Source organism: Methylobacterium sp. P3_A11, assembly GCF_056403155.1.
This window is the reverse complement of record NZ_JBFUGA010000017.1, coordinates 1-56,497: the sequence shown is the minus strand read 5'-3', so window position 1 is coordinate 56,497 and position 56,497 is coordinate 1. Positions and strand designations below refer to the sequence as shown.

General features: G+C 71.1%; 48 protein-coding genes and 2 pseudogenes (1 of these 50 cut by a window edge). 21 read left to right on the top strand and 29 right to left on the bottom strand.

The window, feature by feature from the left end; translation table 11 throughout:
• Positions 1–51 carry the 5' portion of a signal peptidase II gene (gene lspA / locus AC1DXK_RS08160; protein WP_457105128.1) on the bottom strand. The gene continues 465 nt to the left of window position 1, outside the view, so the window shows 51 of its 516 coding nt (coding positions 1–51); it begins with the start codon at positions 49–51; its stop codon lies beyond the left edge, outside the window.
• Positions 52–304: 253 nt separating this feature from the next.
• A complete protein-coding gene (gene ileS / locus AC1DXK_RS08155; RefSeq protein ID WP_477297395.1) occupies positions 305–3,271 on the bottom strand; it encodes an isoleucine--tRNA ligase in 2,967 nt (988 codons plus the stop codon).
• Positions 3,272–3,604: 333 nt separating this feature from the next.
• On the opposite strand from ileS, the gene AC1DXK_RS08150 reads away from it, so the two are divergent.
• The gene (locus AC1DXK_RS08150; RefSeq protein ID WP_457105130.1) at positions 3,605–3,874 is read left to right on the top strand and encodes a hypothetical protein; all 270 of its coding nucleotides are present in this window, start codon (positions 3,605–3,607) and stop codon (positions 3,872–3,874) included.
• 25 nt (positions 3,875–3,899) lie between these two features.
• On the opposite strand, the gene AC1DXK_RS08145 is transcribed toward AC1DXK_RS08150, so the two are convergent.
• The 4 genes from AC1DXK_RS08145 to AC1DXK_RS08130 form a co-directional block, all read right to left on the bottom strand.
• A complete protein-coding gene (locus AC1DXK_RS08145; RefSeq protein WP_457105131.1) occupies positions 3,900–4,853 on the bottom strand; it encodes a DMT family transporter in 954 nt (317 codons plus the stop codon).
• A 113-nt stretch (positions 4,854–4,966) separates the two neighbouring features.
• Positions 4,967–5,341: a hypothetical protein gene (locus tag AC1DXK_RS08140; protein ID WP_457105132.1), complete on the bottom strand. Its 375-nt coding sequence runs from the start codon at positions 5,339–5,341 to the stop codon at positions 4,967–4,969.
• 422 nt (positions 5,342–5,763) lie between these two features.
• Positions 5,764–6,606 carry an NAD(P)-dependent oxidoreductase gene (locus AC1DXK_RS08135; protein ID WP_457105198.1) on the bottom strand — a complete coding sequence of 281 codons (843 nt, stop codon included), beginning with the start codon at positions 6,604–6,606 and terminating at the stop codon, positions 5,764–5,766.
• A 39-nt stretch (positions 6,607–6,645) separates the two neighbouring features.
• The gene (locus AC1DXK_RS08130; RefSeq protein ID WP_457105133.1) at positions 6,646–7,848 is read right to left on the bottom strand and encodes a pyridoxal phosphate-dependent aminotransferase; all 1,203 of its coding nucleotides are present in this window, start codon (positions 7,846–7,848) and stop codon (positions 6,646–6,648) included.
• Between the two features lie 201 nt (positions 7,849–8,049).
• Between AC1DXK_RS08130 and AC1DXK_RS08125 the strand changes: the two genes are divergently transcribed.
• On the top strand, positions 8,050–9,075 hold the full coding sequence (locus tag AC1DXK_RS08125) for an LLM class flavin-dependent oxidoreductase (protein ID WP_457105134.1): 1,026 nt from the start codon (positions 8,050–8,052) through the stop codon (positions 9,073–9,075).
• Positions 9,076–9,226: 151 nt separating this feature from the next.
• Here AC1DXK_RS08125 and cysN read toward each other — a convergent pair whose 3' ends face one another.
• From cysN to AC1DXK_RS08110, 3 genes are read right to left on the bottom strand one after another with little or no spacing between them, the layout of a single operon-like run.
• On the bottom strand, positions 9,227–10,630 hold the full coding sequence (gene cysN, locus AC1DXK_RS08120; RefSeq protein ID WP_457105135.1) for a sulfate adenylyltransferase subunit CysN: 1,404 nt from the start codon (positions 10,628–10,630) through the stop codon (positions 9,227–9,229).
• Complete coding sequence (gene cysD / locus AC1DXK_RS08115; RefSeq protein WP_457105136.1) at positions 10,630–11,592, bottom strand: sulfate adenylyltransferase subunit CysD; 963 nt, start codon at positions 11,590–11,592, stop codon at positions 10,630–10,632. The genes cysN and cysD overlap by 1 nt, the downstream gene beginning before the upstream one ends.
• A complete protein-coding gene (locus AC1DXK_RS08110; RefSeq protein WP_457105137.1) occupies positions 11,589–12,428 on the bottom strand; it encodes a phosphoadenylyl-sulfate reductase in 840 nt (279 codons plus the stop codon). Before AC1DXK_RS08110 ends, cysD begins: the two co-directional genes overlap by 4 nt.
• Positions 12,429–12,693: 265 nt before the next feature.
• Between AC1DXK_RS08110 and AC1DXK_RS08105 the strand changes: the two genes are divergently transcribed.
• The 6 genes from AC1DXK_RS08105 to AC1DXK_RS08080 all read left to right on the top strand — a co-directional run bounded on the left by AC1DXK_RS08105 (position 12,694) and on the right by AC1DXK_RS08080 (position 21,117).
• Entirely contained in the window at positions 12,694–13,209 is a 516-nt protein-coding gene (locus AC1DXK_RS08105; RefSeq protein ID WP_457105138.1) for an Lrp/AsnC family transcriptional regulator, read from the top strand.
• A gap of 111 nt (positions 13,210–13,320) precedes the next feature.
• On the top strand, positions 13,321–15,090 hold the full coding sequence (locus AC1DXK_RS08100) for a diflavin oxidoreductase (protein WP_457105139.1): 1,770 nt from the start codon (positions 13,321–13,323) through the stop codon (positions 15,088–15,090).
• A 263-nt stretch (positions 15,091–15,353) separates the two neighbouring features.
• The gene (locus AC1DXK_RS08095; RefSeq protein ID WP_457105140.1) at positions 15,354–17,192 is read left to right on the top strand and encodes an NADPH-dependent assimilatory sulfite reductase hemoprotein subunit; all 1,839 of its coding nucleotides are present in this window, start codon (positions 15,354–15,356) and stop codon (positions 17,190–17,192) included.
• Between the two features lie 416 nt (positions 17,193–17,608).
• Entirely contained in the window at positions 17,609–17,908 is a 300-nt protein-coding gene (locus tag AC1DXK_RS08090; protein ID WP_457105141.1) for a hypothetical protein, read from the top strand.
• On the top strand, positions 17,905–18,537 hold the full coding sequence (locus tag AC1DXK_RS08085; protein WP_457105142.1) for a TetR/AcrR family transcriptional regulator: 633 nt from the start codon (positions 17,905–17,907) through the stop codon (positions 18,535–18,537). The genes AC1DXK_RS08090 and AC1DXK_RS08085 overlap by 4 nt, the downstream gene beginning before the upstream one ends.
• Before the next feature lie 402 nt (positions 18,538–18,939).
• On the top strand, positions 18,940–21,117 hold the full coding sequence (locus AC1DXK_RS08080) for a TonB-dependent siderophore receptor (RefSeq protein WP_457105143.1): 2,178 nt from the start codon (positions 18,940–18,942) through the stop codon (positions 21,115–21,117).
• Between the two features lie 153 nt (positions 21,118–21,270).
• Here the strand turns inward: AC1DXK_RS08080 and AC1DXK_RS08075 are convergent, their stop codons facing one another.
• From AC1DXK_RS08075 to AC1DXK_RS08045, 7 genes are all read right to left on the bottom strand, one after another.
• A complete protein-coding gene (locus AC1DXK_RS08075) occupies positions 21,271–22,494 on the bottom strand; it encodes a PepSY-associated TM helix domain-containing protein (protein ID WP_457105144.1) in 1,224 nt (407 codons plus the stop codon).
• Positions 22,495–22,570: 76 nt separating this feature from the next.
• Positions 22,571–24,166: a galactarate dehydratase gene (gene garD / locus AC1DXK_RS08070; protein ID WP_477297388.1), complete on the bottom strand. Its 1,596-nt coding sequence runs from the start codon at positions 24,164–24,166 to the stop codon at positions 22,571–22,573.
• A gap of 44 nt (positions 24,167–24,210) precedes the next feature.
• Entirely contained in the window at positions 24,211–25,098 is an 888-nt protein-coding gene (locus AC1DXK_RS08065; protein WP_457105146.1) for a 2-hydroxy-3-oxopropionate reductase, read from the bottom strand.
• A gap of 24 nt (positions 25,099–25,122) precedes the next feature.
• Positions 25,123–25,887 carry an HpcH/HpaI aldolase family protein gene (locus tag AC1DXK_RS08060; RefSeq protein ID WP_457105147.1) on the bottom strand — a complete coding sequence of 255 codons (765 nt, stop codon included), beginning with the start codon at positions 25,885–25,887 and terminating at the stop codon, positions 25,123–25,125.
• A 136-nt stretch (positions 25,888–26,023) separates the two neighbouring features.
• Positions 26,024–26,914 carry a LysR family transcriptional regulator gene (locus AC1DXK_RS08055; protein ID WP_477297386.1) on the bottom strand — a complete coding sequence of 297 codons (891 nt, stop codon included), beginning with the start codon at positions 26,912–26,914 and terminating at the stop codon, positions 26,024–26,026.
• A gap of 261 nt (positions 26,915–27,175) precedes the next feature.
• Positions 27,176–28,309 (bottom strand): branched-chain amino acid ABC transporter substrate-binding protein, encoded by a 1,134-nt coding sequence (locus tag AC1DXK_RS08050; protein ID WP_457105149.1) that lies wholly within the window; start codon positions 28,307–28,309, stop codon positions 27,176–27,178.
• A gap of 130 nt (positions 28,310–28,439) precedes the next feature.
• On the bottom strand, positions 28,440–29,573 hold the full coding sequence (locus AC1DXK_RS08045) for a branched-chain amino acid ABC transporter substrate-binding protein (protein ID WP_457105150.1): 1,134 nt from the start codon (positions 29,571–29,573) through the stop codon (positions 28,440–28,442).
• Positions 29,574–30,000: 427 nt separating this feature from the next.
• Here AC1DXK_RS08045 and AC1DXK_RS08040 point away from each other — a divergent pair, with 427 nt between their 5' ends.
• Positions 30,001–32,673: an MGH1-like glycoside hydrolase domain-containing protein gene (locus AC1DXK_RS08040; protein WP_457105199.1), complete on the top strand. Its 2,673-nt coding sequence runs from the start codon at positions 30,001–30,003 to the stop codon at positions 32,671–32,673.
• A gap of 55 nt (positions 32,674–32,728) precedes the next feature.
• On the opposite strand, the gene AC1DXK_RS08035 is transcribed toward AC1DXK_RS08040, so the two are convergent.
• A complete protein-coding gene (locus tag AC1DXK_RS08035) occupies positions 32,729–33,046 on the bottom strand; it encodes a hypothetical protein (protein ID WP_457105151.1) in 318 nt (105 codons plus the stop codon).
• Between the two features lie 358 nt (positions 33,047–33,404).
• The gene (locus AC1DXK_RS08030) at positions 33,405–33,671 is read right to left on the bottom strand and encodes a hypothetical protein (protein ID WP_457105152.1); all 267 of its coding nucleotides are present in this window, start codon (positions 33,669–33,671) and stop codon (positions 33,405–33,407) included.
• Positions 33,672–34,378: 707 nt separating this feature from the next.
• On the opposite strand from AC1DXK_RS08030, the gene AC1DXK_RS08025 reads away from it, so the two are divergent.
• Positions 34,379–36,040: an outer membrane beta-barrel protein gene (locus tag AC1DXK_RS08025; protein WP_457105153.1), complete on the top strand. Its 1,662-nt coding sequence runs from the start codon at positions 34,379–34,381 to the stop codon at positions 36,038–36,040.
• Between the two features lie 214 nt (positions 36,041–36,254).
• Here AC1DXK_RS08025 and AC1DXK_RS08020 read toward each other — a convergent pair whose 3' ends face one another.
• Positions 36,255–36,818 carry a sugar O-acetyltransferase gene (locus AC1DXK_RS08020; protein ID WP_457105154.1) on the bottom strand — a complete coding sequence of 188 codons (564 nt, stop codon included), beginning with the start codon at positions 36,816–36,818 and terminating at the stop codon, positions 36,255–36,257.
• 155 nt (positions 36,819–36,973) lie between these two features.
• On the opposite strand from AC1DXK_RS08020, the gene AC1DXK_RS08015 reads away from it, so the two are divergent.
• From AC1DXK_RS08015 to AC1DXK_RS07980, 8 genes are all read left to right on the top strand, one after another.
• Entirely contained in the window at positions 36,974–37,519 is a 546-nt protein-coding gene (locus AC1DXK_RS08015; RefSeq protein WP_457105155.1) for a TetR/AcrR family transcriptional regulator, read from the top strand.
• Positions 37,520–37,826: 307 nt separating this feature from the next.
• Positions 37,827–38,837 (top strand): taurine ABC transporter substrate-binding protein, encoded by a 1,011-nt coding sequence (tauA, locus tag AC1DXK_RS08010; protein ID WP_457105156.1) that lies wholly within the window; start codon positions 37,827–37,829, stop codon positions 38,835–38,837.
• A 23-nt stretch (positions 38,838–38,860) separates the two neighbouring features.
• On the top strand, positions 38,861–39,652 hold the full coding sequence (locus tag AC1DXK_RS08005) for a taurine ABC transporter ATP-binding protein (RefSeq protein WP_457105157.1): 792 nt from the start codon (positions 38,861–38,863) through the stop codon (positions 39,650–39,652).
• On the top strand, positions 39,649–40,497 hold the full coding sequence (locus AC1DXK_RS08000; RefSeq protein ID WP_457105158.1) for an ABC transporter permease subunit: 849 nt from the start codon (positions 39,649–39,651) through the stop codon (positions 40,495–40,497). The genes AC1DXK_RS08005 and AC1DXK_RS08000 overlap by 4 nt, the downstream gene beginning before the upstream one ends.
• Positions 40,498–40,739: 242 nt before the next feature.
• Complete coding sequence (locus AC1DXK_RS07995; RefSeq protein WP_457105159.1) at positions 40,740–41,339, top strand: PAS domain-containing protein; 600 nt, start codon at positions 40,740–40,742, stop codon at positions 41,337–41,339.
• Between the two features lie 156 nt (positions 41,340–41,495).
• Positions 41,496–42,005 (top strand): ferritin-like domain-containing protein, encoded by a 510-nt coding sequence (locus tag AC1DXK_RS07990; RefSeq protein ID WP_457105160.1) that lies wholly within the window; start codon positions 41,496–41,498, stop codon positions 42,003–42,005.
• A 178-nt stretch (positions 42,006–42,183) separates the two neighbouring features.
• Positions 42,184–42,762, top strand: coding sequence for a cysteine hydrolase family protein (locus AC1DXK_RS07985; RefSeq protein WP_457105200.1), 579 nt, complete (start codon positions 42,184–42,186; stop codon positions 42,760–42,762).
• Positions 42,763–42,954: 192 nt separating this feature from the next.
• A complete protein-coding gene (locus AC1DXK_RS07980; RefSeq protein ID WP_161393407.1) occupies positions 42,955–43,152 on the top strand; it encodes a hypothetical protein in 198 nt (65 codons plus the stop codon).
• A gap of 91 nt (positions 43,153–43,243) precedes the next feature.
• On the opposite strand, the pseudogene AC1DXK_RS07975 reads toward AC1DXK_RS07980, so the two are convergent.
• Positions 43,244–44,015 (bottom strand): annotated as a pseudogene (locus AC1DXK_RS07975) (SDR family NAD(P)-dependent oxidoreductase).
• A gap of 157 nt (positions 44,016–44,172) precedes the next feature.
• Between AC1DXK_RS07975 and AC1DXK_RS07970 the strand changes: the two are divergent.
• Positions 44,173–44,796 (top strand): TetR/AcrR family transcriptional regulator, encoded by a 624-nt coding sequence (locus AC1DXK_RS07970; protein ID WP_457105161.1) that lies wholly within the window; start codon positions 44,173–44,175, stop codon positions 44,794–44,796.
• Positions 44,797–44,882: 86 nt separating this feature from the next.
• Here AC1DXK_RS07970 and AC1DXK_RS07965 read toward each other — a convergent pair whose 3' ends face one another.
• The 5 genes from AC1DXK_RS07965 to AC1DXK_RS07945 all read right to left on the bottom strand — a co-directional run bounded on the left by AC1DXK_RS07965 (position 44,883) and on the right by AC1DXK_RS07945 (position 49,510).
• A complete protein-coding gene (locus AC1DXK_RS07965) occupies positions 44,883–45,227 on the bottom strand; it encodes a DUF1330 domain-containing protein (protein WP_457105162.1) in 345 nt (114 codons plus the stop codon).
• A gap of 64 nt (positions 45,228–45,291) precedes the next feature.
• A complete protein-coding gene (gene pyrF / locus AC1DXK_RS07960) occupies positions 45,292–45,984 on the bottom strand; it encodes an orotidine-5'-phosphate decarboxylase (RefSeq protein ID WP_457105163.1) in 693 nt (230 codons plus the stop codon).
• Between the two features lie 72 nt (positions 45,985–46,056).
• Entirely contained in the window at positions 46,057–46,671 is a 615-nt protein-coding gene (locus AC1DXK_RS07955; RefSeq protein ID WP_457105164.1) for a uracil-DNA glycosylase family protein, read from the bottom strand.
• A 137-nt stretch (positions 46,672–46,808) separates the two neighbouring features.
• Positions 46,809–49,004, bottom strand: coding sequence for a xanthine dehydrogenase family protein molybdopterin-binding subunit (locus AC1DXK_RS07950; RefSeq protein WP_457105165.1), 2,196 nt, complete (start codon positions 49,002–49,004; stop codon positions 46,809–46,811).
• Between the two features lie 50 nt (positions 49,005–49,054).
• Positions 49,055–49,510: a (2Fe-2S)-binding protein gene (locus tag AC1DXK_RS07945; protein WP_457105166.1), complete on the bottom strand. Its 456-nt coding sequence runs from the start codon at positions 49,508–49,510 to the stop codon at positions 49,055–49,057.
• Between the two features lie 282 nt (positions 49,511–49,792).
• On the opposite strand from AC1DXK_RS07945, the gene AC1DXK_RS07940 reads away from it, so the two are divergent.
• Positions 49,793–51,328 (top strand): sensor histidine kinase, encoded by a 1,536-nt coding sequence (locus tag AC1DXK_RS07940; RefSeq protein ID WP_457105167.1) that lies wholly within the window; start codon positions 49,793–49,795, stop codon positions 51,326–51,328.
• A gap of 61 nt (positions 51,329–51,389) precedes the next feature.
• Here the strand turns inward: AC1DXK_RS07940 and AC1DXK_RS07935 are convergent, their stop codons facing one another.
• The gene (locus AC1DXK_RS07935) at positions 51,390–51,806 is read right to left on the bottom strand and encodes an EVE domain-containing protein (RefSeq protein ID WP_477297377.1); all 417 of its coding nucleotides are present in this window, start codon (positions 51,804–51,806) and stop codon (positions 51,390–51,392) included.
• Between the two features lie 221 nt (positions 51,807–52,027).
• On the opposite strand from AC1DXK_RS07935, the gene AC1DXK_RS07930 reads away from it, so the two are divergent.
• Positions 52,028–54,394, top strand: a complete 2,367-nt coding sequence (locus AC1DXK_RS07930; RefSeq protein WP_457105169.1) for a bifunctional diguanylate cyclase/phosphodiesterase — start codon at positions 52,028–52,030, stop codon at positions 54,392–54,394.
• Positions 54,395–54,409: 15 nt separating this feature from the next.
• Here the strand turns inward: AC1DXK_RS07930 and AC1DXK_RS07925 are convergent, their stop codons facing one another.
• The 3 genes and pseudogenes from AC1DXK_RS07925 to AC1DXK_RS07915 all read right to left on the bottom strand — a co-directional run.
• Positions 54,410–55,408, bottom strand: a complete 999-nt coding sequence (locus tag AC1DXK_RS07925; protein ID WP_457105170.1) for an NAD(P)H-dependent glycerol-3-phosphate dehydrogenase — start codon at positions 55,406–55,408, stop codon at positions 54,410–54,412.
• On the bottom strand, positions 55,405–56,259 hold the full coding sequence (locus tag AC1DXK_RS07920) for a GNAT family N-acetyltransferase (RefSeq protein ID WP_457105171.1): 855 nt from the start codon (positions 56,257–56,259) through the stop codon (positions 55,405–55,407). Before AC1DXK_RS07920 ends, AC1DXK_RS07925 begins: the two co-directional genes overlap by 4 nt.
• Positions 56,256–56,497: pseudogene (locus tag AC1DXK_RS07915) on the bottom strand (tRNA (adenosine(37)-N6)-threonylcarbamoyltransferase complex transferase subunit TsaD); the annotation flags it as partial. The gene AC1DXK_RS07920 and the pseudogene AC1DXK_RS07915, both read right to left, overlap by 4 nt.

Here is a 56,497-nt window from a genome sequence, read left to right as displayed (position 1 = left end):
GAGGAGGAGGGTGAGGAGGAGGGCCAAGAGGCCGGCGCGGGAGGGGGTCATGCAGCGGCCGCACGGCCAAGGGTAGAAATCCCCTCGCCCCGCTTGCGGGGAGAGGGCCGCGACGACCTCGTCGTCGGCGCGGCGAGGCGGCAGCCGAGGGTGAGGGCGCGTCGACGGGCGTGCCTCTTCCGGCTTCGCCTCCTCACCGCCCCTCCGGCTTCGCCTGCGCTTCCCGCAGGCACGACAAGGTGCCTGCGGGCCTCTCCCCGCACGCGGCGAGAGGGGGGTGCTGCGGCGTCGGTGAGCACCGCCCTCACGCCGCGCTCGCCTCCGGATGCGCCTTGTCCCACTCGCGCAGGGCCTGGGCGTCGCGGGGGGTCACGTCCGGATAGTCCGGATCGTCGCCCACGCTGGGACTGACCCGCCAGGAGCGCGCGCATTTGCGGCCCTCGGCCGGGCGCGGCACCACCGCGACGCCGMGCACCTCGTCGAGCCGGAAGGCCTCGGCCGGCCCCTCGCCCGCGCTCACCGTGATGGCAGAGGTGATGCAGGTATCGGCGAAGTCGCAGCCCTCGAGCGCCGCGAGCAGCTCGGCGTCCGCGACGTAGACCTCCGGCGCCGCCTCCAGGCTCGCGCCGATGCGCTTGGCCGCGCGCTCAATCTCCAGGGCGCCGGTAACGACGCGACGGACCCGCCGGATCTTGTGCCAGCGCTCCGCGAGGGGGGCGTCGAGCCAGTCCGCCGGGGTCTCCGGCAGGGTCTGGAGATGCACCGAGCCGTCCTCGGACGGGTAGCGGTCGAGCCACGCCTCCTCGGCCGTGAAGGCCAGCACCGGGGCGAGCCAGATCGCCACCCGGCGGAAGGCCTCGTCGATCACCTGGAGGGCCGCCCGGCGGCGGACCGAGGAGATGGGATCGCAGTATAGCGCGTCCTTGCGCACGTCGAAGTAGAAGGACGACAGGTCGCCGGTCATGAAGCCATTGAGCAGCGCCACCACCCGCTTGGTGTCGAAGGCCGCGTAGGCCTCGCGGATCTCGCCGTCGAGCTCGGCGAGCCGGTGCAGGATCAGCCGCTCCAGCTCCGGCATGTCCTTGTAGGCCACGTCGTCTCCCTTTACCCGGTGGGCGAGGGAGCCCAGCATCCAGCGCAGGGAGTTGCGCAGCTTCCGGTAGGTCTCCGCGAAGGTCTTGATGATCTCCGGTCCGATGCGCAGGTCGTCGGTGTAGTCGGAGGCCGCGACCCACAGGCGCAGGATGTCGGCGCCCGAATCCTTGATGACGCTCTGCGGCGCGACGACGTTGCCCTTCGACTTCGACATCTTCAGGCCCTTGCCGTCGAGCACGAAGCCGTGGGTCAGGACGATGTCGTAGGGCGCCCGGCCGCGGGTGCCGGCGGATTCGAGCAGCGAGGACTGGAACCAGCCGCGGTGCTGGTCGGAGCCCTCCAGGTACATGACCCGGTCCTGCCCGCCGTCGCGGACGCGCCTGACGCCGGCCAGCCCCGGGAAGGCCTCCGGATCGTCCAGCACGAAGGCGTGGGTCGAGCCCGAATCGAACCAGACGTCGAGGACGTCGGTGACCTTCTCGTAGGCCTCCGGGTCGTGGTCGGGCGCCAGGAAGCGCTGCGCGGCGTCGTCCCGGAACCACGCATCGGCGCCCTCCGCGGCGAAGGCGTCGCGGATCCGGGCGTTGACGCGCGCGTCCTTCAGGATCTCGGCCGTCTCGCGATGGACGAAGACGGTGATCGGCACGCCCCAGGCGCGCTGGCGCGAGACCACCCAGTCCGGCCGGTTGCCGACCATGCCGGTGATTCGGTTTTTTCCTTGTGTCGGCACCCACTGGGTATCGTCGATGCCCTTCAGCGCCACCTCGCGCAGGGTCTGATTGCCCAGGCTCGCCGTGGGCCTGTCCATGGCGATGAACCATTGCGGGGTGTTGCGGAAGATCACCGGCTTCTTGGACCGCCAGGAATGCGGGTACTGGTGGCGCAGCACGCCGCGGGCGACCAGTGCCCCGGCCTCCGTCAGCGCGGCGATGACCGCCTTGTTGGCGTCGCCCTTCTCGCCCTTGGCGGTGAGCACGCGGGTGCCGGTGAAGCCCGGGGCGGCCTCCGTGAGCACGCTGTCGGCATCGACCGTGTAGGGGATGGTCGGGTCGATGCCGCGCTCGCGCAGCAGCCGGCCGCTCGCCATCCAGAGCTCGAAATCCTCGCGGCCGTGGCTCGGCGCCGTGTGGACGAAGCCCGTACCGGATTCGTCGGTGACATGGTCGCCGTCGAGCATCGGCACGGCGAAGCCGTAGCCGAGCCTGGCCAGGGGATGGTCGAGGGTGAGGGCGGCGAGCATCGCCGGGCTCACGTCGCCGACACGCTCGAACGCCTCGACCCGGGCGGCCTTGAACACGGAGGCGGCCAGGCTGTCGGCCAGCACGTAGGTCTGGCCGGGGGTCGCCCAGTTGTCGGCCGGCGCGTCGGTGATCCGGTACAGGCCGTAGGCGATCTTTTTCGAGAAGGCGACGGCGCGGTTGCCGGGGATCGTCCAGGGGGTTGTCGTCCAGATCACCACCCGGGCCGCCGCGAGGTCGCCCGCGGCGCCGGAGCGGATCGGAAACGCACAGAAGATCGTGTCGCTGACGTGCTCCTCGTACTCGACCTCCGCCTCGGCGAGCGCGGTCTTCTCGACCACCGACCACATCACCGGCTTGGAGCCGCGATAGAGCTGGCCGCTCATGGAGAACTTCATCAGCTCGTCGGCGATCACGGCCTCGGCCGGGAACGCCATCGTGGCGTAGGGATGATCCCAGTCGCCGGTGACGCCGAGCCGCTTGAACTCCGCGCGCTGCACGTCGAGCCACTGGGCCGCGAAGGTCCGGCATTCCTGCCGGAACTCGATCACCGGCACGTCGTCCTTGTTGCGGCCCTTGGCGCGGTACTGCTCCTCGATCTTCCACTCGATCGGCAGGCCGTGGCAGTCCCAGCCCGGGACGTAGTTGGCGTCGAACCCGAGGGCGGTCTGCGAACGGACCACCACGTCCTTGAGGATCTTGTTGAGTGCCGTGCCGATGTGGATGTTGCCGTTGGCATAGGGCGGGCCGTCGTGGAGCACGAATTTCGGCCGGCCCTGGCCGCGGGCGCGCAGCTTCCCGTAGAGGTCCATCTGGTTCCAACGCTCGATGAACAGCGGCTCGCGCACCGGCAGGCCGGCGCGCATCGGGAACTCGGTCTGCGGCAGGAACAGGGTCTTGGAATAGTCGCGGGCGGGCGCGGTCTCGGGGGCGGTCATCGGGTCTCGCATCGGCGGTCGGGCCGGCGGCAGGCCGGCGGCAGCGGGTCAGGCGGCAGGAGGATCCCGGACCTCCGCACGGCCGCGCCGAAGCGGGCTCTCAGGCGGAGGCCGGGCCGGTAATTCGAATCGGGCGGCCAAGGCCGCGCAGGGCGCGCGAAGCGGGCATGACGGTTCTCTATCAGCCGCCCCGGCCCGAGACCAGCGGCAGCGCGGATCACGCACCCGTGACCGCCGATGGGACCAATCGGCGCCTGAACCGTTGAACAGGCACATCCTTCGCGCCCCGAACCGGCGCGGAGACGTCCCAGAACGCACGACCGGAGCAGACCCATGAAGAAGCTTCTGATCACGACCCTCGCCCTCGCGCCGATCGCCTTCGCGGGGGCCGCGCAGGCCCAGGGCACGGTCCGCGGCGCGCAGCGCGGTGCCGAAGACGGTGCGGCCGCGGCCGGCCCGGTCGGCGGGGTCGTCGGTGGCGCGGTGGGCGCAGCCACCGGCACGGTCGGCGGCGTCCTCGGGACGGATCCCGATCCGGCCCGTCGCGCCCGCGAGAACCGCCGCGAGGAGCGGATGGAGCGCCAGGAGCGTCTCGGCCGCTAAGTCAGCCGGTCCGTGGCGGGCCGTCTCAGGCGGCCGGCCGCGCCTCCCGGCGGATCGTCTCCTGCGCCAGGAGGTACAGGCCCGAGCCGACGACGATCATGGCCCCCGCCACGGTCCAGCGGCTCGGGACGTCGCCGAACAGGAGGAAGCCCAGCGTCACCGACCACAGCAGCTGCGTGTAGATGAACGGCGCCAGCACGTTGGCCGGCGCCCGGGCATGGGCCATCACCAGCAGCCAGTGGCCGAGGGTCCCGAACAGCGCGACCCCGAACAGCAGCGCCCAGTGGGTCAGGCTCGCCGGGTTCGTCCAGATCCAGGGCAGGAGCGGGGCCATCAGCGCGAGCCCCGCGAGCCCGGTGTAGAACATGGTCGTGGCGGTCGAGTCGTAGGCTGCAAGCTTGCGCGTGATGATCGCGTAGAAGGCGTAGACCACCACGTTGGCGACGCAGAGCAGAGCGGCCGGATGCATCCCGCCGATTCCCGGCCGCACGATCACCAGCACGCCCAAGAAGCCGACCCCGATCACCGCGAGCCGCGCCCGCGACGACCATTCGCCGAGCAGCGGACCGGCGAGCAGTGCCACCGTCAGCGGAGCGGCGAACTGGATCGAGATCGTCTCGGCGAGTTGCAGGTACCGCAGCGCCAGGAAGTTCAGGGCCGTGGAGGCGAAGAGCAGCAGCGAGCGGACGATCTGCAGGGGCAGGCGCCGGCTCTTGACGACACCCGGCGTGCGCACCGGGTTGATGAACAGCGAGATCATCGCCACGCTCGCCGCGTAGCGCATGAAGGTGGTGACCAGCGGGTCGACGCCGGCTCGCGCCAGGGTCTTGCCGCAGGCATCCAGGCTCGCGAAGAACGCGACCGCCCCGCACATCAGGGCGATGCCGACGATCCGTCGACGGCCGGCGAGGTCGGCCTCCGGAGCGGCGCGTGCCGGGGCGCCGTCATCGGGAACGGAGGTCGCGACCTGCGTGCTCATGCCTGACCAATCTCGGTAGTGGCCACTTTCGTGCCACGCCCGGAATAGCCGCGGTATCCGCCGTCGCGCAGGGGAACCATGCAGCCGGCACGGCCGGCCCGCGCGGGCGGGGCTCAGCGCCGGGCCGAGGCCTTCTCGGCGGAGGCGGTCTTGTCGGCGGAAGCGGTCTTGGCCGCCGCCTTGGCGAGCTTCGGCTTCGGCGGCGCCGCCCCGGCGATCAGGGCGGCCAGATGCGACTGATCGAGCCCCGATGCGGCGCGCGCGGCCGCCACCGGAACCGGCGGCGTCACGGGCGCGGGCGCGAGCGAGGCGGTACGCTCGACCCGCCGCGGCTCGATGGAGCCGGTCGCGACCGGATCGGGTATGCTGGCGGCAACCGGGATCGGCGCCGGCGAGTCGCGCTGCACGCGCAGGGTCCAATGGGCGGCGGTGGAGAGGGCGGCGATGCCGAGGATCGCCTTGATGCCGCCGGTGAGCAGGGCTCGCATGGTCGTCAGGCCCGAGAGAACGCGGTTACGCGGAACCGGATCCCCGGCCCCCACGCATCATCGCGCCGGAGCGTGAACGAAGCCGCAATCGCCGCGACCGGCCCCGTCCCGGAACGGGGCATTCCTCTCCGCAGGAGCGGCCTGGCGCAGGGTGGTGGCAATCAATGTGGGCCTTGCGCCGAACCCGCGGTTCCTGTTCCCCGCGCTCCCGACACTCCTGCAGCGACTCGGCCCACTGAGCCTCACAGGAACGGCCCAGAGAACTGGTCCGGACCGCCCCGTCACTGCCGACCCCGCCACCATGCAGGCCCGAGCGGGCTCGCGAAACCTTCAGGCGCATCGGCCGCTGGGGACAGCCCGTGTAGAGGGTGGCAGCCGAGCCGGCAACAGAGGCGGGACCGTTTCCGCGGCCTCCGCGGCGATCAGCGCTCCGCCGCGGCCGCGGCGAAGCGTATCAGCGCGGCGATCTCCGCCGCACCGCCCTCCGCGGCGAGGTGCCGGTAGAGCGCCGCATAGCCGGCGAAGACCTGCCGTCCGGCCGGGTCGGCCCCGAGGAAATCGGCGATCTCCTCCATCTCGGGCGCCCAGCGATAGGCCTTCGGCGCCATGTCGGGCAGGCCCTTGGCGAACCGGGCCAGCAGCGCCGGCTCGTTCTCGGCCAGTTCGGCCAGCAGCGCCTCGCCGGCGCCGGCGCGCTCGGCGGCGCCGATCATGAGCGCGGCGAGCGCCGTCAGGCCCTTGTTGAGGCCGGCATAGCTCATCTTGAGGCTGGAGGCCGCGCCGACCGCGCCGGGACAGACGCGCAGGTCGAGTCCGAGGTCACGCAGCACCAGCGCCGGGGCGGTCTCGGGACCCGAGACGTAGACGCGCGGTCCCCGGGCGCCGGGCTTCGGCGGCAGGCCCAGGATCGCCCCGTCGAGGAACGGCGTGCCGGTGGCCGCGACGATCCCGGCGATGCGCCCGACCGTCGCCGGGCTCACGGCGTTGGCGTCGATGTAGACCGGCTTCCGCGCGGCTGCCGCGAGGGCGGGTGCGAGGCGGCGGGCGAGCGCCTCCGCGTCGGCGGGGGGCACGATCGCGAGCAGGAGGTCGGCGGCGGCGAGGTCGCCGTCGCCGGCATGCGCCATGCCGGCAGCCTCGGCCCGGGCGCGGCTTTGAGGCCCGCGTCCGTCCAGGGAGGTCAGCACGCGCGCGCCATGCTCGGCGAGCCGGGCTCCGATGGCGCTGCCCATGGCGCCCGGGGCGATCACCGCGATGGTGGGCACCGCGATGGTGGACACGGAACGCCTCCGGGGCTTCGGATGCTACCGCAGCGAGCCGCAGAACCGCTGGATGCGCCGGCAGGCCTCCTCCAGCACCGCGTTCGACGTCGCGTAGGAGATGCGCAGGTTCGGGCCGAGCCCGAAGGCCGAGCCGTGGACCGCGGCCACGCCCTCGGCCTGGAGCAGCTCCATGACGAAATCCTCGTCGGTCTCGATGGTCTTGCCGGCTTCCGTCTTCTTGCCGATCAGCGCCGCACAGGACGGGTAGACGTAGAACGCGCCCTCGGGCGTCGGGCAGGTCAGGCCGTTGGTCTGGTTGAGCATCGACACGACGAGGTCGCGCCGGCCCTGGAAGGCCGTGCGGAACGTCTCCAGATGGTCCTGCGGGCCGTCGAGGGCGGCGACCGCGGCCCATTGCGCAATCGTGCTCGCCCCCGAGGTCTGCTGGCCCTGGACGAAATCCATCGCCTTGATGAGCGTCTCCGGACCGGCCGCGTAGCCGATGCGCCAGCCGGTCATGGCGTAGCCCTTCGAGACGCCGTTCATGGTCAGCGTGCGGTCCACGAGTTGCGGCTCGACCTGGGCCGGGGTGACGAATTCGAAGTCGCCGTAGGTCAGGTGCTCGTAGATGTCGTCGGTGAGGATGTGCACGTCCGGGTAGCGGAGCAGCACGTCGGTGAGCGCCTTCATCTCGGCGCGGGAATAGGCGGCCCCGGAGGGGTTCGAGGGCGAGTTGAGGACGATCCACTTGGTCTTCGGGGTGAGCACCCGGTCGAGTTCCTCGGCCTGGAGCTTGAAGCCGTTGGCCATGTCGGCATCGGCGAAGACCGGCGTGCCGCCGCACAGGCCGACCATCTCCGGGTAGGAGACCCAGTAGGGGCGGGGGATCACCACCTCGTCGCCCGGGTTCAGGGTGGCGAGGAACGCGTTGTACAGGACCTGCTTGCCGCCGGTGCCCACGATGGTCTGAGAAACCTTGTAGTCGAGCCCGTTCTCGCGCTTGAACTTGCGCACGATCGCCTCGCGCAGGGGCACGATGCCGGAGACCGGCGGGTAGCGGGTCTCGTTCCGGTGGATCGCGTCGATCGCCGCCTGCTTGATATGCTCGGGCGTGTCGAAATCCGGCTCGCCCACCGACAGGCTGATGACGTCGACGCCCGACGCCTTCAGGTCCCGGGCCTTCTGGGTCATCACGATGGTCGCGGACGGCTTCACCCGCGAGAGGACGTCGGCGAGGAGAGCCATGGCGTGCGGTGCTCCGGATTTTCGTGGGCGACGGAGGCCCGTGCGCCGCACCTGCTGCGGCGCGGCGGACCCTAGGCCCGGGACGCTGAGCCGGCAAGGCGGTGCGCGGCACCAAGCTGGATCTCGCGCCCGGCGCGCCGTGCAGGTCTCTCCTGCGCGGCCGCTCTCGCTTTGCGGGATCGTCGATACCAGATCCTGTCCATGACCCCGCTCTCCGTCCTCGACCTCTCCTTCGTCAGCGCCGATTCGACCCCCGCGCAGGCGCTGCACGACACCCTGGCGCTCGCCCGCCACGTCGACGGCCTCGGCTACCGGCGCTACTGGCTCGCCGAGCACCATGCCCTGCCCAACGTGGCGAGCCCGGCCCCCGAGATCATGATCGGCCAGATCGCCGCCGCGACCCGGACCCTGCGGGTCGGCTCGGGCGGGATCATGCTGCCGAACCACGCGCCGCTGATGGTGGCTGAGCGCTTTCGGGTGCTGGAGGCCCTGTTCCCGGGCCGGATCGATCTCGGTCTCGGCCGGGCACCGGGCACGGACGGCCTCACCGCGCGGGCGCTGCGCCGCCGCGAGGCCCCGGGAGAGGCCGGGGGCGACGACTTCCTCGACCGCCTGCAGGAACTGCTGTTCTGGGACGGCGGCTTTCCGGAGGGGCACCCGTTCGGGCGGATCGAGGCAAGCCCCGCGGGGGTGCCGCTGCCACCGATCTTCCTGCTCGGCTCTTCCGACTACAGCGCCCGGCTCGCGAGCGAGATCGGCTGCGGCTTCGGCTTCGCCCAGCACTTCTCGGGGATGCCGGCCGAGGCGCCGATGCTGGATTACCGCCATCGGTTCCAGCCGACGCGGCTCGGCGCGAAGCCCCACGCGATCCTGGCGGTGGCGGCGATCTGCGCGCCCACGGATGCGGAGGCCGAGCGCCTGGCGTCCAGCGCCCGGCTGGCGACCCTGCGGCGGGAGCGGGGCGAGTACCGGCCGCTGCCGAGCCTCGCCGAGGCGCTGGCCTACCCGTATTCCGACGCCGAGCGGATGCAGATCGCGCGCGGCGGCGACCGGCTTCACGTGGGCGGTCCCGAGACCCTGCGGGCTCGGCTCGCCGACATGGTGGCGCGGACGCAGGCCGACGAGCTGATGGTCGTGACGGCCATTCCCGATCAGGCCGCGCGGCACGAATCCTACGCGCTGCTGGCCCAGGCCTGGGGGCTCGGCGTCGCCTCACAGGCGGCCTGACGGTCCCAGGTTCCCAAAGGGCGCAGCCCTTTGGCGGGTCGGCAGGGCGGAGCCCTGACAGATCGGGCGAAGCCCGACCATCGGGCCAAGCCCGCTAGCAGGGCGCCGCCCTGCACCCGCAAAAGGTCTCGGACCTTTTGAAACCGGAACTTCAACGTCCGAACAGGCGACCGAGGCGGGCCAGGAAGCCGGGGGCCGCCCCGGGCTTCGGGCTCGATGCGACCCTGGCGGGCTCCGCCTGCGGCGCCAGGACAAGCCCGAGGGCCGCCGTGTCGGTGGTCTCGCGGTCGATCAGGATCAGGCTGCCGGTCTCGCGGTTCTCCGCGTAGGCGTCGACCGCCACCGCCCGGTCGAGGCGCAGGGCCACGTCGGCGATGTCGTTGGCCGACAGGCGCTCGGCTGGGCCGGGCCGGCCGGTCTCGGGATCGATGCGCGAGACGATCCGCTCCACGGTCGCGGTGACCGTGGCGGTGCCGATCTTGGCGAACAGGCTGGCGCCCGGGCTCAGATCGGTCTCGGCCGCCCAGAACAGGCGGGCGTCGAGGGTCTCGGTGACCCGCATCGGCGCGTCGGTGGCGACGATCACCTGCCCGCGGGAGGCGTCGATCTGGTCGGCCAGCACCAGGGTCACCGACTCATCCTCGCCGGCCTCGGGCAGATCGCCGTCGGCAGTGTAGATCCGCGCCACCGTGGAGGTCCGGCCGGAGGGCTGGACCGTCACCGAGTCGCCCGGCCGCACCCGGCCGCTGGCGATCCGGCCGCTGTAGCCGCGGAACTCGGAATTGGGCCGGTTGACCCACTGCACCGCCATGCGGAACGGCGCGTTCAGCGCCTCCGCGCGGACCGGCACCGTCTCCAGGTAGGCGAGCAGCGGGCCGCCCGTGTACCAGGGCGCCGCGATGCCCGGCTCCACGACGTTGTCGCCGTTCTTGGCCGAGAGCGGGATCGCCTTGACCTCGGAGAAATTGAGATCCCGGGCGAAGTCCGAGAAACCCGCCACGATGCCGTCGAAGGTGCCCTGCGCCCAGCCGGCGAGGTCCATCTTGTTCACCGCCAGCACCACACGGCGGATGCCGAGATTGGAGACCAGCAGCGCGTGGCGCCGGGTCTGGCGGGTCAGGCCCTGGCGGGCATCGACCAGGATCACCGCCACGTCCGCCGTCGAGGCGCCGGTGGCCATGTTGCGGGTGTACTGCTCGTGGCCGGGCGTGTCGGCGACGATGAAGGAGCGCCTGTCGGTGGAGAAGAACCGGTAGGCGACGTCGATGGTGATGCCCTGCTCGCGCTCGGCCTGGAGGCCGTCCACCAGCAGCGCGAGATCCACCTCCTGCCCCTGCGTCCCGTGCTTGCGCGAGTCGCGCTGGAGCGCCGAGATCTGGTCGTCGAAGATCTGCTTGGTGTCGTGCAGGAGCCGCCCGATCAGGGTCGACTTGCCGTCATCCACCGAGCCGCAGGCGATGAAGCGCAGCACCGCCTTGCTGCGGTGGGCGGTCAGGAAGGCCGCATAGCCGGAGGCGCGGTCGGCGAAAGCCGTGGGAGCCTGGTGGACGGTCATCAGAAATAGCCCTCCTGCTTCTTGCGCTCCATGGCGCCGGCGCCGTCCTTGTCGATCACCCGGCCTTGCCGCTCCGAGGTGCGGGCGGCCAACGTCTCGCCGATGATCTCCGGCAAGGTCGCGGCGTCGCTCTCCACCGCGCCGGTGAGCGGGTAGCAGCCGAGGGTGCGGAAGCGGACGAGGCGCTGCTGCGGGGCCTCGCCGGGGGCGAGCGGCAGGCGCCCGTCGTCGACCATGATGAGCTGGCCGTCGCGCTCCACGACGGGCCGCTCCTTGGCGAAGTAGAGCGGCACGATCGGAATGTTTTCCTGCTCGATGTAGAGCCAGATATCGAGCTCGGTCCAGTTGGACAGCGGGAAGACCCGCAGGGACTCGCCGCGCTTCTTCTTGAGATTGTAGAGGTGCCAGGGCTCCGCGCGCTGGCGCTTGGGATCCCAGCGGTGCTGCGCGGTACGCAGGGAGATGATCCGCTCCTTGGCGCGGCTCGCCTCCTCGTCGCGGCGGGCGCCCCCGAAAGCGGCGTCGAACTTGTGCTTGTCCAGCGCCTGCCGCAGGGCCTGCGTCTTCATCACGTCGGTGTGGACCTCGGAACCGTGGCTCACCGGTCCGACCCCGCGGGCGAGCCCGTCCGGGTTGGTGTGGATCAGGAGGTCGAGGCCGAGCTCCTTCGCGCGGGCGTCGCGGAAGGCGATCATCTCGCGGAACTTCCACGTGGTGTCGACGTGGAGCAGCGGGAACGGCAGACGGCCCGGCGCGAAGGCCTTGAGGGCGAGGTGCAGCAGGACGGAAGAGTCCTTGCCGATCGAGTAGAGCATCACCGGGTTCTCGGTCTCGGCGACCGTCTCCCGGAAGATGTGGATGGCCTCGGCCTCCAGCCGCTTGAGGTGGCTGAGGCGGTCGGCGGTGGTCGGTACGGGCATCGTGGCGCTCGGCGGCACGGCGGCGGCGAGGGCGGCGCTCATCGGGCGAACTCCGGCTGGCGGGTCTGATTCGGGGTGGTCTCGAAGGCGGCGGCCTCACGGGCTGCAGGCTCAAGGATTGCAGGCTCCTGGCCCGGCTGCACCGACGCGCCGGGTCGTCCGACGTGCAGGCCGCATTCCTTCTTGTCTTCCTGCTCCCACCACCAGCGGCCGGCCCGTTCCGGCTCGCCGAGCTTCACCGCGCGGGTGCAGGGGGCGCAGCCGATCGACGGGAAGCCGCGGTCGTGCAGGACGTTGTAGGGGACGAAGTTGTCGCGCACGAAGCCGTCGACCCGCGCCCGCGACCAGTCGGCCAGCGGGTTCAGCTTGATCAGCCCGCGGTCCGCGTCGAACGCGGCGAGCGGCGTCTCGGCCCGATTGGCGGACTGGCCGGCCCGCAGCCCGGTGAGCCAGCCGACCGCGCCGGCGAGGGCGCGGCCCAGCGGCTCGACCTTGCGGAAGCCGCAGCAGGCCTGCCGGGCGGCCACCGAGCGCCGGAAGCCGTTGATGCCCTCGGTCCGCACGAAGTCCTCCGCGGCAGCCCGCTCGGGCGCGTAGGCGGCGATCCGGATTCCGTACGCCGATTCGGTCTCGGCCCAGGTGTCATAGGTCTCGGCGAACAGGCGGCCGGTATCGAGGGTGACGATCTCGACGCGCCCTTTCGCGAGGCCCGCCATGGCCAGCGCGTGGGTCAACGCCTGATCCTCGACCCCGAGACTCGTGGTGAAGACGAGCCGGCCGGGGATCTCGGCGGCGATCAAATGGAGTCGACCTGGAAGGTCAAGCGCGGACAGCCGCTCCGCAAGGGCTTCGCCCGTTTGTCGGTCCGGACGGGTCATCGCGCCATGTCCCGGGGTTTGCGGGGAGGAAAGGCCGCGGCCTGCGCCGTGCCTGTTGTCGAGGGGTCGAAATGTTCGCTATACCGAACGAAGTCAAGGCGCTCAGGTGCCCTTGCCGGGGTCGGATCGGCGGTTCGGCGTGCGGTTGCGCACAACATCCCGCACCGTCGGCCCGGGCTCGAGGTAAAAGATTCTTCTCACTGGCACCGGTAGCCTCGTATATGCACCCGCGCCTCTCGCGCGGCGGAAGCCCACGGAGACAGCTTTGGACGCGATCGATCTGAAGATTCTCGCCCTGCTGCAGACCGACGCGACGCTCTCCATCGCGGCGATCGGCGAGCGCGTGGGCCTGTCGCAGACCCCGTGCTGGAAGCGGATCCAGAAGCTGGAGGCCGACGGGGTCATCGACCGGCGCGTGGCGGTGCTCGATCCGGTCAAGCTCGGCCTCGGGCTGACGGTGTTCGTCTCCATCGAGACCGCCGACCATTCCCAGGAGTGGCTGCAGCGCTTCGCCGCAACCGTCTCGGCCATGCCTGAGGTGCTCGAGTTCTACCGGATGGCGGGCGACGTGGATTACATGCTGCGGGTCGTGGTCGCCGACATGCAGGCTTATGACAGCTTCTACAAGCACCTCATCGCGGTGCTGCCCCTCAAGAACGTCACCTCCCGATTCGCCATGGAGAAGGTGAAGTCCACCACCGCCCTCCCGCTGCCGGCGCCCCCGAAGAACGGGCGGCACCTGCCCGGGACGGCCCCCGTCCTCTCCGTGGTCGGAGAATAATGTTCTCTTTTTTCGCAGCGCAGCGAATGTGATGTCCTAAACTCCGCCCGTTCTGCAAAACGAACGTTTCTCGATTGACTCCGGCCGCGTTGGCCCCGACATGGTCCCGTAATGTCCCGCCAGAATCTCCTCCCGCGCACCGCCCCGTTCGGCGACGGCGAGCGCGCCAGCCTCGATGCGGTGCTCGGCGCCGCGAGCCCCACGCAACGCGCATGGCTGGCCGGCTTCCTGGCGGGCCTCGACGCCGCCGGCGGTCAGCCCGCCGCGGTGCCGGCCGCCCCACCCAAGGCCGCCGCGCCGCTGACGGTGATCTACGCGAGCGAATCGGGGAATTCCGAAGCGCTCGCCGGCAACGTCGCCAAGCTGGCGCGCAAGCAGGGCTTCAAGCCGAAGGTCGTGGACTTTGCCGACCTCGACATCGCGACCCTGCCCAAGGCCGGCAAGCTCATCGCCATCGCGGCCACCTGGGGCGAGGGCGAGCCGCCGGCCCGAGCCGTGCGGGCCTACGGCGAACTGATGGGGGAGGGCGCTCCGCGCCTCGACGGCGTCGAGTTCGCGGTCCTGTCGCTTGGGGACACCTCCTACGCGGAGTTCTGTGCCATCGGGAAGGCGCTCGACGCGCGCTTCGAGGCCCTGGGGGGTCGGCGCGCCGCCGGGCGCGCCGACCTCGACCTCGACTTCGAGAAGCCCGCCGCCGACTGGATCAAGGGTGCGCTGAAGGCGCTCGCCCCGGTGGACACGTCCGACAACGTCGTGGCGGTGGACTTCGCCCGCGCCGCCGCCGGCGAGGACGACGAGGCCGAGCCGAGCCGCGAGCCCGTGGTGGTCGAGGTCGTCGAGCACGTGAACCTCAACTCCTCGCGCTCCGACAAGGAGACGATCCACCTCGCGCTCGCCTTCGAGGACGGCGCGCCGGCCTACGAGCCAGGCGACTCGCTGGAGATCTTCCCCGAGAACGATCCGCAGCTCGTGGACGAGATCCTGAACGCCGCGGGTCTCTCGGGCGACGAGGCCCTGCGCAAGGCGCTGCTCGCCGAGCGGGACATCACCACGCTCTCGGCCGCCACGATCGAGCGGTTCGTGAAGGCCACCGGCCACACGGAGGCGCAGACGCTGATCGACAGCGGCGAGGCCAAGGCCTGGATCGAGGGCCGGCACCTGATCGACCTGCTGGAGACCTACCCGGCCAAGCTCACGCCCGAGCACGTGACCACGATCACCCGGCCGCTGCCGCCGCGGGCCTACTCGATCGCCTCCTCGCGCAAGGAGGTGGGCGACGAGGTCCATCTCGCCATCGCGGCGGTGCGCTACGAGACCCACGGACGCGCTCGCTCGGGCGTCGCCTCGGTCCACGTCGCCGACCGGATCCGCGACGGCGCCAAGCTGCGGGTGCGGCTGAAGCCGAACCGGCATTTCCGCCTGCCGCAGGATCCGGCTACCGACATCATCATGGTCGGCCCTGGCACCGGCGTCGCGCCGTTCCGCGCCTTCGTGCAGGAGCGCCGGGCGATCGAGGCCCCGGGGCGGTCGTGGCTGTTCTTCGGCGACCGGCACTTCACCCACGACTTCCTGTACCAGCTCGAGTGGCAGGACGCCCTGGAGGACGGGTCGCTGACCAAGATCGACGTGGCCTTCTCGCGGGACCAGCCGGAAAAGGTCTACGTGCAGGACCGGATCACCCAGCACGCCGCGGAGCTGGTCTCCTGGCTCGATGGGGGCGCGCATCTCTACGTCTGCGGCGATGCCAAGGCCATGGCCAAGGACGTGCGGGCCGCTCTGGTAAAGGCCTACGAGACCACCAAGGGCCTGAGCGCTGCCGACGCGGAGGCGCAGGTCGCGTCGCTGGAGCGCAGCCACCGGTACCAGCAGGACGTTTACTAACGGAGCGGCCTTCCGAGGCCGCAGGATCGAGATTGCAGCGGAGCAGGACGGGGCGCGGGTCCCCTCTCCCGTGCGGGAGAGGGACAGGGTGAGGGATCCAGGTCTTTCCGGAGAGGGCGCATCCCTCACCCCGACCCTCTCCCGCACGGGAGAGGGGGACCGTCGCGGATCCCGCCCCCTTCCGTGAACCGGCACGCGTTCCGCTCGGCACCCATCCCTGACGCGCGGGGTGGGAGACGCGTTCAGACAGACGGATTCACCCCATGGACGACCACAGCCCCCGCGACGCCGCCGAGCCCCCGAACCCCGCCCCGGCCAAGCGCGTCTACGAGACCCCGCCGACCGCGCGTCCGATCACGGACGCCGAGGCCGCGCGCGCGGAGAAACTCGCGGCGAACGAGCACATCAAGATCGCCAGCGGCTACCTGCGCGGCACCCTGGCGGACGGCCTTCTTGCGCACGCCACCGGGGCGATCTCGGAGGATGACGGGCAGCTCGTGAAGTTCCACGGGATGTACCTGCAGGACGACCGCGACCTGCGCCCCGAACGCACCAAGAAGAAGCTCGACAAGGCCTACAGCTTCATGATCCGCCTGCGCATCGCTGGCGGCGTCATCAGCCCGAAGCAGTGGCTGGTCCTCGACGACATCGCCCGGACCTACGCGGGCGGGGCGCTGCGCGCGACCACGCGCCAGACCTTCCAGTACCACGGCGTGATCAAGTCGAACCTCAAGCGCACGATGGCGGCCATCGACGCGGCGCTCCTCGACACGATCGCGGCCTGCGGCGACGTCAACCGCAACGTCATGGCGGCGACGAACCCGGCTCAGGTCGGCGCCCACAAGGCCGCCTACCAGCTCGCCAAGGAGATCTCCGACTCGCTGCTGCCGAAGACCAGCGCGTGGCGCGAGATCTGGCTCGACGGCGAGCGCGTGGTCGGCGGCGAGGACGAGGCCGAGGTCGAGCCGGTCTACGGCCGGACCTACCTGCCGCGGAAGTTCAAGACCGTCGTGGCGGTGCCGCCCTCCAACGAGGTCGACATCTTCGCCCACGACCTCGGCTTCATCGCGATCCTCGACAAGAAGAATCGGGTCACCGGCTGGAACGTGACGGTGGGCGGCGGCATGGGCATGACCCACGGCGAGCCCGACACCTTCCCGCGCACCGCCGACGTGATGGGCTTCGTGGCTCCTGAGGACGCCATCAAGGTCGCCGAGGCGGTGATGACCGTCCAGCGCGACTGGGGCAACCGCAAGAACCGCAAGAACGCCCGGCTCAAGTACACGATCGAGCGCTACGGGCTCGACGCCTTCCGGGCCGAGGTCGAGAAGCGCGTCGGCAAGACGCTCGGCGCGCCCAAGCCCTTCACCTTCACGGGCAACGGCGACCGCTACGGCTGGGTCGCGGGCGACGACGGCCGCCACCACCTGACGCTCTACGTGCCGGCGGGCCGGATCAAGGACATCGAGGGCGGCCCGCAGTTCCTCTCGGGGCTGCGCCGCATCGCCGAGGTGCACCAGGGCGATTTCCGCCTCACCGGCAACCAGAACGTCATCATCGCCAACGTCCCGGCCGAGAAGCGCGCCGAGATCGACGCGCTCGTCGACGAATACGGCCTGACCCGGGGCGCGAGCGCGCTCCGGCGCAGCTCGCTCGCCTGCGTGGCCCTGCCGACCTGCGGCCTCGCGCTGGCCGAGAGCGAGCGTTACCTGCCGGACCTGATGACCGAGCTGGAGGAGAGCCTCGCCTCCCACGGGCTCGCCGAGGAGGAGATCACGATCCGCTCCACCGGCTGCCCGAACGGCTGCGCACGGCCGTTCATCGCCGAGATCGGCCTCGTGGGCCGCGGCCCCGAGCGCTACCACCTCTACCTGGGCGCCGCCCATGACGGCTCGCGCCTGAGCAAGCTCTACCGGGAGGACGTGGCGGCCGCCGAGATCCGCGACACCCTCGACCCGCTCTTCGCCGACTACGCCAAGGGCCGGCAGCCGGGCGAGCATTTCGGCGACTACCTGATCCGCGCCGGCCACGTGGCCAAGACCACCAACGGCCCGGACTTCCACGAGCGGACCGGCGCCCTCAAGCCGGCCGCGAACGCTTGAGAGCGCGGCCTGCGCATATCCGGGTGCCCGGATCTGCACAGGGCCCACGGCTGCGCGGGGTGGGCGCCGAGAGGGGTTGGCGCGCAATCCCCGGACGGTCCCGCAATTCGCCGGCCCGCGCCGTCCTTCCGGCGCGGCGCAGCCGCATACCGGGCGTGGGTGTCGGTTCGCGAACCTGCGGGAGGGGTCATCTCCCCCTGCGAGCGCGGCGCGTGTCGGCCGGGCCTCGGTCTGGCCGGCCCTGAGCCCGCCGGGGTGCCGCCCCCTGGCCGGAAGGCTCGGAACCTCATCCCGGTCGTACCCGATGCCCCCACCGCTCCCCCATGCCGGATCGACTCCGCGATCCGATGAGAATGAACGTTCATTGACATGAGAATGAACGTTCATTATACAGCGAGGGCAATCAGGAGCGCGCGATGGCTCTCACGTTCGAAGGCCGCTGGTCCGATCTCGATGCGGAGCGTTACGGCGCCCGCGGTCCGGGTGTCCTCGCCCACGCCCGCGCGGTCTGCACCCCCGCCAATCTGACGTTCGCGGCCGCGGTGGCGCTGGCCTGGATGGCACTGATCGGCTGGACCGGGGCGGGTCCGGAGGGCTGGCAGGCCCGGCTCTGCGCGGATCTCCATCAGGGGCCGCAGGCCTGCGCAGCCACGGCGATCGGCAAGGACCAGAGCCGCATCGCGCCCGTCGCCTTCGCGGCGCAGACCGCACGGTGACCCTCTCCGCGGCGGTCGACACGCGCGGCGGTCCGGCCGCCCGGCGCGAGCACATCCTCGACGCCGCCGAGACCTGTTTCGCGCGCAACGGATTCCATCGCACGACCATGCAGGACCTCGCCCGCGAGGCCGCGATGAGTCCGGGCAATGTCTATCGCTACTTCGACTCCAAGGAGGCCCTGGTCCTCGGGCTGGTGGAGCGGGAACGCGAGCGTGGCAGCCATCTGGTCGCCGAGATGGAGGGCAACGGCGACCGGCGCGGGGCACTGCTCAGCATCATCGCGCGCTACTTCGTGTCCATCACCCGCGAGGCCGCGATCCTCCGGGTGGAGATCTGGTCGGAATCGACGCGCAATCCCGCCATCGCCGCCATGACGGAGCGGACGGAATCCGAGACCCGTGCGTGGTTCGTCGAAACGCTGTCGGCGCTCGCCACGGCGCCGGACTGCGATCCGGAGGCGCTGTACGTCCTGCTCGCGCCGTTGATGCGCGGCATCGTCGTCGGCCGCGCCGCGCTGCCGGGTTTCGACGTGACGGCGGCCGTGGCGCAGCTTCACGCGCTGCTGGATGCGGGCCTCGACGGCCGCCTGCCGCGCCCCGGAGATGCGCGTTCGCCTGCGGCTCGCTGATCCGCGTCCGCGCCGGACGCCGTGACGGAGCATGGGAGGCCGTCGTGGCCCACAAGGCCGAGGACAGCTCCTTCCCCGATCGCGCGCCGACACCGGCGCGCGGTACACCGGCCGGTCCGCAATCCCCCCCTCATGCGGGCCGGCCGGTCGTGTCCGAGGCCGCCCGCGCCTTCAACCCGCGCGCGATTCGGGTTCGACACCGTAACCACATACACGCAAAAGTAGGTAGGCTGGAGGTGTTTTAATATATCCCTCCCCAATTCGTGCCATTTCCGCCACATTCCAACGATGGATGCGCATTCCGGCGCCCAGGATACGCATCGCCGTTGAGATGATCGGGCCGATTCATTCTAGGAGTACGTCATCGCGCTGGCGCATCACTCCTGAGAACGATTATAAACTATGCTTTCTGGGCGGATTGACGGGGTCGATGGCACGCGCCGTCTCCGCGAGTACTTGAGTTTCTCCCACACGGGACTTGCCACCACCCTTCTGCTCCTGGCCTCGGCGGCTGGTCACGCGCAGGCGCAGACCGAGGAGGTCGCCCTCTCCGAACTCAGCGTGACCGGCACCGGGCCTGCGGCGGAACGGGCCGGTGGACCGGTCGTCGGCTATCGTGCCACGCGCTCGGCTACCGCCACCCGGACCGACACGCCTCTGCGCGACACGCCGCAATCGGTGCAGGTGGTGCCGCGCGACGTCCTCGTCGACCAGCAGGACATCCGTCTGAGCGACGCGCTTCAGAACGTCAGCAGCGTCCAGCCCGGGGGCACGATCCAGGGGCGGAGCGACACCTTCATCATCCGCGGGTTCAGGACCCAGACCTACGCCATCGACGGCGTCCTCCTGAACCAGGCCGGCAACTTCTCCGCGGTGACCCGGGATCTCGCCGACGTGGAGCGGATCGAGGTGCTGAAGGGGCCGGCCTCGGTCCTGTACGGGCGCGGCGATCCGGGCGGCCTGATCAACATCGTCACCCGCCAGCCGACGCTGGCGCCGTCCGGCGACATCAACCTGCAGGCCGGCAGCTTCGGCTTCCGGCGGGTGCAGGGCTCGGTCTCGAGCGCGATCGAGGGCGTGGACGGCCTGGCCGGGCGGCTCAGCTTCGCCGCGCAGTCGGATCCGACCTTCCGCAACTTCTACGGCCGCGACAATGCCCGCAGCTTCGTGGCCCCGGCCTTCGCCTGGAACCCGACCCCGGACACGCGCGTCACGTTCCTCGGCGAATTCACCCGGGTCGACAACCAGTACGACGAGGGCCTGATCGCCCGGAACGGCCGCGTACCCCTGGACAACGTCGCGCGCTACTACGGCGAGCCGTTCTCCCGCTACAACGGCAGCGCCAATTTCGGCCTGCTCAAGGTCGAGCACGACCTCAACGCCAACATCACCCTGCGCGAGGTGCTCAACGCGCAGTGGGGCGGATTCGACTTCCTGGCGACCCGCGCCACCGGCCTCACCAACCGCAACACCCAGGTGACCCGGCGGGAGACCGCGGGCTACTCGACCTACGCGGCCGTCGACAGCCAGACCGAGATGGTGGCGAAGTTCGACCTGCTCGGATTCCGGCACACGGTGCTCACCGGGGTCGAGTACACGAACGGCTACCGGCGCGCCTACACGACGCAGAGCACGAACTTCCCGTCGGTGAGCTTCCTCGACCCGGTCCCGGGATCGCCGATCGTCGGGCTGCAGTTCCAGTCCGACCTCAAGCAGAAGAACGCGCTGACCGGCCTCTACGTGCAGGACCAGATCGATCTCGGCTTCGGCCTGCAGATGCTGGTCGGCGTCCGCTACGATACGGGCACCCAGTACTATTTCAGCCGCGTCCCGACCTCGCGCACCATCCCGCCCGACCAGCAATTGTCCGGCACCTCGCCGCGGGTCGGCCTGATCTACCGGCCGGTGGAGCCGCTGACGCTCTACGCGAGCTACGCGACCTCGTTCAAGCCGCAGACGGACAACGTCTACAACGCCGTCAACCCGCGTCCCGAGACCGGCGAGCTCTTCGAGATCGGCAGCCGCCTCGACCTCAACCCGGACCTGACCCTGTCGACGGCGGCCTTCCGCATCGTCCGCAACAACGTCTCGGCCGCCGACCCGGTCAACACAGGCTTCTCGGTGATCACCGGGCAGCAGCGCTCCGAGGGCGTGGAGGCCGACCTCGCCGGCCAGGTCCTGCCGGGCTGGAAGGTCATCGGCGGCATCAGCTTCCTCGACGCCAGGATCACCAAGGACACGACCTTCGCGGTGGGCAACCGTCTCGTCGGGGCGCCGGCCTTCAGCGGCAGCATCTGGTCGACCTACCAGTTCCAGGAGGGCCTCCTGCTCGGCTGGAACGTCGGGGCCGGGATCACCTATGTCGGGCGCCGCGCCGGCGACCTGAACAACAGCTACTCGGTGGGCGGCTACGCCCGGCTCGACGCGGCCGTGTTCTACGACTTCAGCGAGCACGCCCGGTTCTCGATCAACGCGCGCAACCTGACCGACCGGCGCTACATCGAGCAACCGTTCAACCAGTTCAACAACCTCCCCGGCGCGCCACTCTCGGTGCTGGCGACGATCACCGCCCGGCTCTGAGCCGGGCGGCCTGCCTCGCGTCAGCGGTGGGCCGCCTCGCCGTCCTGCGCGCGTGGAGCGGGGCAATCCGGGACAGGGCTTCTCCGGTCGGCCGCGCGCGGCCCGGTCCCTCGCGGGACGCCGGGCGGCCGACGGCCACGCTCTCGCACCGTCTCAGGAACTCAGCGCGCGGACGGCCACCGCGGGTGCCTCGGGCTCGGCGGCCCTGCGGCGGGCACCGGCGCGACGGCGCAGGACGTAGAGCGTCAGGCCGGTGGCCGCGAAACCCGGCATGGCCAGGGCCGCCAGGCAGAACAGCAGGGCGACGAGATCGCCGAAGAAGCGGCCGCGATGCACCTCCAGCACGTTGTCCAGGAGGCGCCGGCCCAGCGGCGCCTCCGTGGCGCGCTCGGAGGCCAGCAGGGCGCCCGTGCGGGCATCGTAGCGGTCCTCGTTGCGGGCGCTCGGCGCATCGACGCCCGTGGGCAGCCAGCGGATGCGGATCGCCTTCGCGTCGGTCCCCGGCAGGGTCAGGACCGCCGAGCCAGCCGCGCCGGCGTTCCGCGCGCGGAAATCCGCCCAGGCCGTGTCCACCGCCGCGCCACCGGCCGCCGCGTCGGCCGGCGTGCCGGAAGGCGCGGCGTCGGACATCGCCTTTCGGGCGGGGCGCAGCCTCGGCGTCGCCGCGTCCGGCGCGCCAGCGAGCAGCCGCGCGGCGCCGTCCTTGAACCACGGGTAGGACCACGTCAGGCCGCTCAGCGCGATGACCAGGTAGACGGGCAGGAGCCAGGTCCCGACCACGGCGTGCAGCGACCACCAGCGCGGCCGGCCGGGCCGCGACAGGGCGGGCCTCAGCCAGATCCGCCAGCGATGGATTTGGGGCCAGCGCAGGTAGAGGCCGGTCGCCAGGAAGGCCAGCAGCGCCAGGGTGCAGGCGCCCGTGACCGTGCGGCCCCAGCCCTTGGACCCGCCGGGGAGCAGCAGCCAGCGGTGCAGGTCCCGCACCGTGGTGAAAGTTCCCTCCAGCCGCACCGGGCCGAGCAGCGCGCCGTCGTAGGGGTCGGCGTATTCCGCGGGCGGCCGCGCCCGGGTCCCGGGATCGCGGGCGAAGCGGACATGGACGCTCGCGCGCGGGTCGTCCGACAGGGTCAGCGCGTCGGCGACGCGGCCCCCCGCCTGCGCGTCGATCCGCGCCGCCAGCGTCGCGGGGGGCAGCGCCGTCCGCCCGCCGGGCGCGACCTCCAGCCGGTCGCGGTTGGCGAAGGCGGTGACCGCCTCCTCGTAGCTCATCAGCGCCCCGGTCAGGCCCATCAGCGCGAGGACGAGGCCGGCGGTGAGGCCGAGCGCCCAGTGCAGGCGGAAGAGCAGGGTCCGGAGGGAGGGAATCGGCAGCGTCATGGCGGTGCCGGCTGCCTAGCAGAGTCCGGCCACGCTGACGACGCCGCGGGCCGCATGCCCACCCGGCCGCCCGGTCTCAGGTGATCGGCGCGGGGTTGAACAGGGTCAGGTCGTTGAACAGCCCCCACCGGTCGGACCAGGGGCGCTTGCGCCCGCTCGCCACGTCGAGGATCAGGTGGAACAGCTCCCAGCCGACCTCCTCGATCGTGGCCGCGCCGGTGGCGATGCGGCCGGCGTCGAGGTCGATCAGGTCGGACCAGCGCTCGGCGAGCTCCGTGCGGGTGGCGACCTTGATCACCGGCGCCTGACTGAGCCCGTAGGGCGTGCCGCGGCCGGTGGAGAAGACCTGCAGGGTGATCCCCGAGGCGAGCTGCAGCGTGCCGCAGACGAAGTCGCTCGCCGGGGTCGCGGCGAAGATCAGCCCCTTCTCGCGGACGCGCTCGCCCGGCGCCAGGACCCCCGAGATCGCGCTCGTGCCCGACTTGGCGACCGAGCCCAGGGCCTTCTCGACGATGTTGTTGAGGCCGCCCTTCTTGTTGCCCGGCGACGGGTTGGCCCGGCGGTCGGCCTCGCCCTTGGCGAGGTAGGAATCGTACCACGCCATCTCGCGGACCAGCGCCTCGGCGACCTCCGGGGACTTGGCGCGCGGGGTGAGCAGGTGGATCGCGTCGCGCACCTCGGTCACCTCCGAGAACATCACGGTGGCGCCGCAGCGGACCAGCAGGTCGGCCGCGAAGCCCAGCGCCGGGTTGGCGGTGACGCCCGAGAAGGCGTCGCTGCCGCCGCATTGCAGGCCGACCACCAGCTCGGAGGCCGGGCAGGTCTCGCGCGTCCGGCGGTTCAGCACCGCCAGGCGGGCCTCCGCCATCGTCAGGATGCTGTCGATCATGGCCGAGAAGCCGTGGTGGCGCTCGTCCTGCAGCCGCACCACACCGTCGCCGGAAGCGCCGTTGTCGGGCAGGAGCCGTTCAGAGACGAGCTTCTCGCAGCCGAGGCCGACGACCATGACTTCGCCGCCGAAATTCGGGTTCTGCGCGAGGCTCTGGAGGGTCCGGATCGGCACCACCGCCTCGGGGGCGTTGATGGCGACGCCGCAGCCATAGGCGTGGGTCAGGCCGACCACGTCGTCGACGTTGGGGTAGCGCGGCAGCAGCTCCTGCTTGATCCGCCGGATCGCCACGTCGAGGGTGCCGGCGACGCACTGCACGCTGATCGAGATCGCCAGGATGTTCTTGGTGCCCACCGACCCGTCCGGGTTGCGGTAGCCCTCGAAGGTGTAGCCCTCGAGCGGGGGCAGGGGGGCCGGCACGCGGGTGGCCATCTCCAGGGCGTCGAGGGCGGGGGCGACCGGCGTCGCGACGCGGGATTCCTCCACCCAGGCGCCCCGCGGGATCGCCTGCGTGGCGATGCCCACCACCTCGCCGTAGCGGCGGACCTCGCCGCCCTCCGGGATGTCGGTGAGCGCCACCTTGTGGCCCTGCGGCACGAACTCGACGAGTTCCAGCCCGTCCGGGAACACGGTGCCGGCTGGCAGCCCGAAGGCGTTGACCACGATCGCGACGTTGTCGCTGTCGCTCAGGCGGATCGTGCGCGGCACGTCTCCGGCGGCCCCTCCGGCGGCCCCCGCGCCGGCCGGGTGCGGGCGGGTCGGGGCTTCGATCTCGGCCTGCATCGGATGCTCCTTCCGTCTCGCGCCCGTCCGGGCTTCTGTCGGGCTCAGGCGGCGTCGCCGACCGCGTGGTTCGCCAGGGCCTCCAGGGCCTTCACCATGGCGGAGTGGTCCCAGGCCGCGCCGCCCTGGGCCACGCAGGCCGAGAACAGCTGCTGCGCCAGCGCCGTGGCGGGCAGGCTGAGGCCCAGCGTCCGGGCGCTGTCCAGGGCGAGGTTGAGGTCCTTCTGGTGCAGGGCGATGCGGAAGCCGGGATCGAAGGTCCGCTCGATCATCCGCGCGCCGTGCAGCTCCAGGATCCGCGAGGTGGCCAGCCCGCCGGTGATCGCCTGCCGCACCTTGGCGGGGTCGGCGCCGGCCTTCGAGGCGAAGAGCAGCCCCTCGGCCACCGCCTCGATGGTCAGGGCGACGATGATCTGGTTGGCGACCTTGGCCACCTGTCCGGACCCGACCGGGCCGACATGCGTGACCGTCTTGCCCATGGCGGCGAACAGGGGCTCGGCGCGCGCGAAGGTCTCGGCCTCGCCGCCGACCATGATCGAGAGCGCGGCGTTCTTGGCCCCGACCTCGCCGCCCGAGACCGGCGCGTCGAGATAGGCGCCGCCCCGCGCGGCGACCCGGACGGCGAAATCCTTGGTGGCGAGCGGCGCGATCGAGCTCATGTCGATCACGGTCTTGCCGGGCGACAGGCCCTCGGCGACGCCCCCGGGACCGAACAGGACCTGCTCGACGTCCGGGGTGTCGGGCAGCATCAGGATGGTCGTGTCGGACCGCTTCGCGACCTCGGCGGCGGTGGCGCAGGCCGTGCCGCCCGCCGCCAGCAGTGCGTCTGGGACGCTGCGCCGGCTCTTGAGGAACAGGCTGTGGCCCGCTGCGATCAGGTGACCCGCCATGGGCGCGCCCATGATGCCGAGGCCGATGAATCCGATGTTCATGGGTTGTGATCCCGGTTGCGGAACTCAGCCACGGAAGCGGGCGGCGAGCGCCTCGGAGCTGCGGGCGAGCAGCCCCATGTCGGAGCCCACCGCGGTGAAGCGGGTGCCGGCCGCGATGTAGCGGCGGGCGAGCTCCTCGCTCGGCGTGAGGATGCCGGCCTGCTTGCCGGCCCGGACGATCCGGGCGACCGCCGCCTCGATGGTGGCGACCACCTCCGGGTGGCCCTGCTGGCCGACATAGCCGAGGCTGGTGGAGAGGTCGCCGGGCCCGATGAATACGCCGTCCACGCCCTCCACGGCGGCGATCGCGTCGAGATTGTCGAGGGCGCGCCGGGACTCGACCTGCACCGCCACGAAGATCTCGGCCTCGCAGCGGGTGTGGTAGTCCTTGATCCGGCCGAACCGGGCGGCGCGGGGCGCCTGCGAGAAGCCGCGGATGCCGCGGGGCGCGTAGCGCGTCGCCGCGACCACCCGGGCGGCCTGCCCGGCATCGTCGATGTTGGGGATCATCAGCGACTGCGCGCCGGCGTCGAGGACGCGCTTGATCGTGATCGGGTCGTCGCTCGGCACCCGCACCATCGGGTGCGTGCCGCCCTCCATCATCGCCTGGAGCTGGGCGTAGATGTCCCGGAGGTCGTTGGCCGAGTGCTCCATGTCGAGGAGCAGCCAGTCGAACCCGGCCCCGGCGACCACCTCGGTGGAGATCGGACTCGCGAGGCTGCACCACAGGCCGATCTGCTGGCGTCCCTCGGCGAGGGCCACCTTGAAGCGGTTGGTGAGGCTGTCCATCACGATCCTCCCTGGGCGCGAGCCCGTCGCGGCGTCTGCGCGCCGTCCCAGCCATCACGCGCAGCCTTCCGCCGCGAGGTCAAAGCCAAACACTGGATCGATCGATGCCGATCACGCATCGATCGGCGGTCCGCGCTCAGGCGGGCGGCATCTCCGCCAGGATCGAGACGAGCTGGGCGATGAGCGGATCGTCGGCATCGCGCCGCCAGGCGAGGAGGAGCTCCACCGGGCGCGGGGTGGGCAGGGCAAGGGGCCGGAACACTACGCCCTCGAAGCGCAGGCGTTCGGCGGCCGCCGGCACCAGGGCGATCCCGAGGGCCGCCCGGACGAGGGCCAGGATCGAATGGATCTGCGTCAGCTGCTGGACGATCCGGGGCTGGATCTCGGCCTCGGCGAGCACGCCGAGAACGAGGTCGTGGAAGTAGCGCGCCTCGTTGGGCGCGTAGCCGATGAACGGCGCGCGCCCGAGATCGCCGGGGGTCAATCCGTCGCGCAAAGCCAGGGAATTCCCGGCGGGCAGCGCGACCACGAGGGGCTCGGCGAGCGCCCGGACCGCGATCAGGTCCGGATGCGTCACCGGCGGCCGCACCAGCGCGACGTCGATGCGGCCGGCGAGCAGTTCCTCGATCTGATCCTTGCTGACCATCTCCCGCAACGCGAGCGACACGTCCGGCAGCGCCCGCCGGAACGCCGTGACGAGGCGCGGCAGGAAGTCGTAGGCCGAGGCCGCCGTGAAGCCGCACTTGAGGACGCCCGCGCGCCCCGCCGCGACCTGCCGCGTGACGAGGGTCGCGGTCTCGGCGAGCCRCAGGATGCGCTGCGCCTCGGGCAGGAAGCTGCGGCCGGCGGCGGTCAGCCGGACGGTGCGGCTGGTCCGCTCCAGGAGCTGCACGTCGAGGACGCGCTCCAGAACCTGGATCTGCCGCGACAGCGGCGGCTGCGTCATGTTCAGCCGGGCGGCCGCGCGCCCGAAATGCAGCTCCTCCGCCACGGCGGCGAAGCACCGGAGCTGGCTGAAGTCGAACATGGGCACTCCCCCGCGCGGCGATGCGGATCGGGATCATAGTGCCTCGGCGGCGTCCGCGTCCCAGCGGCCGCCCTCATCCAAAAAGGCTAAGCCCACGGGCGTTGGCGAACCACCGTGTCATCCGTCCTGCTCCCCGATGGGTCGCGGGTCCGTGTCAGGGAACCGGCGGCCGCTCGTGCGAAGCCGGCTTCGGGAGGCCGCTCGAACGCGCGCGCCCCCGGCCGGGCCGATCGCGACGCCCGCCTCCCCGGCCCCTCCGCGTCACGGTGTCAGGACATGCCCGGCATAGTCGATCCTGCCATCGACGCCCTTCGTCCAGACATGCATGATGTAATCGAGGCGGGCGGGATCGCCCTTCCTGTCGTAGGCGATCGGGCCGACCACCGTATCCACCGTCTTGCCCTGGTGCAGCCAGTCAGCCAGCGTTCGGCCGTCCACGGAGCCGGTCTCGGCTATCGCCGCGGCGAGCACCTGCACGGCCGCGTAGGCGTACAGGGTGAAGGCCTCGGGATCGATGCCCCTGGCGTTGAAGGCCGCCACGGCCGCCTGGGCGTTCGGGTTCCTGCGCGCGTCCGGCGGGAAGGTCATCAGCGTGCCCTCCGCCGCCATGCCGGCGATCTGCACGAACTCCTTGTCGGTGATCCCGTCGCCGCTCATCACCCGGGCCTTCAGGCCCTGGTCGCGCATCTGGCGCAGGATCAGTCCGGCCTCGGTGTGATAGCCGCCATAGTACACGACATCGACGCCGTTCGACTTCAGCCGGGACACCACGGCCGAGTAGTCCTTCTCGCCCGGGTTGATGCCTTCGAACAGCGCCTCCCGGCCGCCCTTAGCCTTGAACGCCTTCAAGGTCTCCTCGGCCAAGCCCTTACCGTAGGGCGTCTTATCGTGAATGAAGGCGATCTTCCCGTCTTGGAAGTGCGCGGCGAGGTAATTGCCGGCCACCACACCCTGCTGATCGTCGCGACCGCAGGTGCGGAACGTGTTCCACAGGCCCCGCTCGGTGAACGTCACGTTCGTGGAAGCGGGGGTGACCTGGACGATGCCGGCGTCAAGGAGGACGTCCGAGGCGGGGATCGACACGCCGGAATTGAAGCTGCCGACCACCATCTTCACGCCCTCGCCGGCGAATTTGTTGGCCACCGAGACGCCCTGCTTCGGGTCGGAGGCGTCGTCGCCGATGACGGCCGCCAAGGTCTGGCCCTTGATCCCGCCGGCCGCATTGAGGTCGGCGATCGCCTGGATGGCGCCGTTCCTGATCTGTGTGCCGAGCGCCGCATACGGCCCGGTCAAGGGCGCGGCGATGCCGATCTTCACGGGGCCGCGCGTCTCCTGAGCCTGCGCGGCACCCGCCGCCAGGAGCCCGAGAAGACAGGCTGCGAGGGTTACTCTCACGATCAACTCCCGGATCGAACAGGACGGCCTGAGGCCCTCCGATGCGCCGAGGGGACTCCTGCCCGGATGCGCCGCCGACCCGGATCGGGCTTCGGCGGCGCGCGGATCACGGCAAGGGTTCGCAGCGCCGTCAGGGTGCCAGTTCGTTGCCCGCATAGTCGATCCTGCCGTCGGCGCCCGTCTTCCAAGTATACATGACGTAGTCGGGCCGGGTGATGTCGCCCTTCCTGTCATAGGTGAGCGGCCCGATCACGGTATCCACGGGCTTGCCCTGGTGCAGCCAGTCGGCGAGCGTCTTGCCGTCGCTGGAACCGGTCTCGGCCATCGCCTTCGCCAGGACCTGGACGGCCGCGTAGCCATAGAGCGTGTAGGCGTCGGGATCGATCGCCCGGGCGTTGAAGGCCGCCACTACGGCCTTGGCGTTCGGGTTCCTGCGCGCGTCGGGCCCGAAGGTCATCAGCGTGCCGTCGGCGGCTGGACCTGCGATCTGGACGAACTCCTTGGGGGCGAGCCCGTCGCCGCCCGCCAGGATCGCCTTGAGGCCCTGGTCGCGCATCTGGCGCAGGATCAGGCCGGCCTCGGTGTGGTAGCCGCCGAAATAGACGACGTCGACATGGGCCGACTTCAGCTTGGAGACGAGGGCCGAGTAGTCCTTCTCGCCTGGGTTGATGCCCTCCAGAAGCACCGCGCTGCCGCCCTTGGCCCTGAGGGCCTTCAGGGTCTCCTCGGCCAAGCCTTTGCCGTAGGGAGACTTGTCGTGGATGACGGCGATCCGCCTGTCCCGGAAATGATCGGCGAGGTAGGCGCCGGCCACGGCGCCCTGCTGATCGTCGCGGCCGCAGGTGCGGAAGGTGTTCCACAGGCCCCGCTCGGTGAACGTCACGTTCGTGGAGGCGGGGGTGACCTGGATGATGCCGGCATCGAGATAAACGTCGGAGGCCGGGATCGACACGCCCGAGTTGAAGGCACCGACCACCATCTTCACACCCTCGGCGGCGAGCTTGTTGGCCACCGAGACACCCTGCTTCGGGTCGGAGGCGTCGTCGCCGATGACAGCCTCGAAGGTCCGTCCCCCGACCCCGCCGGCCCTGTTGATGTCCGCGATCGCCTGACTCGCGCCGGTCCGGATCTGAGCCCCGAAAGCCGCGTACGGCCCGGTTATGCCGACCGCGATCCCGATCTTGACCGGTCCGTCCCTCTCGTCGGCCTGCGCGGCACAGAGCATCAGCAGACCGGCGACGGCTGCAAGGCGCAGGCTTCTCATCGATCCCTCCGGCACGCGACGCCCGGCAATCCGGCCGCATCGAAAAAGACTTCATCGGGCACAGGGCGCGATTCCAGGCACCGCGAATCTCGTCTGCACAGACTTGCAAGCACAAAAAACGGCGTCAAGCTTTGTTTTGCGACCGCCGTCGGGCTTTTTAGATCGAATTTTAGATCCAATCTGAGGCGATCGACGCAATAAATACTACAAACGTATCGATCATACGCACTATCGACGACAGCGGACTGCGTTCCAAACGGCCATGTCTCCGTTCCGGAGGCGGAGGCCGCTGCCCGGGGGCGAAGTGGCGTCGATGATGCATCCGGCCGGCGACGCCACAGCAGCCCTCAAGACCGATGACCGCCGCTCACACGCCCCGCACGCGCATGCCGCGGCCCTCCCGATCGCCGTATCGGGGACGCTCCTGATGGGTCCCCAGAAGGAGGAATCCGTGGACTGGGCGGAGCGCCGCCGCATCGCCGAGCAGGGCCGCGGCGACCGGGCGTGGTCGCTCTGGGGTCCCTATCTGAGCGAGCGCCAATGGGGGACGGTGCGGGAGGATTACAGCCCCGACGGCAATGCCTGGCGCGGCCTTCCGCACGAGGAAGCCCGCTCGCGGGCCTATCGCTGGGGCGAGGACGGACTGGCCGGGATCTGCGACGCGCGCGGCAGCCTGTGCCTCGCGCTCGCCCTCTGGAACGGGCGCGACCGGATCCTGAAGGAGCGGCTGTTCGGCCTCACCAACCAGGAGGGCAACCATGGCGAGGACGTCAAGGAGGTCTACCACTACCTCGACGCCGTCCCGAGCCACGCCTACCTGAAGATGCTCTACCGCTATCCCCAGGCGGCCTTTCCCTACGAAGACCTCGTCCGCGAGAATGCCCGGCGCGGGCGGGACGAGCCCGAATTCGAGATCGAGGACACGGACCTCTTCGACGGCAACCGGTTCTTCGACGTCACGGTGGAATACGCCAAGGCGGATGCCGACGACATCCACGTGGTGGTCACCGCGCTGAACCGCGGCCCCGAGACCGCCGGGCTTCACCTCATCCCGCAGCTCTGGTTCCGCAATACGTGGTCCTGGCAGGCCGGGCAGGGGCGGCCGCGGATCGCGCGCGACCCCGCCGACGGCGGCGTGGTCTGCGCGCATCCGCGGCTCGGGCCGTACCGGCTCGCCTTCGACGGGGCGCCGGAGCTGCTGTTCTGCGAGAACGACACCAACCTGCGCCTCCACGGCGGGCAGCCGGACGCCGCCGGACCGTTCAAGGACGGGCTTCACGCGGCGATCGTCGGAGGCGACGCTTCAGCGGTGCGACGGGATGCGGGCACCAAGCTCGGCCTGCACTACGCCCTGCGCCTGGAGCCCGGGGACACCGTCCGGGTGCGCCTGCGGCTGTCGGCGGGCGCCCGCGCCCGCGCGGTCGACGGCGCGGGCGCCCTGGTCCGCCGCCGCGTCGCGGAGGCGGACGCCTTCTACGAGGAGCTTCAGGACGGGATCGGCGACGGGGATGCCCGCGCCATCTTCCGCCAGGCCGCCGCCGGCCTGATCTGGTCGAAGCAGCTCTACAGCTACGACGTGCGGCGCTGGCTGGCGGGCGACCCGCTCCAGCCGCCGCCGCCGCCGGAGCGCGACGGCGGCCGCAACAGCCAGTGGCGCCATTTCGCGGCGGCCGACGTCCTGTCGATGCCCGACACCTGGGAATATCCGTGGTTCGCCGCCTGGGACCTTGCCTTCCACTGCCTGCCGCTGGCCCTGCTGGACCCAGATTTCGCCAAGAAGCAGCTCCTGCTGCTCACCCGCGAATGGTACATGCACCCGAACGGGCAGCTCCCGGCCTACGAGTGGGAGTTCGGCGACGCCAACCCGCCGGTGCATGCCTGGGCCGCCTACCGGGTGTTCGAGATCGACCGGGACCGGCGGGGCGGGCGGGGCGACCTCGCCTTCCTGGAAGGCGTGTTCCACAAGCTCCTGATCAACTTCACCTGGTGGGTGAACCGCAAGGACGCGCAGGGGCGCAACGTCTTCCAGGGGGGCTTCCTGGGGCTCGACAATGTCGGCGTGTTCGACCGGTCGCGGCCGCCTCCGGGTTTCGGGGTGGTGCATCAGGCCGACGCCACCGCCTGGATGGCGATGTACGCGCTCAACATGATGCGCATCGCCCTGGAACTCGCCCTCCACAACGACGTCTACGAGAGCACCGCCTCGAAGTTCTTCGAGCACTTCCTGCTCATCGCCGAGGCGATGACCGACATGGGCGGTCAAACGGGCGACGCGGGCTTCGGTCTGTGGGACGAGACCGACGAATTCTACTACGACGAGGTCGACATCCCCGGCGGCGGGATGCTGCCGCTGCGGGTCCGTTCCATGGTCGGGCTGGTGCCGCTCTTCGCCGTGGAGGTGATCGAGCCCTCCGTGCTCCAGCGGCTGCCGGATTTCGCCCGCCGCCTGAACTGGGTCCTGGAGAACCGGCCCGAACTCGCCCGGCTGGTCTCCCGCTGGAACGAGGGCGGCGTGAAGGATCGCAAGCTGCTGTCGCTGCTGCGGGGCCACCGGATGAAGGCGCTGCTGCGGCGCATGCTCGACGAGGCCGAGTTTCTCTCGCCCTACGGCGTACGCTCGCTGTCGAAGGTCCACCGCGATGCGCCCTACGTGCTCAACGAGCTGGGCGCCTCCTTCACGGTCCGGTACGATCCGGCCGATTCCACCTCGAACATGTTCGGCGGCAATTCGAACTGGCGCGGCCCGGTCTGGATGCCGATGAACTTCCTCATCGTGGAGGCGCTCCGACGCTTCCACACCTATTACGGCAACGATTTCCAAGTGGAGTACCCGACGGGCTCGGGCAGGCCGATGACGCTCAGCACCATCGCGGATGCCCTCGAAGACCGTCTGATCGCCCTGTTCGCCAAGGACGGGACCGGTCGCCGGCCGGCCTTCGGGATGCGCCCGCCGATACCCCCGGCACCGGGCGCCGAGGAACCGCTTCTGTTCCACGAGTTCTTCGACGGCGACACCGGCCGGGGTCTCGGCGCCGCGCACCAGACCGGCTGGACGGCGCTGATTCTCAACCTGCTGCGCGATCGGGCGCGGTCCCGATAGGCTTGCTCGACAGGCGTGCCGGCGCCCGACCGGGTCGGGCGCCCAGCGATCCCGATCAGCAGCTCAGACGGCGACCCTCGCGACGCCCGAACACCCGGTAATGCGCGGCCCCGGATTCCATCTGGCCGTTGGCCACGGCGCGGCGGACATCCGGATTGCAGCGCAGGTATTCGCGCTCGTCGAACCCGTAATTGGCGCGGCCGCGATACTCGTCCCGATCGCGGTAGCCACGGTCGCGGGACTCGTAATCGCCACGATCCCGATAGCCGCGGCCGCCGTAATCGTCGTAGTCGGGGCGCGGCTGCGCCGAGACCGGGCCGACCACGCCCAGGATGCCGAGGCTCAAAGCGGCCGCTGCCAGAAACGCCTTCATTGTACCAATCCTCCCTTTCGGTGCCTTGAAACGCACAGCGGCACGGATGGTTCGATCGTCCCGAACGTACGGCACGCAGTGCTTTCCGCGAGGATGGCCGGGCCTGCGGACCGGGCGAGACTCCTGATCCTGTCGGGCGACGGAGTTCGGGCCGGATCGAGATCCCGGCCTCTCGACTTCGGCGGGGGCAGGGGGTCCGAGGCCCGGTTCGCCGCGAACGTCTTCGGCGTTTCGCACAGGGGACGTCCGGGGTCGGGCGCCGGTCCAGGGCCGCCCGGCTGTCGGGAGCCCGCCGCGGCAAGCTCCCGAAACCCGCGCGTCGCGCCCGGCCTTCCGCCGGACCCGACGCGGATCGCCGTCACATGCGGTGCATCATCTCACGACGCATCATGCGGTGGCGCATCTCACGGTGCATCATGTGCCGCTCCATCCGGTGCCGCATCATCCGGCGCTCCATGTGACGCCGCTCCATGCGCCGCTCCATCCGATCCATCTGGACCGTCGAAACCATGTCGGCGGGCGCCGACACGCCGGTCCCGGGGCCGATCGGCGCGGCGGAGGCCGGGAGCGCGACGACGCCGCCGAGGGCCGCCAGCAAGGCGGCGGTGATGATCGATGAACGCAAAGGAAATATCCTCTCTGCCGCCGGGGGAGGGGGCGGGCATGTCCCACGGGGCTTCGGGCGGCACAGGTCTTCCCGAAGCCCCGCCCAGGAAGGCGCCGACCGCCGGGATGGTTCCCCGGATTGAATCCGCCGCGTGCGCTCAGACCGGAAAACTCGGCTCGGCCACGTCCAGCGGAAGCGGGAACGGGCGAGCCCAAGGCGCTCTCCGGGATGGCGTATCGCGCCTGACGGGCTTCGCGGCGGGCGACAGCGGAGATCGGCGCGGCGACACGGGACAAGGGCATCTGCGAGCGGACCGCCCGCAGGTGATGCAACGATGCATCACCGAAGTCGAAAGCATGATTCCCCCGGACTCGCACAGAATCAAATTCGATCGCGTGAGCTCGAATAACGGGCGATGAAGACATATCGATTTTTAGATATATTCCATTCATTTCGACAAATATTCTGATCGAAATTAGAATTCTTGCAAGCTCAGGATTTCCATTTTTTTAAGCCGTATTTTCAGAATAGATTTATTTTGCCATAGATGTATCGTCGCAGCATGATCGAAAGCGGTACGTTGACCAACTTCAGTCTTCAACAGATCGCGAATCTGACGGCATGAAGAATTTTTATCCAGCCTTCGATCATGCGGGACCGGGGAGCTATACATGCAACAAACATTGAAATAAGGAATTTTTCTCTTACTCCTCTCGCAGACCGCGATGGCGGCGGACCTCCCACGGTCGTCCCGCCCGGCGCCGCCCGCCCCGCCCGTCTTCACCTGGACCGGAGCCCATGCCGGCCTGTTCGGCGGGTACGGCACGCTGGATCGCGCCACGCAGTTCGTCTGCACAGGTCCGGGCGGGCAGCCCGGCGCACGCTACTGCCCCGTCCTCCCGGCGAAGCAGGCCTCCGACGACGGCTTCATCGGGGGCGGTGAGCTCGGCTACGATTGGCAGGTGGGCTCCGGGCTCGTGGCCGGCGGCGCCGTCGATCACCAGTTCACCCGGCTCTGGGGTTACGATCGCTGGAAGGGCACCGTCCCAACAGAATCCGGCGGCTATTTCCGCCGCAGCGTCGCCCATTCCGGGCAGCGGCTGGACGACCTAAACACGATCCGCGGCAAGGTCGGCTTCGCCTTCGACCGGACCCTCGTCTACGCCACCGGCGGCCTCGCCTTCGGGAACGTCCGGACCGACAACAACGTGACGCTGGCAGGCTTTCCCCTCTTCGATGGCCGGCACGGCGAGATGCGTCTGGGCTACGTGGCCGGCGGCGGCATCGAGCACGCCTTCAGCGCGCATCTCTCGGCCAAGATCGAGGGCCTGTATTACGACCTCGGCAGCCGCGCAGTCCTCCCGGCCCCGAGCTATCCCGTGCTGACCGGCTACCATGCCGGCACCCGCATCGCGACGGACGGCTTCCTGACTCGGGTCGGCTTGAACTACCGATTCGGAGCCAGCCTGCCCGACCTGCCATCGCCGTCATCGACCGGCCCGGCGACCTGGGGCCTCGAGGCCGGCCTGCGCTACCTCTTCAGTTCCGGCAGCCCGCGCGAGAAGCTTGGCGACCCCTACGCGCCCGGCCAGCTCAATTCCCGCCTGACCTACGCCAAGACCGACGCCCATGCCGGCGAGACCTTCGTCCGGCTCGATCACAACCCCACAGGCCTGTTCGCCAAGGGATTCCTCGGCTCGGGCGGAGTCACGGGCGGGCGCCTCGCCGACGAGGATTTTCCACCCGTCGAAGTCCCCTATTCGAAGACGCATTCGCCGATCAAGGACGGCGATATCGGCTACGGCGTGATCGACTTCGGCTACGACGTGTTGCGCCGGGACGGGTTCAAGCTCGGGGGTTTCCTCGGCTACCAGTACTTCTCCGAGCTGTATAACGGTTACGGCTGCCGGCAGGTGGCGCGCGGCGACATCTGCGCCAGCGATCCGCAACCGGCCAGCATCAAGACCCTCGGCGAGAACATGCAGTGGAACGCCCTGCGCGTCGGCGTCATCGACGAGGCGCGGTTCGACCGGGTCCGGCTGAGCCTGGAGGGTGCCTACCTGCCGGTCGTGTCGCTCAGTGGCGTCGACCGGCACTGGAACCGGCCGAACATCAACCCGGGGGCGGAATCGGGCCGGGGCGACGGCTACTTCCTGGAGGGCATCGCCTCCTACGACCTGACACCGTCCGTCAGCGTCGGCGTCGGCGGCCGCTACTGGCGGATGCAGACCGACAAGGCCAACACGACGGCCTTCGCGTTCTCCCCGCCCAGCCCAATGAAGTTCCAGACCGAGCGCTACGGCGGATTCGTGCAGCCCTCCTACACGCTGGCCGATTTTGGGTTCGGCGACGCAGCTGACCCGGGGGCCGTGATCCGCAAGGACTGAGCCCGCATTCGCGGCGGTCATCCGGCCGAAGCCGACCGGACCGGAGGGTGAAGAGCCGGACGGCGCCGGACCATCGGTCGGAGCCACGATGCCGGCGCTCGGCACGCGACGAGGCCCGTCGCGTGCCGGGCCGAGACCGGAGAACCGGCCCACCCTGCGCCGGGACGGCGGCACGGCGACCATCCCGGAGGCAAGCTCGGCGCGCCCGGCCCCCTCACGGCCGCAGCCGGGCCGGGTTGCCCAGGGCGGTGGCGCCGGGCGGCACGTCGCGCGTCACCACGCTGCCCGCCCCGATGATCGCATCGTCGCCGATCGTCACCCCGGGGAGGATGATGGCGCCGCTGCCGATCCAGACGTTGGCGCCGATCACGACGGGACGGCCGAATTCCAGCATCTGCCGACGCTGCGCCGGGTCGCGCGGATGATCCGGTGTCAGGATCTGCACGGCCGTGCCGATCTGGGTCATGTCGCCGATGGTGACCGACACCACGTCGAGGATGCAGCAGCCGAAGTTCAGGAACACGCCGCGGCCCAGGCTGATGTTGTAGCCGTAGTCGCATTGGAACGGCGGCCGGACGTTGCAGCCCGGGCCGACGCGCGCGAAGGCCTCCTCCAGGAGAGTCTGCCGCTCGGGCTGGCTCCGCGTCTGCGTGGCGTTGTACCGGTCCATCCATTCCGAGATGCGCCGGTTGTCGGCGGCCAGTTCCGGGTCGTCGGCGCAGTACAGCGCGCCGGCCAGCATCTTCTGCTTCTCGGTCTTCATGATCTCTGTCTTCATGGTCAGGACCTCCCTCCGCGCGGCCGCCTCCGGGCCGGCGCGGCCGCGCGGGCTGTCGGCACCGGCACCGCAGGCCCTGATCATGCGTACATATGTACATATCAAGGCCGCGCGCCATGGCCCGGCTGCCTTGAACCGGATCCGAGGAGGTCTGCTTGCCCGCCGCCCAGCGCCGTTTCGACCCGGATCGCCGGGCGCGCATCATCCAGGCGACTCTCGACGTCGTCGCCCAGCACGGCGTCGCCGGCACGACCCATCGCCGCGTCGCGGTGGCGGCCGACGTGCCGCTCGGCTCCATGACCTACCATTTCGACAGCCTCGACGCGCTGCTGACGGAGGCGTTCACGGGGCTCGCCGACACGGTCTCGGCGCGGTTCGCCGACCGGCTCGCCGCGGCCGCGACTGTCGACGACGCCTGCGAGGCTGTGGTCGACCTGGTCGTGAGCGACCTCTGGGCGAGCCCGCGCACGATGCTGCTGAGCTACGAACTCTACGCCTTCGCGGCCCGGAACCCGCCGCTGCGCCGGGTCATGCAGGACTGGATGGCCAAGAGCCGCGCCGCCCTGGAGCGGCACTTCGCGCCGGAGACCGCCAAGGCGCTCGACGCGATGATCGAGGGCCTGACGATCCATCGCTCGGTCGACCCGCACCCCGCCGACCGGGCACAGGTGCGGGCTATCGTCGAGCGGCTGGTTCGCTAGGGCATCGATCCGAACGAAAGCGTCAGCGACGTTTGGATCGGTGCCTCAACTGACGCCGGGGGCTTGCGCAGGATTGACGCGACGGCGTCCGAGCACTCGGTGCTCCGGCTGGGGCCGGTCGGCGCGACGCCGCAGGGTGGCCGGCCCACGCGCGATCGGGCCGCCTCCGAGGGCAGCAGCGCAAGACGCCGCGGCTGGGGGCCTTCGGCCGCAAACGCCCTTGCCTTCGAAGCCAAGCCTGTCCGACCCTGCCCTCGTCCGGACGACCCGTGTCGTGAGTCGGCCGGCCGGAGGGGGACTCCACGTCATGACATCCGTCGGTCCGCACCGCCCCGTCGCGCTGGCGACCCTGGCGTCGCTGGTTCTCGGCCTCCTGGTGCCCGGATTCGCCCGGGCCGCCGACAAGGAGGTCACCTTCGCCCACCAGGACATGGTGGTGCCGTTCCGGGCGCTGATGGACTCGAGCGCCCTTGAGACGGCGACCGGCTACACGGTGCACTGGCGCAGGTTCGGCGGCGGCGGCGACGTGATCCGCGCCATGGCCTCGGGCAGCGTCCAGATCGGGGAGGCCGGGTCGAGCCCGATCGCGGCGGCCGCCTCCCAGGGCCTCGACATCCAGCTGTTCTGGATCCTCGACGAGATCGCCGATGCCGAGCAGCTCGTGGCACGCAGCGGCAGCGGCGTGACGCGCGTGGCCGACCTGCGCGGCAAGACCATCGCGGTGCCATTCGTGTCGACGTCGCACTACCAGCTGATCGCCGCGCTGGCGGAGGCCGGGCTCTCCCAGACGGATGTCCGGATCCTGAATATGCGCCCGCCCGAGATCGCCGCCGCCTGGGAACGCGGCGACATCGACGCGACCTTCATCTGGGACCCGGTGCTCGCCGGGGTGAAGAAGTCCGGCACCGTGGTGGCCTCGGCGGGGGACCTCGCCCGCCGGGGCAAGGCGACCTTCGACGGCCTCGTGGTCGACCGGGCCTGGGCGGCGCGGAACCGGGACTTCCTGGTGACCCTCGTCAAGCTGATCGCCGCCCAGGACGCGGCCTACCGGGCCAAGCCCTGGGGCGCCGACGCCCAGGAGGTGAAGGCCGTGGCCCGGATCACCGGCTCGACTCAGGCGGAGGTGCCGGCGAGCCTCGCGGCCTACCGGTTCCCGACCCTGGAGGCGCAGGCCTCCCCGGCCTGGCTCGGCGGCGCCGCCGCCAGGGCGCTGACCGAGACCGCGGAGTTCCTGAAGGCGCAGGGCCGCGTCCAGACCCTGGCCCCCGATTACGGCCGGTTCGTCACGGGGGACTACGTGGAGGCGGCCCGGAAATAGCCTGTTCCCGGACCGGAGGCCGCATGATCGAGATCCGCAACCTGACCGTCCGCTACGGCGCGGGCGTCGACGCGGTCGCCGCGCTGTCGCGGGTCGACCTGACCATCGCCCCCGGGGAGTTCGTGGTGGCGCTCGGCGCCTCGGGCTGCGGCAAGACCACCCTGCTCTCGGCGATCGCGGGCTTCCTCGAACCCACCGAGGGCCGCATCCTCCTCGACGGCGTCCCGGTCCGGGGGCCGGGGGCCGACCGGGGCGTGGTGTTCCAGCGCCACGCCCTGATGCCCTGGCTGGATGTCGCCGGGAACGTGGCCTTCGGGCCGAAGATGCGGGGCGTCCCCCGGCCGGAACGCCGCCGGGTCGCCCTGGCGATGCTCGACCTCGTGGGTCTCGCGGGCTTTGCCGACCGCAAGGTCTACGAACTCTCGGGCGGCATGCAGCAGCGGGTCGGCCTCGCCCGGGCGCTCGCCGGCGACCCGCGCGCCCTGCTGATGGACGAACCGCTGGGCGCCCTGGACGCCTTCACCCGCGAGCAGATCCAGGAGCTGATCCTCCGGATCTGGCACAGGACCGGCAAGATGGCCTTCTTCATCACCCACGACGTCGAGGAGGCGGTGTTCCTGGCGACCCGCCTGGTGATCATGAGCCCGCGGCCCGGCCGCATCGTCGAGACGCTGGAGCTGCCCTTCTCCCGGGCGGCGCTCGGGGGCCGCGACACCCGGGCCGTGAAATCGGATCCCGCCTTCATCGCCGTGCGCGAGCGCGTCCTAGACCGCATCCGCCAGGGGGGCGAAGCACCCGCCGGGATCCTCCGATGAGCGGGCGGCCCCTCGACCCGCCGGCCACCCTGTCGGACCCCGCCGCGGATCCGCCGGCGCGGCCCGGACCGCGCCGCAGCGGGGCGCTCGTCCCGGCGGTCAGCGCCGCCTCCGTGTTGGCGGCCCTCGGCCTCTGGGTCCTGGCCACCCGCGCCGGCTGGATGAAGCCGCTGTTCCTGCCGCCGCCGAAGGCGGTCCTCACGGCCTTCGGGCAGGCGTGGCGCGGGGAAATCGACGGCGTCCCGCTCGGTCTCCATGTCCGCGACAGCCTCCTGCGGATTCTCGGCGCCTTCGGGCTCGCGGTCCTGGTGGGAATCCCCGCCGGGCTCGCCATGGGGACGAGCCGGATCGCCCGCGGCGTCCTCGACCCGCCGATCGAGTTCTACCGGCCGCTGCCGCCGCTGGCCTACCTGCCGCTGATGATCATCTGGTTCGGGATCGGCGAGCTGTCGAAGGTTCTGCTGATCTTCCTCGCCTGCTTCGCGCCGGTGGCGCTCGCCGCGCGGGCCGGCGTGCGCTCCGCCGCGACCGACCAAATCAACGCCGCGCGCGCACTGGGGGCGGGCCGCTGGCAGGTCCTGCGCCACGTGGTGTTCCCGGCGGCGCTGCCGGAGATCCTGGTCGGCCTGCGGATCGGCATGGGCGTGGGCTGGACCACCCTGGTGGCCGCCGAGATGGTGGCGGCCCAGGCCGGCCTCGGCCAGCTCGTGCTCAACGCCTCCAACTTCCTGCGCACCGACGTGGTGCTGATGGGAATCCTGGTGATCGGCCTGTTCGCCGCCCTGTTCGAGTTGGGGATGCGCCTGCTGGAGCGCGCGCTGGTGCCATGGAAGGCCAAGGCCTGAGTGGCGGCACGCGGAACCGGCCGGGCCGGAAAGCCTTTCGCCCCCCGATCCGCCATCATCGTGGTTCACGCAGACACCCGGTCCGGGAAGGTCGAGCAGATCGTCTCAAGACAAAATACAGCATCTGTATATTTGCAGACAAAATCATTTCGATCGCCGATCTGAAATCGAGGCGGCATATGTAGGATCACAAGCGGCGCGTCGAAGGACCCGTGCCTGCGATGGGATCGGGGATGTTTCGGATGCTCCAGACGGACGACGTTGTGTCCGAGGCGGCGCTCGTCGCGGCGCTCGAAGCCTCCGGTGGCGTCGGCTTCTGGATGTGGGACATCCTCCGGGACGAGGCACGGGCCGATCCGGTCAGCGCCCTGCTGTTCAACATCAGCCCGGCCCGGTCGCAGGCGGGCGTCAGCCTCTCCGAGATCCTGAAGGCCGTCCACCCGGACGACCAGCCGCATATCTCGCAGGTCATCCTGGACTGTGTCCGGACCGGCGGTTCCTACACGGCCGAGTACCGGGTCTGCTCGCCGGCGGGCAGGCTGCGGTGGCTGTTCACCCGGGGGCACTTCTACCTGGACCAGAATGGCCGACCGACCACCGGTCGGGGGGTGATCGTGGAGATCTCCGACAGCAAACCTGCCGGCCCGGCCTTCGCGGAGCGCGACGGCACCACGATCGACGATCCGCTCAGCCTGACCGCCGACCTGTGCCTCTCGCTGCACAACACGGTCTCGCAGCTCGGCGACGCGGCCCTCGTGGCGCTGACGGAGACCCTCCTCCTCGAGATCGGCAAGCGCCTGGCGGATCGCGAGCGGGCCGAGCGGATCAGCGGCCTGCATTGAGCGCGGTGGCCGCGCCCGTTCGGCGCGGTGATCCCGTCGCGCGGGACAATGGATGGACGGCTCCGCCGGCTTCCGCCGTCCGGAACTTGGCCGCGCGCCACCCTGGTTTCCCGGTGGAGTGAGCCTCGAGGCTCGCAACCGGAAAGAGGTGATGCCATGGCCACGGACGCCCGCGAGATCTACGTCACGGCCCTGAAGAATACCCACGCCGTCGAGATGCAGGCCCTGCAGATCATGGAGCGGCAGGTCGAGCGCCTGGAGCGTTATCCGGAGATGGAGCAGGCCCTGCGCCGCCACATCGAAGAGACCCACGGCCAGCGCCACCGCCTGGAGGAGGCCCTGCAGAGCCTCTCCGAGAGCCCCTCCACGCTCAAGGAGGGCTTCCTGGGCTTCGTCGGCAACATGATGGCCTTGGGCCATACCCCGGCCCAGGACGAGATCCTGAAGAACACCTACGCCAACCACGCCTTCGAGAACTTCGAGATCGCGGCCTACGAATCGCTGCTCACCATCGGCGAAGCTGCCGGCCAGCAGGCCCACCGGACGGCCCTCGAGCAGTCGCTGAGGGAGGAGCAGGCCATGGCGGAGGCGGTGCGCAAGCTGATCCGGCCGACCACGGAACGCTACCTGTCGCTGACCCTCGCCGGCGAGAAGGCCGACCGTTAGGACCATCCGCCGGAGGGGACACGGCCTTGAGGCCGGCCCTGTCCCTGCGCCGCCGCCCCGCCCAGCCCGTCTCATCGCAGGAGCCCCGCCGCCCGTGTCCGGATCTCCCCCTTTGGAAACGCGACCCGGTCGCGGAACGGACCGCTCCGGGCAGGACGGCCCGGCCGCCTCCGGGCCGCTGGGGACGGGATGCGTCCACCTGTGCGTGGACATGCAGCGCATGTTCGCCGAGTCCACCGACTGGCAGACCCCGTGGATGGGCCGGGTGCTGCCGCAGGTGTGCCGCCTCGCGGCGGCGCATCCGGAGCGGACCATCTTCACCCGCTTCATCCCGGCCGCCCGACCGGGCGACGGCCGCGGCACCTGGGCGACCTACTCGAAGCGGTGGGCCACCATGACACGGGAGCGCCTCGCCCCGGGCCTGATCGACCTCGTCCCCGACCTCGCACGGCTCGTCCCGCCCGCTTCTGTCATCGACAAGGGCGTCTACTCCCCCTGGCTCGACACTGGCCTCGATGCCCACCTGCGGGCGCGGGGGGTCGATACCCTGATCATCACCGGTGCCGAGACGGATGTCTGCGTGCTGGCCGCGGTGCTCGGCGGCGTCGATCTCGGCTACCGGATCGTGCTGGCCACCGACGCCCTGTGCAGCTCCTGCGATGCGGCGCACGACGCCCTGCTGCTGATGTACCGGATGCGCTACGGCCATCAGGTCGAGACGATGACGACCGCCGAGGTTCTCGATCGCTGGTCCTGAGCCACCTGGGGCCGTGCCGAACATTCGACCTGTAATAGCCAAGCTCAGGTGAGGTCTGTCCGAACCGTCCGTGCCCATCTCGTAGCGTGATCACTCGATCCGCGTGCATCCGCACGCGAAAAACAGTCGCGCGGCGCGAACCGCCGGCCAGCATGACCGTTATGTCTCCGAACATGGTTCCGGAGGAAGGTTATGGCCAAGCACGAGATCCTCGGCTACTTCGAGCACCGCCGCGACGGGGCCTGGGTCTGCGTCCGTCCCTTCACCCTGACCACGCGGGATGCCAGCATCGACATCCGGCAGGGCATGCGCTTCGACTACGGCAAGCGCGTCGGGGGCGTCGATCTGGCCGAGTACCTCGAGCGGCTGGGCTCGCAGTTCGGATCCTGAGGCGGGCGCCCGCCCCCAAAGATTCCGCCCTGAACGATCGAGACACGCCCCGAGCGGCACCGGACGCGCGTCCGGTACCGCTCTGCGTCGTTCAGGCGCCGCCCCACTGCATCGTCAGGCCGCCATCGACCACCAGGGTGTGGCCGGTCACGTAATCGGCCGCGTCCGAGGCGAGGTAGAGAATGGCCCGGGCGATCTCCTCCGGCTGGCCGGCGCGGTGCCACGGGATGCGTTCCAGCGACTGTTCGAGAGCCGCCGGATTCTCGAAGCGGTCCGATGTCATCGGGGTCTCGATCAGCCCCGGGGCGACCGTTGTTGACGTTGATCCGGTCCTCGGCGAGTTCCCGCGACAGGGAGCGGCAGAGGGACCCGAGGCCGGCCTTCGACATGCCGTAGGGCGCGCTCTCCGGAGTCGGCAGGTGCTGGGCCACGGAGGAGACGAACACGATCTTGCCCCGGCCACCCTGAGCCTTGCGCATCTTGATGAACGGCCGAGCGCAGAACAGCGGACCCATCAGGTTCACCCGGAGAATCCGCTCCAGCACCGCATCGTCCATCTCGGCGACCGGGACCCCGCTCATGGCTTGGCCGGCATTAGCCACCAGGATGTCGAGGGTGCCGAACTCGCTGCCGATCCGGTCGAAGGCGGCGTTGACGGCGGCCGGATCGCCGGCATCGAGCTGGAGCACCAGTGCCCGGCGCCCCGCGGCCTCGACTCGGGCGGCGGTCTCGCGGATGCCGGCTTCGTCAGTGTGATAGGTGATCGCCACGTCGGCGCCCCCGCGGGCCAGCAGGTCCGCGGTCGCCTGACCGATGCCGGAATCGGCCCCGGTCACCAAGGCACGAGTATCGGTGAAGGTCATACGGGCTGATCTCGTTCAGGATTGCCGCTCGCACGGCCGGATGCCGGGGCAATGGATGCCGCCGGGGCCGGTTCCGGACGCGCGCACCGGCCGCAGGGGAACCCGATCCGAGCCGGCGTCTTTGACGCTCCGCGGCTGCATGGCCTAGTGAGGACGCATGTCGCTGGATGATACGACCCACCCGATCGCCGAGGAGTGCGCGCCCGACACGCGCAGCCGCATCCTCGCGACGGCGGACGCGTATTTCCGCGAGATCGGCTACCAGAAGACGACCGTGGCCGACATCGCCCGGACCCTGAAGATGAGCCCGGCCAACGTCTATCGCTTCTTCGACTCGAAGAAGGCGATCAACGAAGCGGTGCTGGAGCGGCTGATCGGGGAGAGTGAGGCGGTGATTTCGTGCATCGCCGACCGGCCGGGCCTCGACGCCACCGGGCGCCTGGTGGCGGCGATCGAGACCCTGCATCGCGACTGCACCCGGCGCTGCGAGACCTTTCCCCGCCTGCACGAGATGATCGAGGCGGCGATGTCCGAGAGCTGGGACGTCTGCCGCCATCACGTGGCCCGGATCACCGCCGGGTTCGAGCGGATCATCCGCGACGGGGTGGCCCGGGGCGAGTTCGAGGCCGCCGATCCGGCCGAAGCGGCCGCCTGCATCCACGTCGCCATCGCGCGGTACACCCACCCGCTGCTGGTGGGCAGCGCCAGCCTCCAGCCGGTTCCGCCCGTGGAAGCCATGGCGGCGTTCCTGCTGCGGAGCTTGGCGCCACGGGGAGTCTAAGGAACAACCCGCTTCGCAGGATGCGGCACGCGCAGCGGGCGCGCGCGCCGATGCAGGGCGAGGCCGGGGAGCGACGCTCCGCCCGCCTATTCGGAGGCCGCCCCGGCCTCGGGCGCCGGCTCGGAGGCGCTGGGTTGCGGGCCGTCATAGCCCTCGATCACCAGGACCTCCGCTTCGACGCCACCGCGCTGCTTGGCTTTGGCGGCCTGGTAGAGGTCGGAGTTCCAACAGGCGAGGGCGTCGGCGTAGCTCGGGAACTCGATCACCACGTTGCGGGACCGGGCCGGCCCCATCACCGCCTCGTAGGCACCGCCGCGCACCAGGAAGCGGCCGCCATACCGGGCGAAGGCGGCGCCGTTGGCGGCCACGTAATCCTTGTAGGCCTCCGCGTCGCGGACATCGACCCGCGCGATCCAGTAGCCCTTCGCCATGCCGCAACTCCTCCGTTGGGAGGCGAAGTGGGTCCGATCCGCGCGAAGGCAATCCCGGTCCGGGTCAGGCGAGATCCGCCACGATCGCCTGCGCCACGGCGCGCGGGTCGGCGGCGCCGGTGATCGGCCGTCCGACGACCACGTTGTCGATCCCGACCGCTCGGGCCTCGCCGGGCGTCATGACCCGCTTCTGGTCGCCGGCCGCTGCGCCCGCCGGACGGATGCCCGGGGTGACGATCAGCCGGTCGGGTCCGACGATGCCCCGGACCGCCGCGGCCTCGGCAGCGGAGCAGACGAGGCCGTCGATGCCGATCTCGGCGGCCTGGGCGGCGCGCTGGGCCACCAGTTCGGCCACCGGCAGGGCGTAGCCGGCCTCCGCGGCATCCGCGTCGTCGTACGAGGTGAGCACCGTCACGGCGAGGATCTTCAGGCCCGGGCCGCGCCCGCGCAGAGCCGCCCGCATGGTCTGCGGGTAGGCGTGGACGGTGAGGAAGGTGGCGCCGGAGCCGGAGACCGAGCGGACGCCCTCCTCGACGGTGTTGCCGATGTCGTGGAGCTTCAGGTCGAGGAAGACCTTGAGGCCGCGGTTCGCCAGCCGCTCGGCCAGGGCGAGGCCGCCCGCATAACCCAGCTGGTAGCCGATCTTGTAGAAGGTCGCGGCATCACCGATCCGGTCGATCAGCGCCTCGGCCGCCTGCACGCTCGGCAGGTCGAGGGCCACGATCAGGCGGTCGCGGGGGTCTGCGGTCTCGGTCATCGGCGCGTCCTTCGGGGTCGCGGCAGCGATCCCGCGGAACGCCCGCGAGGTCAATGCCGGCCCCATCGCGCCTCACCCCGCCATCACCCGCGCCACCTCGGCCCGCAGCACCGGCAGCAGCTCCGCCGCGAACCACGGCTCGCGCTTGAGCCAGCCGTTGTTGCGCCAGGACGGGTGGGGCAGGGGCAGCACCCGCGGGCGGCGCGGCTCGGACAGGATCTCCCGCCAGCGCCGCACCGTGCCGGTCAGCCCGCCTTCGAGTGTTCCCAGGTGCCAGCCCTGCGCGTACTGGCCGATCACCAGGATCAGATCGAGGTGCGGCAGGCCGGCGAACAGCTCCGCCCGCCAGTTTTCCGCGCATTCCCGGCGCGGCGGCCGGTCGCCGCCCTTGGCGTCGAGGCCGGGAAAGCACGCACCCATCGGCACGATGGCGACCCGGGTGGCGTCGTAGAATTGCGCCGCGTCGAGGCCGAGCCAGGACCGCAGCCGCACGCCCGAGGGATCGGTGAACGGCTGCCCCGTCCGGTGCGCGCGGGTGCCGGGGGCCTGGCTGGCGATGCAGAGACGGGCCGTGGCCGAGCCCTGCACGATCGGCCGGGGTTCCTGGGGCAGGGGCGGGCCGTAGAGCGGGGCGTCCCGGCAGAGGCGGCAGGCGCGCAGGCGCGCGGCGGTGTCGTCGAAGGGCATGGCCCGGAGATGGAGTCGCGGCGCGCAAAAAAGAAACGGCGCGGTGTCGCGCCGCGCCGTCGTCAGTCGGGTCTCTTGCCTTGGGGGGAAGGCCCGTTCGTCTTACGCCGATGCAGGCCGGCGGAAGGTGCGTTTCCTCACGCGCCCTTCACCCCCGAGAGGTCGAGCGGCAGCGAGCGCAGGCGCCGGCCGGTGGCGGCGAAGACCGCGTTGGCGATCGCCGGACCCAGGACGGGCACCCCCGGCTCGCCGATCCCGGTGGGCGCCACCTGGCTCGGCACGATGTGCACCTCCACCGTCGGCATCTCGCTCATCCGGGTCGGCGCGTAGGCGTCGAAATTCTGCTCTTGCACGTGGCCCTCCTTGAGGGTGATGCGGTTGCGGAGCACCGCCGACAGGGCAAAGCCTACCGCGCCCTCGACCTGCGCGCGGATCACGTCGGGGTTGACCGGCACGCCGACATCCACCGCCGCCACGATCCGGTTCACCCGGATGCCCGCATCCTGCGCGGTGACGTCGGCCACCATGGCGACGTAGGAGCCGAAGGATTCGTGGACCGCCACCCCGAGGCCGCGGCCCTGCTCCTGCGGCTTGGCGCTCCAGCCGGCCTTGTCGGCGGCGAGGGTGAGCACGCCGGACAGCCGCGGCGCCTGGGTCAGGAGGGAGAGCCGGTAGGCCACCGGATCGACGTTCGCGGCGTGGGCCAGCTCGTCGATCATCACCTCCATCACATGGGCCGTGTGGGTGTGGCCGACCGAGCGCCACCACAGGACCGGCACGCCCTCGCGGCCGTTATGGACGCCGAACCGGTAGGCCGGCAGGGCGTAGGGCGTGTCGGAGGCGCCCTCCACGGTGGTCGCGTCGATGCCGTTCTTGACGATCATCGCCTCGAAGGGCGAGCCGATCATGATCGACTTGCCGACCATGACGTGGTCCCAGCCGACCACCGCGCCCTTGCCGTCGATGCCGGCCCGGACCTTGTGCACCACGGTCGGGCGGTAATAGCCGCCGGCCATGTCGTCCTCGCGGGTCCAGACGAGGTGCACGGGGGCCTTCTCGCCCGACGCCTTCAGGACGGTCGCGGCCTCCGCGAGGTAGTCGGCGGTGGGGGTCGCCCGGCGGCCGAAGGAGCCGCCCGCCCAGTTGCTGTGCAGCCGCACCCGGTCCGGCGTCACCCCGAGGATCGCCGCCATCGTCGCCTGCTCGACGGTCTGGAACTGGAAGCCCGCATAGACGTCGTAGCCGCCGTCGGCCGCCCGCTCGATCGTGGCGTTGAGCGGCTCCATCGCCGCGTGGGCGAGGTAGGGGAAGGTGAACTCGGCCTCGATCACCTGGGCGGCGCCCTTCAGCGCCGCCTGCGGGTCGCCGCGCTCCGAGGCCGTGAGGCCGGGGCTCTTGGCCCGCTCCCGGTACTCGGCGAGGATCGCGTCCGACGAGCGGGTCTCGGCGGTGCTGTCGTCCCAGGCGACGGCAAGCGCCGCGCGGCCCTTCATGGCGGACCACGTGTCGCGGGCGATCACCGCCACGCCGGTCGGCACCTGCACGACGTCAAGGACGCCCGCGACCTTGCGGGCGGCGGCGGGGTCGAAGCGCGTCACGGTGGCGCCGAAGCGGGGCGCCCGGGCCACCACGGCCGTGACTTGGTTCGGGCGGCGGATGTCGAGGGAGTAGACCGCCGTGCCGTTGGTCTTGGCCACGGAATCGAGGCGCGGGATCCGCTGGCCGATCAGCCGCCACTCGCTCGGGTCCTTGAGCCGCGGCTCGGAGGGCACCGGCAGCGAGGCCGCCGAGGCCGCGAGCTCACCGAACCGGGCCTGCCGGCCGGACGGGGCGTGGCGCACGAGATTGTCGGCGACCGTGATCTCCGAGACCGGCACCTTCCAGCGGAAGGCGGCCTCGGCCATCAGCATCTCGCGGGCGGCGGCGCCGGCCTTGCGCAGCTGGAACCAGGAATTGGCCACCGCGGTGGAGCCGCCGGTCCCCTGGATCGGACCCATCAGGCTGTTGTTGTAGAGCGTCGCGTCGGCGGGCGCGAACTCGGTGCGGACGGTCTTCCAGTCGGCGCCGAGTTCGTCGGCCAGGATGGTAGCGAGGCCGGTCGTGTTCCCCTGGCCCATGTCGAGGTGTTTGATCACCACCGTGACGGTGTCGTCCGCGCCGATGCGCACGAAGGCATTGGGCTGCGCCTTGACGTCGGCGAGGTTCGGGCCGGCGGCCGCGCGGGCGGATTTCGGGTCGAGCCGGAAGGCGACCACGAGGGCGCCGGCGCCGGCGAGCAGGCCGCGGCGGCTGGGTCGGGCGGGGAGGGCAGTCGGTCGACGGGCGTTCAGCATGGCGGCGAGGCTCCGGTCAGGACCGCGGGGAAGATGAAGCCTGGGGCGGATCAGGCGAGGCTGCGCGCGGCTTCGTGAATCGCGGCGCGGATGCGCTGGTAGGTGCCGCAGCGGCAGATGTTGCCGTCCATGGCGCCGTCGATGTCGGCGTCGCTCGGCTTGGCGTTGCCCGAGAGCAGGCCGATCGCCGACATGATCTGGCCGGACTGGCAGTAGCCGCACTGGACGACGTCGAGCTTGCGCCACGCCGCCTGGACGGCCTCGGCCACCCGGCCCGACACGCCCTCGATGGTGGTCACCTGGGCAGCGCCGACATCGCCCAGCCGGGTCTGGCAGGACCGGACCGGCTGGCCGTCGAGGTGGACCGTGCAGGCGCCGCACTGCGCGATGCCGCAGCCATACTTGGTCCCGGTGGCGTCGAGCCGGTCGCGCAGCACCCAGAGCAGGGGCATGTCCGGGTCGGCGTCGATGGCGTGCGTGACGCCGTTCACGGTGAGATTCGGCATGGTCGGCGACCCTCTCTCGACGCGTGCGTCCGGCCCCCGAGCGCGGCCCGACGCCCCGTCCGGAGGCACCACCGCCCCCGGGGACCTTAGCGATCGCGTGCCCGGACACGATGTGCGGCAGCGCACTTCAATCCGGCGGCAGGCCAGTCTCGATACAGCCCGCGATGCTTAAGATTGAAGGGATACCGGCAGCCGCTTCTTAACACATCCGCCTCATCCTCGCGCAGTGCTTCCCAGCCATCTTCGCCCGCCCGCGCATTCGAGCCGAGTTTCAAGACGCGCATGCCCGATCTCACCGTCGAGATGGTCCAGCGCGGTCGCGGTCCCTCGACGGAGGAGGCGGCGCGCCGCCGCGGAGTCGCCCGCGAGATCCGCTCGGCCCGCGAGAAGTTGACCTCGCAGACCGGGCTGGAGCGGGCCTTCGACTTCGAGTTGCTGCGTCACTACGCCCATTACCGGGCCGGGGCGGGGATCCCGCTGGTGGGGTTCGCGGCGGCGCTCGCCACGGCCGCGACCTTCTGGATCGCGCCGGCTGTGGCGGCGGCCTGGGCGCTCGTCGTGTTCCTGATGATCACGCTCAACACCACGTTGAGCCGGCGCTTCCTCCGCACCGATCCGGCGACGATCCCCCTCGCCCGCTGGCGCCGCCGCTTCCTGATCGGCGAGGTGCTGCAGAGCCTCTCGTGGTCGGCGATGATCGGGCTCGGCACCACCGGCGGCTGGACCTTCGCACTGTTCGGCCTCGTCATCGCGGCCGCCGTCACCACCATGTTGGCCGCGACGGTGCCGCTGGCGGCCATCGCCGCCCTGGTGCCGCTGGCGGTCGCCACCGCCTCGCTCGCCGCCTTCTCCCAGGGGATGGACCTTCTGATGCTCGTGGTGATGGCCGGGGGGGCGCAGATCTTCTTCCTCGGCCTCTCGCGGCGCCTCTACACCTCGACGGTGGGGGCCCTGCGCTCCCGCGCCGAGAAGGACGCGGTGTTCGGCGAGCTGGAGCAGGCCAAGGCCAATTCGGACGAGGCCCGCCGCCGGGCCGAGGAGGCCAACCTCGCCAAGTCGCGCTTCCTTGCCACCATGAGCCACGAGCTGCGCACGCCGCTCAACGCCATCCTGGGTTTCTCGGAGGTGATGAAGAACGAGGTGTTCGGCGTCCACACGGCGCCGTCCTACCGCGAATACTCGCACGACATCCATGACAGCGGGATGCATCTCCTGAACCTGATCAACGAGATCCTCGACCTGTCGCGGATCGAGGCGGGGCGCTACGAACTCAACGAAGAGGCGGTGCAGCTCGCCCACGTGGTGGAGGAGTGCCGCCACATGATGGGCCTGCGCGCGAAGGCGAAGAACCAGACCTTCCACGACCTTGTCGACAGCGCGCTGCCGCGGCTTTGGGCGGACGAGCGGGCGCTACGCCAGATCGTGCTGAATCTGCTGTCGAACGCCGTGAAGTTCACGCCCCCCGGCGGCGCGATCTGGCTGAAGGTCGGCTGGACCGCCTCGGGAGGCCAGTACGTCTCGGTGAAGGACAGCGGCCCGGGCATCCCCGAGGACGAACTCGGCACGGTCCTGTCCTCGTTCGGGCGCGGCTCCCTGGCGATCAAGACCGCCGAGCAGGGCTCGGGGCTGGGCCTCCCGATCGTGAAGGGGCTGGTGGAGCTGCATGGCGGGCAGTTCCAGCTGTCCTCGAAGCCTCGCGAGGGCACCGAGGTGGTGGTGACCCTGCCGGCCTCCCGGGTGATGGACACGCTGTCGGCCGTCGATGTCGATCCGGAGACCGTGGCACCCGCGCGCAGCCCGCTCAACCGCGCGGCGTGACTCGCCCGCCCGGGCCTTCTCGGTCGAAGCGGGGGGATGGGCGGGGCATCCCGCTTCGCACTCAGTCGAGGCCGCCGAGGGTGCGGATCCGGGTCCATTCCGAGTCGGTCACCGGTTGAACCGACAGGCGGGAATTGTTGACCAGCACCATGTCGGCCAGCGCCGGGTCGGCCTTGATCGCCTCGAGCGTCACCGGGCGCGGCAGCGCCTGCACGGCCTTCACGTCCACCATGCCGAAGCGGCCGGTCTCGTCGGTGTGGTCGGGATAGTAGGGCCGGATCACCGCCACGATGCCGACCACGGCCTTGCCCTCGTTCGAGTGGTAGAAGAAGCCCTGCTCGCCGACCTGCATGGCCATCAGCTGCTTCTTGGCGAGGTGGTTGCGCACGCCGTTCCAGTACGTGCCGGCCTCCCCGGCCGCGACCTGCTGCGCCCACGACCAGGTCGCGGGCTCGGATTTGAACAGCCAGTACGCCATCGCTGAAGTCCCCGAGGACCGCCCGGCCGGGCGGCACGCCCCGCCATAGCCCAGCTTCCCCCCGCGCGCACGGACCGCCCGCGGCTCGCAAGGCCGGCGCCCGCGGGCGAAGATGTGCCCCTGTTGAGATCGGGATATTCCGCGCGCAGGCCGGTCAAATTTTAAATTTTGCATGCCAAAAGATCAGGAGGGTCCTCACCAGCCACCTCTTGGTTGCCTGCATGCTGTCCGTGATCGGTTGTTTTATTGGTGAACACAACCTGTGGCTAGTCGCATTGGCAGCGCTGATCTGCGCGCTGGCCAGCACGACCGCCATGGAGCTTCTCATCCATGTCGGCCGGGCCAGGGGTCACAGCCGCTACGCGTGGCTCGCCGTCGCGGCCGCCGCCGGGGGCTCCGGAATCTGGGCGACCCATTTCCTGGCGATGCTCGCCTTCGAGCCGGGTCTGCCGTCGGGCTACGGCATCGGGCTGACGATCCTCTCCTACGCCGATGCCGTCGCCATCACCGGGCTCGGCTTCGCCCTGGCCGTGTCCGGCCGGACGGTGCAGGCGGGGCTCGGCGGCGGCGTGGTGGGCGGCGGCATCGCGGCGATGCACTACACCGGCATGGCCGCCTATCAGGTGCCGGGACACCTCGTCTGGAGCCCGGCCCTGGTAGTCGCCTCGATCGGGATCGGCGCGGTGCTCGGGGCCGCGTCCCTGAGCGTCGGCCTGTCGGCACCCACGATCCGGCGTCGATACGGCGGCGCCGCGCTGCTGATCCTGGCGATCTGCGGTCACCACTTCACCGGCATGGGGGCGGTGTCCATCCTGCCCGATCCCCTGGTGGAGATCCCTTCGAGCGCGATCCGGACGACGTGGCTCGCCGGGGCCGTGGCGCTGGCGAGCTGCCTGATCCTGCTGCTCGCCGGGGCGGCGCTGCTGCTCGACCTGCGGGAGCGCCGCCGCGCCGAATCCGAGCGCGAGCGCCTGCGCAGCCTCGCCAATGCGGCCGTGGAGGGGCTCGTCGTGTGCCGCGGCGGCCAGATCGTCAGCGCCAACGAGGCCTTCGCCCGCCTCGCGGGTCTCGAGGCGGCGGCCCTGGTGGGCACCAGCCTGGCCACGTACCTGCCGGGCCTCGCGCCCGCGGGCGGAACGGCGGACCAGCCCCTGGAGGCGGATCTCATCCCGGCCGGCGGCGGCCCCATCCCGGTGGAGGTGATCATGCGCCCGGTGGCCGATTACGGCCGCCAGCCGCACCACGCCGTGGCGGTGCGCGACCTGCGCGCCCGGCGCCGGGCGGAGAGCCAGATCCACTACCTCGCTCATCACGACGCGCTCACGGGGCTCGCCAACCGCACGAGCTTCCACACCCGGCTCGAGCGGGAGATGCGCGCGGCGGACAACCAGGGCGCCCGGCTCGCCGTGCTGTGCCTCGACCTCGACCGCTTCAAGGAGGTCAACGACCTGTTCGGGCACGCGGCCGGCGACGCGATGCTGCGCGAGTTCGCGCTCCGGGTCGGCGGGCTGCTCGATCCCAAGCAGTTGATGGCGCGGCTCGGCGGCGACGAGTTCGCCATCCTGACGCCGCAGGGGGAGGGCTCGGCCGAGCGGCTGGCCGAGCGGATCCTGGCCACCCTGGCGGCGGTGCCGGCGGCCTCCGGCCCGGTGATCGCCTCCAGCATCGGCATCGCGGTCTATCCCGACGACGCCGCGGACCAGCGCGCGCTCCTGAGCCACGCCGACGCGGCCCTCTACCGGGCCAAGAACGAGGGCCGGGGCACCTGCCGCCGCTACGATGCCAGCATGGGCGCGCAGATCCGGGACCGGCGGCAGCTGGAACACGATCTGCGCCACGCGGTGGTCCGGGGCGAGCTGGCCCTCGTCTACCAGCCGCAGAGCCGGATCGAGACCGGCGTGGTGACGGGCTTCGAGGCGCTGCTGCGCTGGCACCATCCCGACCGGGGCACCATCTCGCCGGCCGTGTTCGTGCCGATCGCCGAGGAAACCGGGGCAATCCTGGAGATCGGCGCCTGGGTGCTGCGGGAGGCCTGCCGGACGGCCGCCGGCTGGCCGAACCCGCTGGCGATCGCCGTCAACGTCTCGGCGGTGCAGCTCCATAACCCGCACTTCGTCCAGTTCGTCCACGGTACCCTGTTCGCGTGCGGCCTGAAGGCGGAGCGCCTGGAGATCGAGATCACAGAAACCGCCCTGATCCGGGATCCGGCCCGGGCGCTGCTCACCCTGCGCCAGCTCAAGGCCCTGGGCGTCCAGATCGCCATGGACGATTTCGGCACCGGCTACTCCTCGCTCTCGAACCTGCGCTCCTTCCCGTTCGACCGGATCAAGATCGACGGCTCGTTCATCAAGGCAGTCCACAGCAACCCGCAGGGGGCCGCGATCGTGCGCTCCGTGCTGGGGCTGGGGCGGGGCCTGGGGCTCGCCGTGGTGGCGGAGGGGGTGGAGACGGACGAGGAGCTGTCCTTCCTGGCCGCGGAGCACTGCACCATCGCCCAGGGCTACCTGCTGGGCCGGCCCGCGCCGATCGCGCGCTTCGCCGACCACACCCACGGGACCGCACCGGGGCCGGCGGCCGCCGTGGCGTGAGCCGGCGCCGCGGGCTCAGTCGGTCTCACCGCGCAGCGGCCGGGCCAGCAACCCCGCGATCACGTCGTCGACGCTGGCCCGGCCCGCCACGATGGCGGCGACGGCCTCCGCCACCGGCATCTCGATTCCCTTAGCGGCGGCGAGGCCGGTGAGCGCCGCCGCGGTGAACGCCCCCTCGGCGAGCCTGCCGCCCGCGGCCTCGGCGGGGCTCGCCCCGGCGCCGAGCCGCTGGCCGAAGGCGAAGTTGCGCGATTGCGGCGAGGAGGCGGTGAGCACGAGGTCGCCGAGGCCCGAGAGACCCATCAGCGTCTCCGGCCGCCCCCCGAAGGCGCGGGCGAAGCGCATCAGCTCGGCGAAGGCGCGGGCGATCAGCGCCGCCCGGGCGCTCTCGCCGAGCCCGCGCCCCGCCACGATCCCGCAGGCGATGGCCAGGACGTTCTTGCCGGCGCCGCCGACCTCGACGCCGCGCACGTCGTCGGTGTGGTAGAGCCGGAAGCTCGGCCCCGAGAGCAGCGCGCACAAGGCCGCCGCGAGGCCGGGATCGGCCGCCGCCAGGGTCACGGCGGTGGGCAGGCCCCGGGCGACGTCGGCCGCGAAGCTCGGCCCCGACAGGACCGCCACCGGCGTCCCCGGCCGCAGCACCTGCCCCGCCACCGCGCTCATGAAACTGTCGCTGCCGCGCTCGATCCCCTTGGCGCAGAGGACCACCGGTCCCGCCGTGGCCAGGGGCGCGCGCAGGGTCTCCAGCACGCCGCGCACGGTCTGGGCCGGCACGACCAGCAGGGTCGCCCGCGCGCCAGCGAGGTCCTCCGCCTCCGCGGTCGCCCGGATGCCCGGATGGAGCGGCACGCCCGGCAGGTAGCGCGGGTTCTCCCGGCTCGCCTGGAGGGCGGCGGCGGCCTCCCGGTCGCGCAGCCACAGGGTCACGGGATGGCCGGTCCCGGCGGCGGCATTGGCGAGGGCCGTCCCCCAGGCGCCGCCGCCGACGACGTTGATCGCGGTCTCGGCCCTCATGCCGCAGCCTCCCTGTCGACGCCATCCAGCCGGTACAGGACGTGCGCGCGCAGCGGCCCCTCGGGAACCGCCGGATGCGGGAACGTCCCGGCCGCAACCATTCCGAGGCGCCCCATGACCGCCTGGGAGCGCAGGTTGCCCGCCGCCGTGTAGGCCACGACTGCGCGGATGCCGCAGCGTCCGGCGAGGTCGGCGAGGGCCAGCCGCGCGGCGCGCGTGGCCAAGCCCCGGCCCCAAAAATCCCGCGCCAGGCGCCAGGCCAACTCGACCGTGCTCCCCGGCCGGTCGCCGCCCGGGAAGGGCAGGGGCCTGATGATCCGCATCGCGCCGGCGAAACCGATGAACCGGCCCGCATGCTCCAGAGCCCAGGGGCCGAACCCGTCCGCCACGAAGCGGCGATCGCAGAGGCCGGCCTCGGCGGCGCTCTCCGCCCCGGTCCGGGGCCGGGGGAAATGGGCCATCACCGCCGGATCGGCGTTGAGCGCCGCGAAGGGCGCCGTGTCCGCCGGGCGCCAGCGCCGCAGGAGCAGGTCGCCGTCCCGAACGGCGCCCGGCACCGGAGCGGTGGCAATCTTGCCGCGCCATGCGAGCGACCGGCGGTTGAGCAGGGCGAGATCCGCCCAGCCCGCGAGCACCGCCTCGCCCAGCGCGATCGCAACCTCGAGCCGATCCATGGGCATGGTGGCGTGGGCGGGCGGGCGGACATGGTCGCGCCAGGGGCCGCCGCAGGCGTTGTCGAGGAGGATGCGGGCGAAGCAATGGTCGAGGCGCACCGGCCAGTCCGGCCGGGCGGCAGCGGGCAGGCGGCGCCCCACCAGATCCCGCCAGTCCGCGCGCCGGGCCGCGCTCATCCGGCCGCCGCCCGGCCGGGATCGGCCGCCAGGGGCCAGCGGGGCCGGGCCGGGGCGGTGAGGTCGTCGACCAGACCGAGGCGCAGGCGCTCCAGCCCGGCCCAGGCGATCATGGCGCCGTTGTCGCCGCAGAGCGGCAGGGGCGGCGCCACGAAGCTGAGACCCGCCTCGCCGGCGAGGGCGGCGAGGGCGCGCCGGACGGCGCCGTTGGCCGCAACGCCCCCCGCCGCCACCAGGG

What these genes read in the sequence shown, in the direction of transcription:
- AC1DXK_RS08150 (WP_457105130.1), top strand. Translation starts at nt 3,605, where the DNA reads ATGAAGAAGCTTCTGATCACGACCCTCGCCCTCGCGCCGATCGCCTTC.
- AC1DXK_RS08145 (WP_457105131.1), bottom strand. Translation starts at nt 4,853, where the DNA reads ATGAGCACGCAGGTCGCGACCTCCGTTCCCGATGACGGCGCCCCGGCA.
- AC1DXK_RS08140 (WP_457105132.1), bottom strand. Translation starts at nt 5,341, where the DNA reads ATGCGAGCCCTGCTCACCGGCGGCATCAAGGCGATCCTCGGCATCGCC.
- AC1DXK_RS08130 (WP_457105133.1), bottom strand. Translation starts at nt 7,848, where the DNA reads ATGGCTCTCCTCGCCGACGTCCTCTCGCGGGTGAAGCCGTCCGCGACC.
- AC1DXK_RS08125 (WP_457105134.1), top strand. Translation starts at nt 8,050, where the DNA reads ATGACCCCGCTCTCCGTCCTCGACCTCTCCTTCGTCAGCGCCGATTCG.
- cysN (WP_457105135.1), bottom strand. Translation starts at nt 10,630, where the DNA reads ATGACCGTCCACCAGGCTCCCACGGCTTTCGCCGACCGCGCCTCCGGC.
- cysD (WP_457105136.1), bottom strand. Translation starts at nt 11,592, where the DNA reads ATGAGCGCCGCCCTCGCCGCCGCCGTGCCGCCGAGCGCCACGATGCCC.
- AC1DXK_RS08110 (WP_457105137.1), bottom strand. Translation starts at nt 12,428, where the DNA reads ATGACCCGTCCGGACCGACAAACGGGCGAAGCCCTTGCGGAGCGGCTG.
- AC1DXK_RS08100 (WP_457105139.1), top strand. Translation starts at nt 13,321, where the DNA reads ATGTCCCGCCAGAATCTCCTCCCGCGCACCGCCCCGTTCGGCGACGGC.
- AC1DXK_RS08095 (WP_457105140.1), top strand. Translation starts at nt 15,354, where the DNA reads ATGGACGACCACAGCCCCCGCGACGCCGCCGAGCCCCCGAACCCCGCC.
- AC1DXK_RS08090 (WP_457105141.1), top strand. Translation starts at nt 17,609, where the DNA reads ATGGCTCTCACGTTCGAAGGCCGCTGGTCCGATCTCGATGCGGAGCGT.
- AC1DXK_RS08080 (WP_457105143.1), top strand. Translation starts at nt 18,940, where the DNA reads ATGCTTTCTGGGCGGATTGACGGGGTCGATGGCACGCGCCGTCTCCGC.
- AC1DXK_RS08075 (WP_457105144.1), bottom strand. Translation starts at nt 22,494, where the DNA reads ATGACGCTGCCGATTCCCTCCCTCCGGACCCTGCTCTTCCGCCTGCAC.
- garD (WP_477297388.1), bottom strand. Translation starts at nt 24,166, where the DNA reads ATGCAGGCCGAGATCGAAGCCCCGACCCGCCCGCACCCGGCCGGCGCG.
- AC1DXK_RS08065 (WP_457105146.1), bottom strand. Translation starts at nt 25,098, where the DNA reads ATGAACATCGGATTCATCGGCCTCGGCATCATGGGCGCGCCCATGGCG.
- AC1DXK_RS08060 (WP_457105147.1), bottom strand. Translation starts at nt 25,887, where the DNA reads ATGGACAGCCTCACCAACCGCTTCAAGGTGGCCCTCGCCGAGGGACGC.
- AC1DXK_RS08045 (WP_457105150.1), bottom strand. Translation starts at nt 29,573, where the DNA reads ATGAGAAGCCTGCGCCTTGCAGCCGTCGCCGGTCTGCTGATGCTCTGT.
- AC1DXK_RS08040 (WP_457105199.1), top strand. Translation starts at nt 30,001, where the DNA reads ATGGGTCCCCAGAAGGAGGAATCCGTGGACTGGGCGGAGCGCCGCCGC.
- AC1DXK_RS08035 (WP_457105151.1), bottom strand. Translation starts at nt 33,046, where the DNA reads ATGAAGGCGTTTCTGGCAGCGGCCGCTTTGAGCCTCGGCATCCTGGGC.
- AC1DXK_RS08025 (WP_457105153.1), top strand. Translation starts at nt 34,379, where the DNA reads ATGGCGGCGGACCTCCCACGGTCGTCCCGCCCGGCGCCGCCCGCCCCG.
- AC1DXK_RS08020 (WP_457105154.1), bottom strand. Translation starts at nt 36,818, where the DNA reads ATGAAGACAGAGATCATGAAGACCGAGAAGCAGAAGATGCTGGCCGGC.
- tauA (WP_457105156.1), top strand. Translation starts at nt 37,827, where the DNA reads ATGACATCCGTCGGTCCGCACCGCCCCGTCGCGCTGGCGACCCTGGCG.
- AC1DXK_RS08005 (WP_457105157.1), top strand. Translation starts at nt 38,861, where the DNA reads ATGATCGAGATCCGCAACCTGACCGTCCGCTACGGCGCGGGCGTCGAC.
- AC1DXK_RS08000 (WP_457105158.1), top strand. Translation starts at nt 39,649, where the DNA reads ATGAGCGGGCGGCCCCTCGACCCGCCGGCCACCCTGTCGGACCCCGCC.
- AC1DXK_RS07995 (WP_457105159.1), top strand. Translation starts at nt 40,740, where the DNA reads ATGCTCCAGACGGACGACGTTGTGTCCGAGGCGGCGCTCGTCGCGGCG.
- AC1DXK_RS07990 (WP_457105160.1), top strand. Translation starts at nt 41,496, where the DNA reads ATGGCCACGGACGCCCGCGAGATCTACGTCACGGCCCTGAAGAATACC.
- AC1DXK_RS07980 (WP_161393407.1), top strand. Translation starts at nt 42,955, where the DNA reads ATGGCCAAGCACGAGATCCTCGGCTACTTCGAGCACCGCCGCGACGGG.
- AC1DXK_RS07970 (WP_457105161.1), top strand. Translation starts at nt 44,173, where the DNA reads ATGTCGCTGGATGATACGACCCACCCGATCGCCGAGGAGTGCGCGCCC.
- AC1DXK_RS07965 (WP_457105162.1), bottom strand. Translation starts at nt 45,227, where the DNA reads ATGGCGAAGGGCTACTGGATCGCGCGGGTCGATGTCCGCGACGCGGAG.
- pyrF (WP_457105163.1), bottom strand. Translation starts at nt 45,984, where the DNA reads ATGACCGAGACCGCAGACCCCCGCGACCGCCTGATCGTGGCCCTCGAC.
- AC1DXK_RS07955 (WP_457105164.1), bottom strand. Translation starts at nt 46,671, where the DNA reads ATGCCCTTCGACGACACCGCCGCGCGCCTGCGCGCCTGCCGCCTCTGC.
- AC1DXK_RS07950 (WP_457105165.1), bottom strand. Translation starts at nt 49,004, where the DNA reads ATGCTGAACGCCCGTCGACCGACTGCCCTCCCCGCCCGACCCAGCCGC.
- AC1DXK_RS07945 (WP_457105166.1), bottom strand. Translation starts at nt 49,510, where the DNA reads ATGCCGAATCTCACCGTGAACGGCGTCACGCACGCCATCGACGCCGAC.
- AC1DXK_RS07940 (WP_457105167.1), top strand. Translation starts at nt 49,793, where the DNA reads ATGCCCGATCTCACCGTCGAGATGGTCCAGCGCGGTCGCGGTCCCTCG.
- AC1DXK_RS07935 (WP_477297377.1), bottom strand. Translation starts at nt 51,806, where the DNA reads ATGGCGTACTGGCTGTTCAAATCCGAGCCCGCGACCTGGTCGTGGGCG.
- AC1DXK_RS07930 (WP_457105169.1), top strand. Translation starts at nt 52,028, where the DNA reads ATGCTGTCCGTGATCGGTTGTTTTATTGGTGAACACAACCTGTGGCTA.
- AC1DXK_RS07925 (WP_457105170.1), bottom strand. Translation starts at nt 55,408, where the DNA reads ATGAGGGCCGAGACCGCGATCAACGTCGTCGGCGGCGGCGCCTGGGGG.
- AC1DXK_RS07920 (WP_457105171.1), bottom strand. Translation starts at nt 56,259, where the DNA reads ATGAGCGCGGCCCGGCGCGCGGACTGGCGGGATCTGGTGGGGCGCCGC.